Annotated in this window: 56 protein-coding genes and 2 pseudogenes; 45 read left to right on the plus strand and 13 right to left on the minus strand. The window is 41.3% G+C overall.

What is annotated here, in order from left to right; all coding sequences use genetic code 11:
- Positions 1-298 (minus strand): annotated as a pseudogene (locus tag ACTWPM_RS17295) (helix-turn-helix domain-containing protein); the annotation flags it as partial.
- Between the two features lie 394 nt (positions 299-692).
- Between ACTWPM_RS17295 and ACTWPM_RS17300 the strand changes: the two are divergent.
- Positions 693-878: a hypothetical protein gene (locus tag ACTWPM_RS17300; RefSeq protein ID WP_443134248.1), complete on the plus strand. Its 186-nt coding sequence runs from the start codon at positions 693-695 to the stop codon at positions 876-878.
- 65 nt (positions 879-943) lie between these two features.
- Here the strand turns inward: ACTWPM_RS17300 and ACTWPM_RS17305 are convergent, their stop codons facing one another.
- Positions 944-1870, minus strand: coding sequence for a prenyltransferase (locus ACTWPM_RS17305; protein ID WP_443134249.1), 927 nt, complete (start codon positions 1868-1870; stop codon positions 944-946).
- 211 nt (positions 1871-2081) lie between these two features.
- Here ACTWPM_RS17305 and ACTWPM_RS17310 point away from each other — a divergent pair, with 211 nt between their 5' ends.
- The 5 genes from ACTWPM_RS17310 to ACTWPM_RS17330 all read left to right on the plus strand — a co-directional run bounded on the left by ACTWPM_RS17310 (position 2082) and on the right by ACTWPM_RS17330 (position 5907).
- Positions 2082-2297, plus strand: coding sequence for a hypothetical protein (locus tag ACTWPM_RS17310; RefSeq protein WP_443134250.1), 216 nt, complete (start codon positions 2082-2084; stop codon positions 2295-2297).
- Positions 2298-2322: 25 nt separating this feature from the next.
- Positions 2323-2580: a hypothetical protein gene (locus ACTWPM_RS17315; protein ID WP_443134251.1), complete on the plus strand. Its 258-nt coding sequence runs from the start codon at positions 2323-2325 to the stop codon at positions 2578-2580.
- A 478-nt stretch (positions 2581-3058) separates the two neighbouring features.
- Entirely contained in the window at positions 3059-3475 is a 417-nt protein-coding gene (locus tag ACTWPM_RS17320) for a hypothetical protein (protein WP_443134252.1), read from the plus strand.
- A gap of 99 nt (positions 3476-3574) precedes the next feature.
- Positions 3575-4357: a hypothetical protein gene (locus tag ACTWPM_RS17325; protein WP_443134253.1), complete on the plus strand. Its 783-nt coding sequence runs from the start codon at positions 3575-3577 to the stop codon at positions 4355-4357.
- 113 nt (positions 4358-4470) lie between these two features.
- Positions 4471-5907, plus strand: a complete 1437-nt coding sequence (locus ACTWPM_RS17330) for a TcaA NTF2-like domain-containing protein (protein WP_443134254.1) — start codon at positions 4471-4473, stop codon at positions 5905-5907.
- A 53-nt stretch (positions 5908-5960) separates the two neighbouring features.
- Here ACTWPM_RS17330 and ACTWPM_RS17335 read toward each other — a convergent pair whose 3' ends face one another.
- Positions 5961-7373, minus strand: a complete 1413-nt coding sequence (locus ACTWPM_RS17335) for a LysM peptidoglycan-binding domain-containing protein (RefSeq protein ID WP_443134255.1) — start codon at positions 7371-7373, stop codon at positions 5961-5963.
- 238 nt (positions 7374-7611) lie between these two features.
- Between ACTWPM_RS17335 and ACTWPM_RS17340 the strand changes: the two genes are divergently transcribed.
- Positions 7612-7800 carry a hypothetical protein gene (locus ACTWPM_RS17340; protein WP_443134256.1) on the plus strand — a complete coding sequence of 63 codons (189 nt, stop codon included), beginning with the start codon at positions 7612-7614 and terminating at the stop codon, positions 7798-7800.
- 116 nt (positions 7801-7916) lie between these two features.
- Here the strand turns inward: ACTWPM_RS17340 and ACTWPM_RS17345 are convergent, their stop codons facing one another.
- Positions 7917-9659 (minus strand): nitrilase-related carbon-nitrogen hydrolase, encoded by a 1743-nt coding sequence (locus ACTWPM_RS17345; protein WP_443134257.1) that lies wholly within the window; start codon positions 9657-9659, stop codon positions 7917-7919.
- Positions 9660-9819: 160 nt separating this feature from the next.
- Here ACTWPM_RS17345 and ACTWPM_RS17350 point away from each other — a divergent pair, with 160 nt between their 5' ends.
- A complete protein-coding gene (locus tag ACTWPM_RS17350) occupies positions 9820-11088 on the plus strand; it encodes an L-lactate MFS transporter (protein ID WP_443134258.1) in 1269 nt (422 codons plus the stop codon).
- A 48-nt stretch (positions 11089-11136) separates the two neighbouring features.
- On the opposite strand, the gene ACTWPM_RS17355 is transcribed toward ACTWPM_RS17350, so the two are convergent.
- The 3 genes from ACTWPM_RS17355 to ACTWPM_RS17365 all read right to left on the minus strand — a co-directional run bounded on the left by ACTWPM_RS17355 (position 11137) and on the right by ACTWPM_RS17365 (position 14955).
- Positions 11137-12612 (minus strand): outer membrane protein assembly factor BamB family protein, encoded by a 1476-nt coding sequence (locus tag ACTWPM_RS17355; RefSeq protein WP_443134259.1) that lies wholly within the window; start codon positions 12610-12612, stop codon positions 11137-11139.
- Positions 12613-12894: 282 nt separating this feature from the next.
- Positions 12895-14292: a hypothetical protein gene (locus ACTWPM_RS17360; RefSeq protein ID WP_443134260.1), complete on the minus strand. Its 1398-nt coding sequence runs from the start codon at positions 14290-14292 to the stop codon at positions 12895-12897.
- Positions 14293-14424: 132 nt separating this feature from the next.
- Entirely contained in the window at positions 14425-14955 is a 531-nt protein-coding gene (locus tag ACTWPM_RS17365) for a YceI family protein (RefSeq protein WP_443134261.1), read from the minus strand.
- Between the two features lie 280 nt (positions 14956-15235).
- Between ACTWPM_RS17365 and ACTWPM_RS17370 the strand changes: the two genes are divergently transcribed.
- From ACTWPM_RS17370 to ACTWPM_RS17400, 7 genes are all read left to right on the plus strand, one after another.
- Positions 15236-16177, plus strand: coding sequence for an N-acetylglucosamine kinase (locus tag ACTWPM_RS17370; RefSeq protein WP_443134262.1), 942 nt, complete (start codon positions 15236-15238; stop codon positions 16175-16177).
- Between the two features lie 18 nt (positions 16178-16195).
- On the plus strand, positions 16196-17104 hold the full coding sequence (murQ, locus tag ACTWPM_RS17375; RefSeq protein WP_443134263.1) for an N-acetylmuramic acid 6-phosphate etherase: 909 nt from the start codon (positions 16196-16198) through the stop codon (positions 17102-17104).
- A 91-nt stretch (positions 17105-17195) separates the two neighbouring features.
- Positions 17196-18533 (plus strand): extracellular solute-binding protein, encoded by a 1338-nt coding sequence (locus tag ACTWPM_RS17380; protein WP_443134297.1) that lies wholly within the window; start codon positions 17196-17198, stop codon positions 18531-18533.
- 83 nt (positions 18534-18616) lie between these two features.
- Positions 18617-19510 carry a carbohydrate ABC transporter permease gene (locus ACTWPM_RS17385; RefSeq protein WP_224893511.1) on the plus strand — a complete coding sequence of 298 codons (894 nt, stop codon included), beginning with the start codon at positions 18617-18619 and terminating at the stop codon, positions 19508-19510.
- Between the two features lie 18 nt (positions 19511-19528).
- On the plus strand, positions 19529-20368 hold the full coding sequence (locus tag ACTWPM_RS17390; protein WP_422166081.1) for a carbohydrate ABC transporter permease: 840 nt from the start codon (positions 19529-19531) through the stop codon (positions 20366-20368).
- 14 nt (positions 20369-20382) lie between these two features.
- Positions 20383-21249 (plus strand): MurR/RpiR family transcriptional regulator, encoded by an 867-nt coding sequence (locus ACTWPM_RS17395; RefSeq protein WP_443134264.1) that lies wholly within the window; start codon positions 20383-20385, stop codon positions 21247-21249.
- Between the two features lie 247 nt (positions 21250-21496).
- Positions 21497-23668: an FUSC family protein gene (locus ACTWPM_RS17400; RefSeq protein WP_443134265.1), complete on the plus strand. Its 2172-nt coding sequence runs from the start codon at positions 21497-21499 to the stop codon at positions 23666-23668.
- Between the two features lie 78 nt (positions 23669-23746).
- On the opposite strand, the gene ACTWPM_RS17405 is transcribed toward ACTWPM_RS17400, so the two are convergent.
- A complete protein-coding gene (locus ACTWPM_RS17405; protein ID WP_443134266.1) occupies positions 23747-24610 on the minus strand; it encodes an STAS domain-containing protein in 864 nt (287 codons plus the stop codon).
- A 115-nt stretch (positions 24611-24725) separates the two neighbouring features.
- Positions 24726-25871: an amidohydrolase gene (locus ACTWPM_RS17410; RefSeq protein ID WP_443134267.1), complete on the minus strand. Its 1146-nt coding sequence runs from the start codon at positions 25869-25871 to the stop codon at positions 24726-24728.
- 196 nt (positions 25872-26067) lie between these two features.
- Between ACTWPM_RS17410 and ACTWPM_RS17415 the strand changes: the two genes are divergently transcribed.
- The 4 genes from ACTWPM_RS17415 to ACTWPM_RS17430 are packed head-to-tail and all read left to right on the plus strand — an operon-like array spanning position 26068 to position 27386.
- Entirely contained in the window at positions 26068-26472 is a 405-nt protein-coding gene (locus ACTWPM_RS17415; protein ID WP_443134268.1) for a DUF3899 domain-containing protein, read from the plus strand.
- Positions 26432-26551, plus strand: coding sequence for a DUF3899 domain-containing protein (locus ACTWPM_RS17420; RefSeq protein ID WP_443134298.1), 120 nt, complete (start codon positions 26432-26434; stop codon positions 26549-26551). The genes ACTWPM_RS17415 and ACTWPM_RS17420 overlap by 41 nt, the downstream gene beginning before the upstream one ends.
- Before the next feature lie 20 nt (positions 26552-26571).
- Positions 26572-27174, plus strand: a complete 603-nt coding sequence (locus ACTWPM_RS17425) for a pyroglutamyl-peptidase I (protein WP_443134269.1) — start codon at positions 26572-26574, stop codon at positions 27172-27174.
- 14 nt (positions 27175-27188) lie between these two features.
- Complete coding sequence (locus ACTWPM_RS17430) at positions 27189-27386, plus strand: hypothetical protein (RefSeq protein WP_443134270.1); 198 nt, start codon at positions 27189-27191, stop codon at positions 27384-27386.
- Between the two features lie 42 nt (positions 27387-27428).
- Here the strand turns inward: ACTWPM_RS17430 and ACTWPM_RS17435 are convergent, their stop codons facing one another.
- On the minus strand, positions 27429-28526 hold the full coding sequence (locus tag ACTWPM_RS17435) for an acyltransferase family protein (protein WP_443134271.1): 1098 nt from the start codon (positions 28524-28526) through the stop codon (positions 27429-27431).
- 216 nt (positions 28527-28742) lie between these two features.
- On the opposite strand from ACTWPM_RS17435, the gene ACTWPM_RS17440 reads away from it, so the two are divergent.
- From ACTWPM_RS17440 to ACTWPM_RS17545, 22 genes are all read left to right on the plus strand, one after another.
- On the plus strand, positions 28743-29501 hold the full coding sequence (locus tag ACTWPM_RS17440; RefSeq protein ID WP_443134272.1) for a fumarylacetoacetate hydrolase family protein: 759 nt from the start codon (positions 28743-28745) through the stop codon (positions 29499-29501).
- A gap of 341 nt (positions 29502-29842) precedes the next feature.
- Positions 29843-30586, plus strand: coding sequence for a gas vesicle protein GvpQ (gvpQ, locus tag ACTWPM_RS17445; protein WP_443134273.1), 744 nt, complete (start codon positions 29843-29845; stop codon positions 30584-30586).
- 20 nt (positions 30587-30606) lie between these two features.
- The gene (gene gvpA, locus ACTWPM_RS17450; RefSeq protein ID WP_443134274.1) at positions 30607-30909 is read left to right on the plus strand and encodes a gas vesicle structural protein GvpA; all 303 of its coding nucleotides are present in this window, start codon (positions 30607-30609) and stop codon (positions 30907-30909) included.
- 69 nt (positions 30910-30978) lie between these two features.
- Positions 30979-31245 (plus strand): gas vesicle protein GvpO, encoded by a 267-nt coding sequence (gene gvpO / locus ACTWPM_RS17455; RefSeq protein ID WP_443134275.1) that lies wholly within the window; start codon positions 30979-30981, stop codon positions 31243-31245.
- 18 nt (positions 31246-31263) lie between these two features.
- A complete protein-coding gene (gene gvpN / locus ACTWPM_RS17460) occupies positions 31264-32172 on the plus strand; it encodes a gas vesicle protein GvpN (protein ID WP_443134276.1) in 909 nt (302 codons plus the stop codon).
- Positions 32173-32186: 14 nt separating this feature from the next.
- Positions 32187-32951 carry a GvpL/GvpF family gas vesicle protein gene (locus ACTWPM_RS17465; RefSeq protein ID WP_443134277.1) on the plus strand — a complete coding sequence of 255 codons (765 nt, stop codon included), beginning with the start codon at positions 32187-32189 and terminating at the stop codon, positions 32949-32951.
- Positions 32948-33202, plus strand: a complete 255-nt coding sequence (locus ACTWPM_RS17470; RefSeq protein ID WP_443134278.1) for a gas vesicle protein GvpG — start codon at positions 32948-32950, stop codon at positions 33200-33202. The genes ACTWPM_RS17465 and ACTWPM_RS17470 overlap by 4 nt, the downstream gene beginning before the upstream one ends.
- Positions 33203-33220: 18 nt before the next feature.
- On the plus strand, positions 33221-34033 hold the full coding sequence (locus tag ACTWPM_RS17475) for a GvpL/GvpF family gas vesicle protein (RefSeq protein WP_443134279.1): 813 nt from the start codon (positions 33221-33223) through the stop codon (positions 34031-34033).
- A gap of 3 nt (positions 34034-34036) precedes the next feature.
- Entirely contained in the window at positions 34037-34297 is a 261-nt protein-coding gene (locus ACTWPM_RS17480) for a gas vesicle protein (protein ID WP_014644361.1), read from the plus strand.
- Positions 34278-34577 carry a gas vesicle protein K gene (locus tag ACTWPM_RS17485; RefSeq protein ID WP_014644360.1) on the plus strand — a complete coding sequence of 100 codons (300 nt, stop codon included), beginning with the start codon at positions 34278-34280 and terminating at the stop codon, positions 34575-34577. Before ACTWPM_RS17480 ends, ACTWPM_RS17485 begins: the two co-directional genes overlap by 20 nt.
- An 18-nt stretch (positions 34578-34595) precedes the next feature.
- Positions 34596-34910: a gas vesicle protein gene (locus ACTWPM_RS17490; RefSeq protein WP_089750593.1), complete on the plus strand. Its 315-nt coding sequence runs from the start codon at positions 34596-34598 to the stop codon at positions 34908-34910.
- 21 nt (positions 34911-34931) lie between these two features.
- The gene (locus ACTWPM_RS17495; protein ID WP_443134280.1) at positions 34932-36086 is read left to right on the plus strand and encodes a hypothetical protein; all 1155 of its coding nucleotides are present in this window, start codon (positions 34932-34934) and stop codon (positions 36084-36086) included.
- Between the two features lie 30 nt (positions 36087-36116).
- Positions 36117-36482 carry a gas vesicle accessory protein GvpU gene (gene gvpU, locus ACTWPM_RS17500; RefSeq protein ID WP_443134281.1) on the plus strand — a complete coding sequence of 122 codons (366 nt, stop codon included), beginning with the start codon at positions 36117-36119 and terminating at the stop codon, positions 36480-36482.
- A gap of 261 nt (positions 36483-36743) precedes the next feature.
- A complete protein-coding gene (locus ACTWPM_RS17505; RefSeq protein WP_443134282.1) occupies positions 36744-38480 on the plus strand; it encodes a carbon starvation CstA family protein in 1737 nt (578 codons plus the stop codon).
- Between the two features lie 303 nt (positions 38481-38783).
- Positions 38784-39167, plus strand: a complete 384-nt coding sequence (locus ACTWPM_RS17510; protein ID WP_443134283.1) for a hypothetical protein — start codon at positions 38784-38786, stop codon at positions 39165-39167.
- 3 nt (positions 39168-39170) lie between these two features.
- Complete coding sequence (locus tag ACTWPM_RS17515) at positions 39171-39434, plus strand: cory-CC-star protein (protein ID WP_443134284.1); 264 nt, start codon at positions 39171-39173, stop codon at positions 39432-39434.
- 23 nt (positions 39435-39457) lie between these two features.
- Positions 39458-40405, plus strand: a complete 948-nt coding sequence (locus tag ACTWPM_RS17520; RefSeq protein WP_443134285.1) for an ArsA family ATPase — start codon at positions 39458-39460, stop codon at positions 40403-40405.
- A 145-nt stretch (positions 40406-40550) separates the two neighbouring features.
- A complete protein-coding gene (locus ACTWPM_RS17525) occupies positions 40551-41309 on the plus strand; it encodes a PRC-barrel domain-containing protein (RefSeq protein WP_443134286.1) in 759 nt (252 codons plus the stop codon).
- Between the two features lie 283 nt (positions 41310-41592).
- Complete coding sequence (locus ACTWPM_RS17530) at positions 41593-42510, plus strand: proline dehydrogenase family protein (protein WP_443134287.1); 918 nt, start codon at positions 41593-41595, stop codon at positions 42508-42510.
- A 26-nt stretch (positions 42511-42536) separates the two neighbouring features.
- Positions 42537-44084: an L-glutamate gamma-semialdehyde dehydrogenase gene (gene pruA, locus ACTWPM_RS17535; protein ID WP_443134288.1), complete on the plus strand. Its 1548-nt coding sequence runs from the start codon at positions 42537-42539 to the stop codon at positions 44082-44084.
- Positions 44085-44213: 129 nt separating this feature from the next.
- Positions 44214-45476 carry a PucR family transcriptional regulator gene (locus ACTWPM_RS17540; protein WP_443134289.1) on the plus strand — a complete coding sequence of 421 codons (1263 nt, stop codon included), beginning with the start codon at positions 44214-44216 and terminating at the stop codon, positions 45474-45476.
- 991 nt (positions 45477-46467) lie between these two features.
- Positions 46468-46872 (plus strand): RDD family protein, encoded by a 405-nt coding sequence (locus tag ACTWPM_RS17545; RefSeq protein WP_443134290.1) that lies wholly within the window; start codon positions 46468-46470, stop codon positions 46870-46872.
- Positions 46873-46939: 67 nt separating this feature from the next.
- Here the strand turns inward: ACTWPM_RS17545 and ACTWPM_RS17550 are convergent, their stop codons facing one another.
- From ACTWPM_RS17550 to ACTWPM_RS17560, 3 genes are all read right to left on the minus strand, one after another.
- Complete coding sequence (locus tag ACTWPM_RS17550) at positions 46940-47830, minus strand: fructose bisphosphate aldolase (RefSeq protein ID WP_443134291.1); 891 nt, start codon at positions 47828-47830, stop codon at positions 46940-46942.
- Between the two features lie 204 nt (positions 47831-48034).
- Positions 48035-48448, minus strand: coding sequence for a DUF3021 domain-containing protein (locus tag ACTWPM_RS17555; protein WP_443134292.1), 414 nt, complete (start codon positions 48446-48448; stop codon positions 48035-48037).
- Positions 48449-48904, minus strand: coding sequence for a LytTR family DNA-binding domain-containing protein (locus ACTWPM_RS17560; RefSeq protein ID WP_443134293.1), 456 nt, complete (start codon positions 48902-48904; stop codon positions 48449-48451).
- 717 nt (positions 48905-49621) lie between these two features.
- On the opposite strand from ACTWPM_RS17560, the pseudogene ACTWPM_RS17565 reads away from it, so the two are divergent.
- From ACTWPM_RS17565 to ACTWPM_RS17580, 4 genes and pseudogenes are all read left to right on the plus strand, one after another.
- Positions 49622-50365, plus strand: a pseudogene (locus tag ACTWPM_RS17565) (sugar ABC transporter permease); the annotation flags it as partial.
- A 167-nt stretch (positions 50366-50532) separates the two neighbouring features.
- The gene (locus ACTWPM_RS17570) at positions 50533-51570 is read left to right on the plus strand and encodes a LacI family DNA-binding transcriptional regulator (RefSeq protein ID WP_443134294.1); all 1038 of its coding nucleotides are present in this window, start codon (positions 50533-50535) and stop codon (positions 51568-51570) included.
- 330 nt (positions 51571-51900) lie between these two features.
- Positions 51901-53976 carry a sulfatase-like hydrolase/transferase gene (locus ACTWPM_RS17575; protein ID WP_443134295.1) on the plus strand — a complete coding sequence of 692 codons (2076 nt, stop codon included), beginning with the start codon at positions 51901-51903 and terminating at the stop codon, positions 53974-53976.
- A 114-nt stretch (positions 53977-54090) separates the two neighbouring features.
- Complete coding sequence (locus tag ACTWPM_RS17580; RefSeq protein ID WP_443134296.1) at positions 54091-54543, plus strand: hypothetical protein; 453 nt, start codon at positions 54091-54093, stop codon at positions 54541-54543.
- Positions 54544-54828 lie beyond the last annotated feature (285 nt).

The raw sequence follows: 54828 nt of genomic DNA on the forward strand, positions 1-54828 counted from the left end.
GCTTTTTGAAAAACCGTTCATAAGCGTCAGAAAGATGTTTGACCGACGTTTGGATGGCCGTGCTATCCACTTCCTTTAACCAAAGGAATTCTCTTTTAAGCTTGGGTAGTTGTTTGGAACAAGTAGATGTTTGGAACAAGTAGAGTAACTCAAACCTTTTCCGGTTTCCTTGTAGGCACTGCTCCATTCAGAGAGGAAAATGATTGAAGACAAAACGAGCGCAACCTATTGTCTTAGCGATGAGCGATTCTTGGGTTTTATTTGGATAGATACGAAAGTTATACGCTTTATGCCTCAATCTTTCTACCTCCTAACCAGGAACGTATGTTCTTAATTTAGGATATCACGGAAGGGAGAATATTCAAAGGCATTCGCCTTACGGCGACGGTATTCATCTCCCCCTTACCACCGATCTTCGACACGGCGCTTGAAGAGGGAGTCTTCTTCCGATGAATGATAAAGTTGTTAGGGATGGTGTTACTGGCGTTAACTTTAACAACTTGTTCTTCTTTCCAGAGGCCGATTACATAACGTTAATTTCTCATGGGAGTGTCATAGATAAGTTTAAAGAGTCTGAAGAAGTAAAGACGAAACTCTATCTCGAGTTTAAAAGACTTCATCGTGTACAGGATTTTTGAAAAAGTTATCAGGGGTTTACGTTAGATCTGTTTTCAATTTTAGGAGGATTACTAATGGTTTTATTGACAACTTCAGGTAGTTTAAACATCGGAGACATGATTTTTCAATTGTTTTTCTTCGTTTTTTTGCTATTAGTTATAATTGGTGTCATTTCATTCGCTGTTTCGTTTAAAAGAAGAGGGAAGCAGTTAGATCGTATTGAAGAAAAATTGGATCAAATGAAAAATAGGGGACAGTAATAGGCAGCCGTTTCCTAATCTAGTAAAAAAGAACTTCGACATTTGAAGTTCTTTTTTACTAACAGCTAAATGAATATTCCCAACCACACAGCGTTAATCATTGCTAAAATAAGAATGATCTTTTCGTATGCAGAAATCTGCTCATAGTCGTGCATATTCATTTTTATAATTAAATAGATGGAAGCTCCCGCCATCAACATAACGCCCAGAGCAGCCCAGCTTCGATCGAAACCGAGCCATAAAGCACATAGAGATGTCAGGGCGAAATATATCAACGCCGGAAGACGAGCGTAAGCGATGCCGAATTTATCAGCGGCCCAGACCACACTTGTCTGCTTCAGAGGCGTTGCTTTTTTATCGGCTTCCCGATCAGGAATATGATGAACCATGACCCAGGCAATGCAGAAGAGAGCATTAATGACGGCGTTCTGCACCACCCATTCAGGCAGGGTATCGAGTGTGAGCCACGCACCGGCCAAGCCTAGGAAAAGCACGGATGGAAAAGTCGACAGCCATTCTCCTAAAAAAGGACGATAGCTGAACTGGAGCGGCGGAAGCGAGTAAGACACAGCTCCCCATACTCCCACTGCAAGCAATATTCCTAGTTTGTAGAAACCTGAAATAAAAAGCACACCGATGGTTATACCTAAAAGCAGGAGCAGCCCTTTACCGATCCTCCATAAATCCGCCTGGGAGACAAAGCCGGATTGAATAACGCGGCTTCCTCCGGATAAGATCGCGGGGCTGTATGTATCGGTTCCGGAAAGATCATCCACATAATCGTTCAGGATATGAGTGAGAATGCCGTGGATCAGGAATGCTCCAAATATTAATAGAAGGAATAAGATCATTAACTGACTTGTAGAGAAGGAGAAGTATAGATACAAAGGAAGAACAGTAGAAACTATGGTAGCGACACTGGAGGAGATGACGGCGATGAAGCGCATCAAGAGCCAGACTCCTCTGAGGTTCTGTAAGGCTTGCTTCTGCATGCGAGAGAACTCCTTTTTTGTAGAAGGTGTTCTTCTATTATAAGTGAAGTTTAAAAAGGAAGAAATAGCCACTTGCTGAAAATCCGGAATCTATAAGCGAATCGAATATTATGGATAAATATGTTAAGTTAAAAATAGATTGAAAGATAATCTAGTCTTTAAAAACCTTGATAGAGAAGAACCTAAATCAAAGGTTTTAGGAGGAGATTATTTGCTTGCTAATATTCTTTGGGGCTTGTTTTTAGTTCTATTTATAGCCATGATGATCTATCTTGATAAACGAAAAAAGAAGAAACAATACTATACGCATGGAATGAAAAAAGGAGAAAAGACAGAAAAGGAAAAAGAAGTGGACCGGGCGATTGAAAGAGAGAAGTCCTTTAGAGGTGGGCCGCCTGGCGGCCCGGGAGGCGGCGGTGGATTTTGATTTAATTTCCCTGAGGAGGGATGAAATGCTTTATGTAGTATTATCTATTATTATGACAGGTATGCTGATTGGCTCTGTTATTTTTACGATTAGAAAGAGAAAGAAACTGGGTTACACGGGCTTCAAAAGTGCATTAACTCCCATTTGCTTATATTTAATCCCGGTAACACAGCTTTTCGCTTACTGGCTTGATATTCTTGGGCTTATCAGTTGGGGAGTTACAATGGGCATCTTACTATTTGGTGCATACTTTACTAAGTATTCTATTCAGCCTGAAGCATAATTGATTTTCTTTGGATATATAATCCTATTAGTAGACTTATTGATTGATAACTCAAATGAATTATCTAGCGATCTTTAGGACATGAGTACGGTAAACTACCGGATCATGTCCTTTAATTTTGATGAAAGATATTAGTATTCACTACGTTTATATATGAAATAAAAGGATATTTTATAATTCAATTGAATTAGGGATAAAAACTTATTAAATTGTAAATTTTATGCAGGGTATTTGCGGCTTATGTCGAAAGTATTGAAAAGTATTTGCGGGTGTAGTTCCGTTTTAAGAACTATTCTTAAGAAAATATGTAATTAAAAAGGAGGGCAAGATGAGACAGGTTTGTATAAATTGTTCTCACCCCGTAAGTGATTCAAGCTATTGTAGGCATTGTGGCCAATCTCAGAAGTGTCCCAGTTACAAATTCCCCTTTTCCATACAAATTAATTATTGTCATGAATGCGGGGAGCGTGTGGGGCATATGGATAAAAAGAACCATTCCGAACCCGCCTTTCGTAAACCAGCGTTTGTTTGGATTATCGCATGTACACTGATTTTATTATTAATTTTCAATTTTTCTTCTTCCATAGATGCAGATGTTTTTGGATTCTTGCCATTGGTTGAAACACCAGAAAAAACAGTAGAGAATTTCTTTACTATGATTGAAGCTGGGGAATTACTGGAGGCTAAACAGTATCTTCATCCCTCTATTCCATGGGATCCTGTATCAGATATAGGTGTTATTCCTGAACATAGAAGTGATGTGTCAGGAGATTTTGCAGTATTAAATGTAATGTTGGAAATATATCCAGAACCTCTTTATGAACAAAACCAGGGTTTTGTGAGTATAGAATTGGAACGCGTAGATGGAAAATGGTTGATCTATGGATTAGAGTAAAATATTTCATAATTTTATTTTCTTAGTAAGGAGGTGTGGGATTACGCTTTAGTTTAGAACTTCTTTTATCGTTATCAATAAACAGTAAAGGATGATTAGATGAGATGTCCAAATTGCGATAATGAACAAAGTTCAGGTAAGTTTTGTGGAGTTTGCGGAAGTAGTTTAGGAACTGAAGGAAATAGTAATTCCGAGGTTGCAGCTGCCTATGTTAATGGTGCACATGATAATCCGGCAATGTCTATGGATAAAGTTAAGCAGTTTTCAGGAGAGTATGGCCAGACTTCACTCGATTTTTTGAAGCGTCCTGTCTCTGCTTTACAAGCTAATGAATCTTCTTTTGTCCAAGGTATAATAAGTCTATTTATTTATATGGTGACCTTCACATTAAGTATTTATTTTCTAGTGAACACCCTCTTTAAACAAGCCAGTGGATTTTTTATGGAAAGTCAATCTCTCCCGTTTTTTGCGGTGAGTTCCCGGATATTTGTTGTTTCCCTAATAGGTGTTTCGATTAGCTTTGCTGTGTTATTCCTTGTCTCTATAATTTTGAACCTTTCTTTAAATTTGAAGAGTGGAGTTGCCCAGTATGGCGGAATTATAACACCTTTTGTAGGGGTCAATCTACTAGCAATTGTATTTGGTTTAAGCGGAGCAATAGCCCTTACAGTCGCTACTTTATGCATTTCAACATTCTTTACTCTATTAATTGTCCCCACTCTATTTATTTATCACCACGGAATTACCAAAATGCCAGAAAAAAATATATTCTACTGGAGTACAGGTACTACTCTGTCTATCCTGTTACTCTCTTATTTAATAGGACGTGGGATGGTTATCAGTACCTTAAGAGACATCGAATCCTTTATAAATTTCTTTTAATTACACAATTCAACACTTCTACATAATAAAGCAAACAATTGATATTTAATTCTAACTATAACAGTAGTAATTAATGAGCAAATGAATAGGTGGTATAGAAAGGAGATATGTTGGTGAACTATTGTACTCACTGTGGCAATCCTGTTGAGGAAGATAAACATTTTTGTACAACCTGCGGAAAAAAGCAAGATGAGGAAATGGCTAGTACTAAATTAGAGCAGCCTCAAAATCAAAAACCGTCCAGGAAACCTCTCTCCAGAAAAAACAAAATTATTGCAACAGTCTCTGTGGCGGCGGTTGTTCTTTTATTTGGTGCTCATATGGTTATATTATCGGTGCTTGATCCGCTAAAAAGTGTTCAAGCTATGGACCGTGCTTTAACAGATGGAGATTCGAAAGCATTTTTTAACCACGTAGAAGTGGATAAAGAAGCTTTGTTAGATAAAGATCAATACTTAGAGTTTATCCGGCAGAGTGATTGGGAGTCACTGCGGATGCAAATTATAGATGAATTTAATTCTAAAGACTCTCAAGCTTTTGATTCAACCGTGAAAGATTACAATGGGCATAATTTGTTTGTAGTAAAAAGAAATACTATTGTACCAGGTTTATATCATAGTTATGATATTGAGGCTATACCTAATAATGTAGTTGCATCGGCAAATATGGATAATTCTACAATAAAAATGGGAAAGCAGACCGTGAAAATAAATGAAGTAGAAGAAGCAGTAGATCTCGGAAAAGCATACCCAGGAGAGTACAGTTTTGAAGGATCTGCTTCTAATGATTTTGGTAAATTTAAGTATGAGGAAACTGTCTCTGTCTATCCTAATGAAGCGAAAGAGACTGAAGTTCTTGCTCAATTCCCTGAGGAAACGTTTAGAATTGAAACCAATCAATCTGATGCTACTTTGTTTATTAATGGGAAAAGCACAAAAAAGAAGTTATCTGATTATGAGTCTCTAGGACCTTTCCCAGAGGAAAAGGTATCTTTACATGCGGAGTGGAAAGATGAGCAAGGTGAAACACTACAAACGGAAGCCATAATTCCGGACTCTGAAGTGTGGGGATCATTAGTATTTGAATTTGAAGAAAAGGAAGATACAGCTGAAGAAATTCCTGTTTTCGAAGTCGAGACAGATGAAGTAGAGGAGTCTTCAGATGCTAACGTGTGGACCTCAGCAGAAGCTGAAGACCATGTATTAAATTTTAGGGATTCGTATGAGAATGCTTTAAATGAACGTGATTATGAGCAGGTTTCCAATTATCTGGAAGGAGGAAGTGAAGCTGAAGAAGATATTGCCGAATACGTTGGAGACTTGAAAGATAAAGGTTATCACTATGAATTCACAAAAAATGAAATAATAGAAGTAGAAGAAAAAAATGATGCTACTTTTATCATAACAACCAACGAAGAATTTATTTTTACAAACCACAAGGAAGAACAAATTCATTATGATCGAGTTAAAAATTATACTGTAATTTCGACTGAGGATGGCCTAAAGATATCTAAGATTGATATTGATGAAACCGAACGAAGTGACTTATAGATTAAAGTTAAAGAAGAGGGGATCGAAAAAATTCGGTCCTCTCTCTTTGTTAGTTACAATTTCTTCACGCGGAAATTACTTTGCAGAACCGGCCAATTTTGAGGAAACGGACTTCCGAGTACCCAATAGCTAGCGCCTCTCAGACCGTAATTTTTGATGGTATCATACTTTGCTTGAACACTTCGTGCATCCTCGAACCAAACTTCGTGTTCCTGACCGCTGTTATCTGTATAGCGGAAAAAGGGAGATTGATATTCTTCATTATATTGGATATCTACTCCATAGTTTGCAGCTAGCTGAACGGCTTCGATCGGGCTCACGGTACGGGCGAAGGTTCCTTCCACCCAGGGGATTTTCCAGTCACGCCCATAGAGAGGCATACCCATGAGAATCTTCTCTCTTGGAATAACTGTTACGGCGTAATCAAGCACTTCTCTCACTTTGTTAATCGGTGCAATTGCCCACGGTCTTCCTCCGGCCCAGCCCCACTCGTATGTCATAAGAACTATGAAATCTACAATTTCAGCTTGGGTTTCATAATCGTGGGCTTCATAGAGAAGACCTTGCTGATCGGCACTGATTTTTGGCGCAAGTGCCGTAGAGACCAGAAAACCTTGAGGTCGCAATCGATCAGTCAATCGGCGTAAAAAATTATTATAATTTTCGCGGTCTGCTTGATAAACGTACTCAAAATCTACATTCACACCTCTGTACCCTTTTCTCCCCATAACCTCCAGCAGATTGGTAATCAGCGTTTCTTGAATCTGGGAATCTCTGAGAAGGGAAGCGGCCAAGTCTGAATCAAAGGATCCATCCGAAAAGTTGGTGAGAACTAGAAGTGGCAGGGCTCCAGCCGAAGCGGCAGCGTCCAGCACGGGCTGTTCGTCTCGTGAAGATATACTTCCATCTTCCTGAATGGCATACATAAAGAGAGACAAGTAGGTGAAATTCCGACCCAGCGCCCGGACTTCCTGGCCACCGGCCTCGTTGAGCTTTGTCGTGTACGCATTTACTTCGATGAAAGGTCGAGGTAGTGCAGGTACTCTCAATGTCTGCCCCGTATAAATAAGAGCAGGATTTGTAATTGAATTCACCTGAGCGAGTTGATTAACTGTGGTGCCGTAGCGAGAAGCAATACTCCATAAACTTTCACCCGGCTGCACCTCATGAGAGAAGTAGGGAAGGATCAGCATCTCCCCCGCATAAATCTGAGCAGGGTTCGTAATATTATTCACTTCGGCAAGCTCTTCGATCGATACACCGATGCGCTGAGCGATGGCATATACACTATCCCCCGGCTGCACCACATATTCACGTACCGGGTCAGGAATCTCAAGGCTTTGCCCAATGACGAGAGTATCAGGGCGGTTCAGCTGGTTGAGAAGAATAATTTGATTCATCTCCGCTCCGTACATACGGGCAATTCTCCATAACGAGTCTCCTTGCTGCACCACATGAATTTGCATAGACACGCTCCTTCGTTATTGTCACTATATAACATGTTATTCAAAAAAGACATGTCCTATTTTTTAAGCTTTGTAGTAGACGAAGAAACAGAAAGTATAAAAAACTCTCTAAATAAATTTACATAATTTTGAAACCATTCTATTTGAAAATCCGTAAAGTTGCACAAGAAAAAGTATTCTTTTGAATACCTATAAATTTAAAAAGAAGTTCTTCTACAAAAGGGAGGAGGTCGTGCCTGTGGAGATAGTGGCTGCTTTATTAATTATCGGATTAGCCGTAGTTGTAGACTTCTTCTGGTTTGATGTGGATCGAAAACGGTGGGGCTGGATGAAAAATTGGACGAAGGTTCAAAGGGCATTGTTTTTTACTGGATTAGTCTCAATATCATTTCTCGTTTACTTGGGGATAAGCTTAGAATATTTGTAAGTTAATAACCTTCCGCTTAAAGAAAATGGATTTTTAAATAGGTTCCATCAAAAGCTTATAAGTATTGAAAGAAAAGGAAGTTCCCAATCAGGAACTTCCTTTTCTTTCATATTTGATCAAAAAAACGGAGGTTCACGTGTAACAAGTGGTTTGTAAAATGCTGTTCTTCGCGTCATGATCAGTTTTTCCTGATCGAGCCACCAGTCAGTTTTCATAGTTTGAAATGCGTTCATCAGCACGTGTTCAGCAGACTCCGGAGCAATGACTGATTCATCTTTTGTGTAATTTTGGTCAAGGTTATAGATGGCACTCCGGCCTTTATAATTCTGTTCTGTACCTGAAAAATTAGCCACAATAACAGCGGCCTGGGCGCCTTTAGCGACAGCATCCCATGTCGAGACTGTGCCTTTGGGATAAGGTTTTGCAAACATATCCTGATTCATTGTAAGTTCCGTTCCATACTGGCCGTTCCAGCTGGTTGGAATGCAAATCATATCGGCTCGTTTAACCGCAAGTACACTGGCCACCTCAGGAAATACGGCATCATAGCCTATCATCATGCCAATTCGTCCAAATCCATTGATCGGGGTGATTGAGATGTGGTTCCCTGGAGTGGCCCACTTTTCATCACGTTCATCGAGATGGATTTTGCGGTGTTTCCCTATGACTTCTCCCTCTGGGTTAATTAAAATTGCTGAATTATAGTAATGTGGCAATTCCTTTTCTGCAAAACCGAAGACGATGTGGGCGGATTTCTCTTTTGCTAGCTTCTTCATTTCTTTGACCGTCCGCCCGTCATCGGTTTCTGCATAAGCGTGAATATCCTGCTTTTTCCTGGCGTGAACGGGACCGATTAGCGAAAGTTCTGGCAGGACAATCAGGTTCACATCTTTCTCGACTTTTTGCTGGATGAGTTCTTTTACTTTTTCTAGATTTGATCCTTTATTTCCAATATCCGGTTCGTACTGGATGGCGGCTGCTTTAATATCACGTGATACTGTATTTTTCGTATAATCCCATGGACCAAGAAACAGCATGAGATCCTTATAGGAATCCATACGGCGTTCGAGAAGGCGGTCCTTACCTGGGTTTGTAAACTGCGCTGGATCGATCTCACCGTACAGAAATAAATCATCCGTGCCATTTTCGTTTTGGGAGACAGGGGCTTCGGTTAGCTTTTCCCCGTAAGGAGACCAAAGGGCACTGGCACCAATCATTTGGAAATCTTCTTCTTTGTCCGTCCGGTTTGCGCTGATCACATAAAGCCCGTTCATCTCTGCCCAGTGCTGCAGCATGGAAATGGACGCACTGGACGAGTTAGTAGGAAAGCAGAGGATATCAGCCCCATTTACGGCTGCAAGACGGGCGGATTCTAAATAGGCGGAATCCTGACAGATAATCATAGCAATATTCCCTATATCCGTTTCGTAAACGGGGCAGCCAATGTCTCCCCAGCAAGACCAGTAATTTTCCACGACCCACTGATGGATCTTTCGATATTTTCCAATATATCCGTCCGGACCAATAAGTGCTGAGGAGTTGTAATAAAGACCGGAATCTAAATCCTCTTCAGCCATACCGATCACAATATAAACGCCGAATTCCTTGGCTACTTCAGAAAAATGATCGGTGGTAAGGCCCGGAATGGTATCTATATAGGTACTGATTGCGGACCGGTCCAGGTAATGGTAACCTGTCGTCGACATTTCCGGAGTAACAATCAGTTTTGCCCCGTTCGCTGCCGCCTCCCTTACTTTTGATTTAAGTTCACGTATATTTGCATTACGCCGGTTAAGCTTGGGGTTAAACTGAATGGATGCGGTTTTGAATGGTTCTTTTCGTTTGCAAATGCTTCCCACCTCCTGGAAAAATCTCTTCTTTTATCATACCCGACTCATCTATTTCATTAACTAGTAAGAACTTCTGTAAATTATATCCTTATATGCCAAAGTATGTTTGAATTTTGGCAATAAAGGAAAGAGGAAAGAGATTCAAACTTATCTCGAATGGAGGACAATTATGGCAAAACAGAAGGTGAAGAATCGATGGCTGATTGCTTTGTGTGCGGTGGGGATACATATTTCTATTGGTTCCGTGTACGCATGGAGTAACTTTACAAATCCTTTAATAGAGGAATTCGGCTGGAGTTCGTCACAGGTACAGTTTACATTTAGTTTAGCTATCTTATTCTTAGGATTGTCTGCAGCTTTTCTCGGCTGGTTTGTTGAAAAATATGGCCCACGAGTAGCTGGTATAACAGCCGCCATATTTTTTGGGATTGGAGTGTTCGGTTCAGGATTTGCCGTGAATCTGGGATCGCTGTGGGCTTTATATTTATTTTATGGAGTTCTTGGGGGAATTGGACTCGGCGTGGGTTATATAGCGCCTGTCTCTACATTGGTTAAATGGTTCCCTGACCGGCGAGGTCTTGCAACCGGTATGGCTATTATGGGCTTTGGGTTTGCGGCCGCAATCGCAAGTCCTGTCATGAACTGGTTAATCGGTTCAGTAGGAATTGCTATGACATTTTATATTTTAGGAGCTTCTTATTTTATTATTATGATTCTATCATCTCTCTATATGTCAAGGCCGCCTGAAGGCTGGACGCCAGAGGGATATGATGACTCCGAGGAAGAGGATGTAGATAAGATGGATCTTGCATTCATTGGAGCTAAAGAAGCCTTGAAGAAGAAGCGTTTTTACTATCTATGGATCATGCTGTTTATCAATGTCACCTGTGGAATCGCTGTGATATCCGCCGCAAAACCAATTGCTGAGAATACAGTAGGAATGACTTCGGCAGCGGCCGCTTCTCTAGTCGGAATTATGGGGCTATTTAATGGAGGAGGACGCATTGCGTGGGCAACAGCTTCTGACTATATTGGGCGCTCGACGACCTACTTAATTTTCTTTGCCCTGCAGATTGTGCTGTTCATCCTGTTGCCGATGACGACATCTGTCACGCTATTCGTTATTTTCTTCGGTATCATTTACACTTGCTATGGTGGAGGTTTTTCAACTATTCCTGCCTTTATTGGCGACTTGTTTGGAACGAAGGAACTTGGAGCCATCCACGGATATATTTTAACGGCCTGGGCAGCAGCTGGTTTAGTTGGTCCAACATTCGCAGCCTTCATGAGAGATACTGTGGGCAGCTATGAAAGCAGTTTAATTTATTTTGCTGGTTTGTTCGTTGTTGCTTTAATTGTCTCAATCTTAACGAAAGTGGATATTCGCCGTTTAAAGGCCAATATCAGGCATTCGGAAAATCAGCGAAAAGCTCAATAATAGGAAGAAGAAAGCCGCTCTTAAATCGTAAGAGCGGCTTTTTTAAACTTATTTTGGTTGGGAGTGTTTTTTTCCAGAGTTTTTGCGATACCAGTAAATACCTAAGAAAATAACCAGTGCTAATACGGCAAGAATGATTATCAGCATTGTGTTTGAGGAGCTGGACTCCTCAGAACTCTCGGGTGACGCTGCAGAGTCACCAGTGTTTGCCTGATCTGATGATACTTCCGTAAATTCCTCTGACTTTTCCCCTGTGTACAGTTCGGATTCACTTAGGGTTCGAATATCTTCAAGCGGTTGAACGTAAACATTTCCATCCTGACTTCCTGATATATAATGCTCGTTCATAATAATCGCGCCGGCCGGGGCGAGGGTGCCGCCAAGCTTCATCTGGTTAACCAATTCACCTGATTCTGCTTCAAAAGTGAAGACGTCACCCGCTGCGTTACCAAAATAAACATATTCCTTATAGGCGACAGGGGGTGCTTTATTAACGCCGCCTTCATACTCCCACTTGATTTCTTTTGCTTCCGTATCAAAGGCGTAAAATTTTTGTGTAATCGGGCTGCCTACAAAAATTGTTCCATCCTGTAAAACCGGAGCGCCGGATTTATTGTTTTTAACATGCTCACCTGTTCCTAAAGATTCTTCGTGGGTGACTTCACCCGTTTCTTTGTCCATTTCGTACAACATGTGTTCATACATATTTTCTCCCTCCGCTTTTACGAGGGCGGTGGTATAGATTGAAGTTTCACTTACCACAGGGGGAACATCGTCCAGTCCAGCAGCAACCTGATCGAATTCCGTTTCCCATTTTCGTTCCTGATTCGCAAGATCGATGGCGTTAAAATGGAACTGCTCTGCACTTCCGCCACCTCCTACATAGAGGGTATCTCCTTCGATGAGGGGAGAGGACATGCTTACAATACTTCCCAGGTCAAATTGCCAGTCTAGTTCCCCAGTTTCCCGGTTCACCCCATAAAGCTGCTCGTCGCCTGCTGTAATATAGACATTTTCCCCATGGATGGCTGGCGTAGGCATTACTTCTCCATTGGTTTCGAACTGCCATACGGTTTCCCCCGTTTCCGCATCAACAGCCAGCATTCCGTTTTCTCCGGTTCCGCGATTGCCGTTTTCCTGGTAATAACGGTTCCCGTAGCCGACAAAAAGCATACCGTCTTTGTAAATCATTTCTGAATGTACCCAGTTAGGTGCAGAAGACTTCCAAAGACGCTCGCCACTCTTTATGTTAAAGGCTTGCAGGCTTCCGGTATTGTGGTTTCCGATGTAGAGGGTGTCTTTAATAACAACGGGAGTGGCCCGGAGCTGGTTGTCAGTAGGGTATTTTTTTCGGATGGTTTCTTCTACAGCTTCTCCATGGACAGGATTGTTTGTTTTGTTTAATCGGTATTGTTCCCATGAGTCTGGACCGAACACAGCAGCTGAAACGTTGACAGGGAGAATAAAACTTAGCAGCAGGCCAAGGCCTGTGAGACATATTACATGTTTAATTTTTACATTCAATTATGTACACATCCTCTCTTGTTTTGGTATGTATTCCCTTATAGTAAAGGCTAACACTCTTTTTTTACCAATGCACGATTGTAACGAACATTACGTGGAGAAGGATACAAACTGAGGTTGTGAAGGGACTGCTTCCGAACTTTTCTAATCGTGTTTTTCTTAATAAGGGACTGCGGAAAGGGCAGATGACTCTCGGTTATGCGGGAAGAGCTATTAATCAAAACGTCAGCAAATAGAAAAAGCACAACACGTTATCAGTTCTCGTGTTGTGCTTTTGAAGCTTTATGCTCGCCGTTTCACCATATCAATGTAAAGCTGTTTGTATGCATTATGTTCTTCGTTCATCCCTACTTCATGATACAGTTTTGCAAGCCACTGGACCGGTCGATGGTCTTCTTCACGAAGCTCCATATCAAAGCTCATACACTCAATGGCTTTTTTGGGCTGATGAAATTCATGATAAAGTTCGCCTAACTTCATTTGCTGGTTAGGATCCTCAACTATTTCGTTCATGAGGTCCACCTTTTTTAAAATGGGTACTGCCTGAGGGTAGTTCTTAAGCGGCTCTGCCCATTTCTTGATGTACGACACCTCATGTTCATCCATCAGGGAACTGATCGCCTGGGTAAGAATTTCAGCTGTCTGGGGGTCACCGCTCTCCAGCAAATGTTTGAGGAGCATTTGCAATTCCTCTGGCGTCATGTCCTCAGCAGCACTTTCATTTCCTTTAAACATCTGCACCAATTGAGTGGACTGATGTTGAGTTAACGTGAGCCCGCTTTGGTGAATCAGTTTTAAAATGTCCTTGAATTTTTCGTTTGCGATATAGGCATGCAGTAAATCCTGCTCCAGAGGCTCAATGGCCAGCCCGCGTTTATACAAATCATCAAGCAGATGGAGTCGGTCAAACTCCTCGAAGCGGCTGTCTATCAGCGAATGCAGAGCTTCATAATCCTTAGGATCCTGCGTATGCACCGCTTGCTGAATTGAGATTGCCAGCAAATCATTTACTCGACCTTGTTTATCATACAAATTTGATAATTTTTGAAAAGACTGTTCATGGTGTTTGGAAGAATATAATTTTTTCTCTGTATAAATTGGATCGTGGGAGAGAATGGTCTCATCATTATTTTTATAACGCTCATCATATTGGTTGAAATCGAGATCTCCTGAAAAAGCCTCTACTAAGCGATGATGCGGGGAGAAATCTTTAAGAATTTGAAGGATACGATAACATGACAGTAATTTTCCATCACGGCGTTCTTTGTAAAAAAGAGTCTCGATAAAGTTTGATAATTTTTCTTTGTTAATAAAGGATTCGAAGTAGGTAGCAATTAAAGCTGTTTCCTGCAAACTATAGTGGTTCTGGAGTTTTTTAAACAATCCATTAAAACTTCGCTTGCTGAACTGAGGTTGGGAGGAGAGGACGAAATCGATCAGCGGGTGAGGAGGTGTGAATGTGATCCCTTTCTGGAATGCTTTATTCACATAAGACCGCTTGGTCAACTTCTTCGCTGAAGCATAATTTAAGTACTGATTCTTATGAAAGAAAAGATAGGACGTCTCATCCTGGTCATTGGTGACTTCAATAATTTTACATTGGTTGAAAATTGCCATACTTTGGACTTGCCACTGGGCTTCCTGCTTGTTTTCTTTAACCGTTACTGTTGAAAAGGGCATACATCAACCTCCTTATCGTTACTTTTATCTTACCATGAAAGAGAGTACGAAAGATAGCTGGGGCATTATGGCAGGAGAGAAAATAAAAAAATTCCAACCCTCTCGTGCATGAGGGCTGGAATTTTCGTTCAATTATTCTGAGACGATGAATTCAAAATTTCCTTCGAATTTTACATCTTTACCTAGCATAAGGCCGCCGGTTTCCATGGCAGCGTTATAGGTCATGCCATATGCTTCACGGTTGACTCTTCCGGTTACATCGAAGCCGGCTACCGTACTGCCGTCCAAAGGACTCTTGGAAGTTCCGTTATACTCTACGTTGAACGTTTCTTCGTTAGTTACCCCTTTAATTGTAAAGTCTCCGGTGATTTTGTATTCATCATCATCTACTTTTTGGATGGATTTACTTTCAAAAACCATATTTGGGTAAGTTTCCGCTTCAAAGAAGTCACCTGCGCGAAGGTGATTATCACGGTCTTCATTTCCTGTATCGATTGATTGTACAGGAATGGTTGCTGTGATTTTAGCAGATTCAAGATCTGTAAAGTCACCATTCACCTCTATATTAAAATCGGTAAATTCACCTTTAGCTTTGGACACCATCATGTGTTTAATTTGAAAATCGATAGCACTGTGTGCTTGGTCTAGTGTTAGTGTTGACATTGGGCATTCCTCCTCGTGATTTGTATTTGCAAGTCTAAGGCTAACGCAACTAATAGTTTGAAGTCAAGATATATGATTTAAGAGTACCTGGGGTGGTAGTTCAAATATTAATGAAGATACCTGCCTCCTTTTCATCCATTTTATTCCACCTCAGGTCATCCATAAATTTCCCCAACACAATTTATATGACTAAAATTTTATTTCAAAACTTAATATGATAAATTGACATAAAAAATCATGAAAGTTATAATAGATTCATAATTTAATTTGGGGGATGGCCATGAATTATGTCATTGGGATTGATGGCGGCGGTACTAAAACTACCTGTTTGTTTATGGGAGCTGACCAGAATCGGATTCCGGTCCAGCCGAAACGAATCAAAGGGGAAGGAACGAATCCTCATATCATAGGATTCGAGGAAGCCGGAGCAAGACTTGTAAATTTGATCAGTCAGGGACTTACGAAGTATTCAATTACTCCTCAACAAATTATTGGAGTGGGATGTGGATTGGCTGGGGTTGGACGCCAGGACGATGAAGAAAAAATGACTCAGATACTGAGAAAAAAATTTTACACTCTTAATTTTTCAGAAAATTTTAATTTGTTTATAACATCCGACAGTGTAATTGCTCTGAAAGGGGCGCTGCCCAAAGAAGCTGGCAGCGGTATGCTTATCATGGCAGGTACTGGCTCCAATGCCGTGGCCGTAGAGGAAAGCGGGAACATATTACGCTGTGGTGGATGGGGGCATCTGATTGGCGATGAAGGTAGTGGTTATTACCTATCTTTGAAAGCGCTATCACAAATAGCGAAAGCTGCGGATGGTCGGGGACCGGCCACTGCCATGAGCTCTTTCCTTTTAAATGATCTCAATTTAGAAGAACCGAAGCAGCTTATATCTTATTGGTACGGGCGGCCTCACGAAAAGCACGAGATCGCACAATTAGCCAAACATGTAATTACTGCTTCAGAGCAGGGAGATGAAGTGGCGGTTGCTCTATTACAAGATGCGGCGGGAGAGCTGGTCCTTCATGCAGAGAGTTTATTTCAGCAATCCTCATCGCTCACCTCAGAAACACCGGTTACGGCAGCGGGGTCTATTTTTCAGCATTCGGAGGTTTTAAAACAGTATTTCATTAAGCATTTACATAAGCGAAGGCTGGGAACTTTTTGTGAAGCCTTAGGACCGCCGGAGTTCGGGGCCTGTTTACTCGCAAAGTAAAGAAAGGTGGGGAGAAATATGGAAGATTCTTTAGCTTTATTAACTACTGAACAGCGAAATCAACGATCTAAACATATGGATCAGATGTCGACTAGAGAAATTCTCACGGTGATGAATAAGGAAGACCAACAGGTGGCTGAAGCTGTAGAAACCGCATTGCCCCAAGTGGAGGAAGCGATTGAGCATATTACCACTGCTTTTAAAAAAGGGGGCCGACTGTTTTACGTAGGGGCGGGAACAAGTGGACGGCTTGGAATCCTTGATGCGTCAGAATGTCCGCCTACGTTTATGGTTCCACCAGATAGAGTTCAGGCCATTATGGCAGGTGGAGGCAGTGCGTTAACTCGTGCCAGGGAAAACACTGAAGATAACGAACAGCAGGGTAAGATGGATCTAAAAGATAAGCAGCTAACTGACGCGGATGTGGTAGTCGGAATTACAGCAAGCGGACGAACACCATATCCTATCGGTGCTCTGAAGTATGCAGGGGAAATCGGTGCATACACGATATCGCTTTCGTGCAATCCATTTTCTGAGATCAGTACTTTTGCCGAAACTCCCATCGAAGTAGTGGTAGGTCCGGAAGTTCTGACAGGGTCCACCAGGTTGAAAGCAGCAACGGCCCACAAAATGATATTGAACATGATCAGCACCACAACAATGGTTCATCTTGGAAAGGTATATGAGAATTTGATGGTGGACGTTCATGCGAGTAACCATAAGCTCCGCGAGCGGGCTAAACGAATCATTGTTGAATGCACGCAGACATCCTACGAAGAAGCTGATCAGGCATTAGTTCAGGCGGATTTTCAAGTGAAGCCGGCCATTGTCATGCTGGAGGCAGGAGTTTCTTATGAAAAAGCACTTGACCTGCTGGATAAGAACAAAGGGCATCTTCGGCAGGCGCTGAAAGCAAAGGATGAATGATTTGAACACCACAAAGTGGGTTTCAAATAAATTTACCAAATAAAAGGGGGAGCTTGCATTGACCATTTGGCGAAAACAATCGGCCTGGTTCATGTTGGTGGCATTTTTGGTTTTAGTTTTAGCAGCGTGCGCTCCGGGAGCAGGTTCGGAGGACACAAGCAATGAAAGTGAAGGTTCTGATTCGGAAGGAAGCTCAGAGTCTGGAGGAGACGGAGAAATTTCCGGCGAGCTTGAAATTCAGTACTTTGTCGGCGGCTATGGAGATTCTTGGTGGAAGGAAGTTATTGGTGATTTTAAAGAGAAATATCCTGATGTGACCATAACGGAACATGCGGGTCCTAATATCAATGAAGAAATGCGTTCACGCTGGGTATCCGATGATCCGCCTGATGTTGTCTATATTGATGGTGCAGGATCCAGTGAAACTCAAATGGTGGAAGATGGTCAGCTGATGAATCTGACGGAGTGGATGAACGGAATCGAACTTGAAGACGGTACGCCGTTAAGCGAAAGCTTTATTGTAGACCCGGCCAAATATGATGGTGACGTTTATAGCCTGCCACTCGTTTTTGATACGTGGGGCACATGGTATGACAGTGCCTGGTTTGACGAAAAAGGCTGGGATGTTCCGAAAGACTTCCCAGGTTTCATGGACACCATGGGGCAGATTAAACAAGAAGAAGACATCGCTCCATTCGTTACTACAGGTCAATATCCATACTATTTCTTACGCGGCATGCTGTATCCGGCCTTCGGTGCTGCGGGCGGTGACGAACTCCTGAATAAGGTTATCAAAGGGGAAGAAGGCGCCTGGACCAGTGAACCGGTACTTAATGTAATGAAAAAAGTAGAACAGATGCAGCAAGAGGGCTATATTGATCCTGGGTTTGGTGCTTTGAACCATACGCAGTCGCAAATGAACTTCCTGATGCATGATAATGCGTTTATTCCTGTTGGGTTCTGGCTTCCGAATGAAATGGAGAAAGATACACCGGAAGATTTCCAGTATGGTTTTATCCCGTCTCCTATGCAGGATGAAGGAGAGCCTTATGCGATTGTACCAGACCTTAGACCGCTTGCTATAGCTGAGAAAGCGGAGAATCCTGAAGCAGCCAAAGCGTTCGTCGAATTTGTATTTACGAAGGAATATGCGAAATTGTTCTCTGAACACACGGGTGCGATTATGAACCTTCAGGGTGTTGACTTAGCGTCCAGCGAAGACGTTCCTCAGTTCTTGATTGAAGCGAATAAGATGATCAACGATCCTGATCAGGTGCAAATCTATCAGAAACCACATCCGATGAGTTCAAATTTAGAAACTCCAATCAGCAATTCACTCGTTTCCCTGATGCTAGGAAATATTACAGCTGAAGAATTCGTAGAAGAAGCTGAACAAGCAGCCAGTGAGTATCGCAGCAATTTGGAATAGTGCATAAAAGGGATGGAATGTGGAGGCTCAAGCCAGTTCCACATTCCATTTTTTCCTACCTATCCTGAAAAGAGGTGAAAGAGATGGTTCAGTCGAAAAAGCAGCGTAATCTGTTTCTTGCTTTTTGTCTCGTACCGACGTTTTTAATGTTTTCGGTGTTTACTCTCTATCCGTTGTTCAATGGATTGTATTACTCATTTTTTGAGTGGTCGGGAGCTTCGTCTCTCGCAGAGTTTGTCGGTTTTGATAACTATAAACGGCTGTTAAACGATGAAATTATCCCCTTAACTATACTTCATGACTATTTTCTTGTGGTTACGAAAGTGATCGGTATTATGATTCTAGCTACTTTTTTTGCGGTCGCGTTAACCCAGATGAAAATAAAAGAAGCCCCTTTTTACCGCATCGTCTTTTTCTTCCCGAATATTATGTCGGTCGTGGTTATTGGTATTCTGTGGATGTTCATCTACAACCCGAGTCTTGGCCTCGTCAACTCAGGTCTGGAATTTATCGGCCTTGAGAGCTGGACAAGACCATGGCTTGGAAGTGAAGACTGGGCACTGCCAAGTCTTGTACTTCCCTCCGTTTGGGCGGGAATTGGGTTATTCATGCTCATGCTGATGGGCGGAATTTCAAATATCTCAAAAAGCTACTATGAGGCCGCAGAAATTGATGGAGCTACGGAATGGCAGCAGTTTTGGAAAGTAACCTTGCCGCTGATTTGGCCACAGATCAAAATTTCCATTTTATACATCATTATTACCACATTGAATGGGTCGTTTATTATCGTTCAGGTTATGACGAAGGGCGGTCCGAATAACTCCACCCATGTTATGGGGTCGTACCTGTATGAACAGGCGTTTGTGAAATACAACTTCGGCTACGGAGCGACGATCGGTGTCATGATCCTGATTTTATCACTGATTACCGTACTGATTATGCAGTTCTTTATGAGAAGAGAGAAAGTAGAATATTAACGGACAGGAGGGGAGAAAGTGAAACGTAAAGGCGGATTTTTCTCACGATCTTTTGTGCGCATTCCACTCATTATCTGGTCGCTTGCTGTTTTATATCCGATCGTATGGATGATTCTAGGGGCCTTTAAATCCAACGCTGAGATTTATTCTAATCCCTGGGGGATGCCCGAATCATTTAATTTTGGTAACTTTGTGGATGCTTGGACCAATTACAATATTGATATCAGTGTGTTTAATAGTTTAATTGTGACCGGTCTTGGGGCTTTATTGACGCTCGCTATGGCCATTCCGACTTCTTATGCGCTTGAGCGGATGAGGTTCCGTGGCAACAGGCTGCTATTTACTTTGTATATCTCTGCAATGATGATTCCAATGGTACTAGGATGGATTCCGCTGTTTTTCTTACTGATGCAGCTGAATCTACTAGATAATATCTTCGGACTCGCTATCGTTTATGCAGTGAGTCAGCTTCCTTTCAGCATTTTTGTACTTACCAGCTTCATGGCAACGATCCCTAAATCATTGGAAGAAGCGGCATCGATTGATGGGATGAGTCCTTACGGCATTCTCTGGAAAATTATCACACCGCTTTCGACAACAGGGATTATTACCGTAACCATTATGAACATGATACAATTTTGGAATGAATACTTTATGGCCTTGATTTTTTTACAATCCGAAGAAAACTATACGCTGGCACTCGCGATTGATTACATCAGTAATGAGACACAATATACAAATGCATGGGGCACGCTGTTTGCAAGTCTCGTCATTGCTATTGTTCCAGTGATTATTCTCTATGCGATTTTCCAACGCAGGATTGTGAAAGGCATGACTGAAGGAGCTATTAAAGGATAAGCGGGGTGATATGGATGAAGAACTCTTTAACCGGCGGGCTCGTGATATTGAACGAAATGAAGGATAAGCTGCCCCCATCCGAGCGTAAAATCGCGCAGTTTATACTTGATCAGCCCCATGAGGCGATCCATTGTACAGCCAGTCAGCTGGGAGAATTAAGTTCTACCAGCAGCGCGGCGGTCATGAGGTTGTGCAAGTCTCTGGGATTAAAAGGTTTACAGGAACTTAAATTGCGCATATCCGGCGACTTACAGAAGAAGCCTGGTTCCAAATACCGGGATATTCAGCCGGGCGAGCAGCCGGATTCTATTGTTGAAAAAGTAACCAGCAACAGTATGCAGGCGATCAATGAGACTACTGAGCTGGTTGATTATGAAACGCTGGAGCGGGCGGTTGAGCTGCTGAAAAGCGCGCGGAGAATCCACTTCTTTGGTGTAGGGGCTTCCGGCATTGTGGCGAAGGATGCCCAGCAGAAATTCTTGAGGATGAACAAAAGTACGTCTGCGTTCACAGATCTCCATAATGCAGTCATGAATATTGCTAACGTGGATGAGCAGGACGTGGTGTTCGGGATTTCATTTTCCGGGGAAACGTATGAAACAGCAAAACTCATGGAAATTGCGAAAGAAAAAGGGGCTAAGACGATCAGCCTGACTAGGTACGGCCAGTCACCGGTGACAAATTCAGCTGACATTTCCTTGTTTATTTCCGCTTCGCGGGAAATCCCAGCGCCATTTCGGAGCGGGGCGACTTCTTCCCGTCTTGCTCAGCTGCACATGATTGATATTCTGTTTGTGAACTTAGTTACGGACCAATATGAAGAAGCCTCCGCCTATTTTAATGAAATTACAGATGTGATGAATCGCCTGAAAGGAAAATAACCACTCTCAACTTCTTGGTGGGTCACTTCGGTTCATTCATTCACCCATTTAATGCCACCTCAGGTCATACAAAAATTTCCTGTTGTTCAATCTTAGTTATTGAATGATTTTCTCCCCATCTGCTTACTGATTTGCAGGTGGTTTTTTGTTGTGCAGGCGGGACAAAAAAGTTGTTCCAAACGCTAAAACCCCTTAACATAGAAGAAGTAAAAAAATAAGCGATGAACGCAAAAAGGTGGATGCTGCATTGAAGCAATTCATATATAGATCCTATTGGCTCCGCCGGTTACTAGCCTCCGATCCGGGCCGGAAACGGCTGAATCAGGCTGGTAAAGCGACCATTAGTTTAATTTCCTCTGTTTTTACAACTACACTTATCTTAAACTTGCTGGGTTTTGAGCCACTTTTGCCTTCCATCATCTCAGGGATAGCTGGTCTTATGGGGATTATGGTCGTAATGGATGATACGAAGGAAAAGAAACAAATAACTACACTGCTGCTCACGCTGTCAGCTGGGTGCGGTGTGACTTTAGGCTCCTTATTGGCCTGGAACGCTATCCTCGTTTCAGCATTGATGATAGCCATCATATTTAGCGCCTTTTACTTCTCAAGGTACGGCAGTCGTTACTTTTCTATTGGTATGATCGGCTTTTTTACAGTATATTTTTCTTCTTTTTTAAAATTATCACCTGCTCAATTCCCCTTGTTTTATTTGGCGATCGCCATCGGAATCATCTACGCATTCCTTTATAATTTTGTTATTTTTAAAGACTCAGTCCAGCTTCTCAAGCGGAGCATGCGCTCTTTTCACCGACAAGCAAATCTTACGTTTCAACTATTAATTGAGATCATTCAGGATCCTGAAACGAGTGAATCACGGATAAGAAAGCTTGAATATAACGTGAGGAAGCTGAGAGAATACGCAAATAATGTTTCCACTGACTTAAGTGCTCAGAATATTAAAGGTATTTGGCCAGGTCTTACAGCCAAGCAGCTTAAGCTCTATGTTTTTGATACGGCTATGTTTGTCATGACTCTGGCCGACAGCCTGCAAAAGTTGAAAAAAGATGATGCACTGGAGATGGCTGAACTGCGTAAATTGCTTGTCCAGGTTATTTCCACTCTGCAGGCGGCCGAAGTCCTTGACCAGAACTACAAGGAAAAAAACCTCGCAGAAGCAGAAAATGTTATTAGATCGCTGCAGGACTTCATTAATGATTTATTTAACAAACAGCCTTCACAGCCGGAAGGGTGGCTTTACTTACTTCGCCGTATAGAGGCGATTGCAACGCATGTAACGGAAGGAGCACTTCTTATCCAGTATTCGCTCCAAGAAATCGACATTCCAGACATGGATTCAGATGATGAAGCGGAAGAGGAGGAAGGAGATGAGAAGGAAGATGAAGGGCTAAAGCCTACTACAAAAAAAGCAATACAATCTCTTATTGCTGGAACGATTGCCATTATAGTAGGTTACCTCATCTCCCCAATTCAGCCATACTGGGTATTGCTGACTACATTTATTGTTCAGCTGGGCACAGAAACGGTCGGCCGGACTTATTTGAAAGGATTAGAGCGCTCGGTGGGAACACTCATCGGTGCAGTGATTGGCTTTATCCTCGCGAGTCTGGTGTCCGGCCATTCGACGCTCGAAGTGATTCTCTTATTTGCGGTGATCTTTTTAGCTTTTTACTTATTAACAGTTTCGTACACAATCATGAGTTTATTTATTACCATGCTGATTGCCTTTATGTATGACCTCATGCTGGGTGGAATTAGTATTGAACTGTTAGGGGCCCGCGTTATAGATACCATTGCCGGTGGTGCTATAGCTTTAGGAGTTTCAGCTTTTATTTATCCTACTAAAACGATGGACAAGGTATCAGAAGCTTTCACGGATTACTTAAATGAACTAGATTCGTATTTAAACCAGTATATTCAAAGTCTGAAGCGTCCGACTGGCGTCAAAGACCTGGCGGGTCTTGCTTTTGAACTGGATGGCAAGATTCAAACAATCGAAGACGAATCCAAACCTGTTCTTCAAGGACCGGGCGCCCGGAAATATTCTGGACTTCCGCGCTGGATTACTATTTTCACTGCCATTAACTATTATGCCAAGCACTTGGTCGCCTCTTCGTACCAAAAGAATTTCTCCTATCCAATAGAAGTCAGCAGCGTTTTTCTATCAGTAGAAGAAAAATTTGCTCATAACATTCAAGTGTTAACGAAAATGATTGAAACGGATGAATGGGCAGGGAAAATGTATGATTTACAGGAAGAGCGGGAAAAAATCGAACGGTTCGCCCCTGATTATCAAGAAAATCAAGGTGATCTTGTTCATCATTTATACTATATTTGGAAGATTAATCAATCGCTTTTGATGATGGGTACTCACATGGGGATAGACAAAAGGAAGTAGCAGGAAAACGTAAATGTACAAAAAGAGCAGCTTCCCACTTGGAAGCTGCTCTTTTATGTGAACTATTTTAAACTGAGTTTACGTTTCCTGCTTTTCAATCAATCTAAACCCAATATACTCAAGGGCTGACTCCAGATTCGGCACTGTTTTTGTATTTAAATGCAGAAGCTGGGTGTTGTTGACTTCATGTTTAGCAATTTCCGGAGTAATGCCCGTCATAATGGTTTCCATTCCCATTAGTTTTAAAGATCGCACCAATTCAATGAGCACACTAGGAAAGGTGTTATCTACGATCACTAACCCGGATAAGTCTATGACGAAGGAATCGATATCATGATCAACCCCGTACTGGAGCACCGTTTCCATAATTTTATCTGCTCTGTACCCATCAATAATACCTTGCAGTGTTAAGATAGAAACGCCGCTTGTAATCGGAATAATGGGGACGTTTAAAAGACCCATATTATATTTTGTTTCATCCAAGTCAATAAGATGAGAAAGAATGTCCGCCATTGACTTTAAATATTCTACATCTTCATTACTGAAGTTCTTTTCTTCTTTATCCATTACACATAAGGTACCGAATACGTGACCGTCTGTGTTTTTTAACGTGACACCAAGAAAGCCTTTCACTTCCAGCTGGGAGGTGACTTCGAGTTCTCTAGTTAATTCATCTTTGGATAAATTATTCGTGTGCATGAAGTCGTTATCTTCTGAGATAATCAGTCGGCAGTAGGTGCCGCCATACTCCACGCTATAGCCTTCTGGAATAATTTCGTCCTCTCTATTAAACGAGCTAAGAACCGTCATCGCTTTGTCGCCACGCTTCGTAACATATGCTGTGTTTACATTTAATTGCCTGCTGATGATTTCAAACATTTTACTGGACACCGTTTTTAATGAATGAAATTCGGAAGAGGCTAAATTATATTGACTGGACATACATACCTTCCCCTTTACCTCTTATGTTGAAAAAGCCTATTCTATTCTACCATAATAATTCAACTGTAGTTTGATAGATTCGTTCTTTTTATAAGAGTAGAGGAAGGAGGGATGCTCACGTCCGGTTTTCTTTTTTATACACACATTCTCCATTAATGTAGGTCGCTTCCACATGGCTTCTCATATCAAAAGGATCACCGTTCCAAACGACCACATCCGCATCTTTCCCTTCTTCCAGAGATCCAACCCGATGATCAACACCCAGATGTTTCGCTGCTGTGGATGTGATAGCTTTCCATGCTTCTTGTTCTTCAAGACCATATTTAACCGCATGAATAGCACTTGAGATGAGTTGATCAATACCTACCACTGGATGATCGGTAGTAATGGAGATTGGAACTCCTGCTTTAGCTAAAACTGCCGACGTTTCCCATCCCTTATTCGCAAGTTCAATTTTTGCCCGCGTGGACATGGTTGGGCCGACGGACGCGTGAAATCCCTGAGCCCCTACATAGTCTGCAATTAAGTGTCCTTCTGTGCAATGTTCAATACTGATTTCGATATCGAATTCCTTAGCTAATCGGATTAACGTAACAATATCATCAGCGCGATGGACATGAGCACGGATGGGGATTTCTTTATTTAAAACTTTTACCAGTTGTTCCATGCCTAGATCAACTTCTTGTTTATCTTTCCTGGAAGCATAACTCTGAGCTTTTTTTAATGTGGACCGAAATAGGGAGGCCACCCCCATGCGAGTAATCGGAGCTTTTCCTTTAGTTCCGTGCAGACGTTTTGGGTTCTCGCCAAAAGCTGCTTTCATTCCGGAGGGATTTCTAAGTACCATGTCATCCACGATGGTTCCAGTGGTTTTAAGAGTAACCATCTCTCCTCCAATAACATTAGCGCTTCCCGGAAGTACTTGAACGGTTGTTACACCGGCCTGCCTAGCATCTTCGAATCCTTTTTCAAAGGGATTAATTCCATCTAGCGCACGAACCTCCGGTGTGATTGGATCACTAGTTTCATTAAAATCTTGCCCCTCTGTCCCTACTCCTTCTTCATGCACCCCGAGATGCGTATGGACATCAATTAAGCCTGGAGTAATGTATTTTCCGTTGCAGTCGATAACCTCTGCATTTTCATGCGGTTCATCAAAATTCCCTATTTTTTTTATTTTTTTCTCTTCTATCAAAATATTACCTTCAGGTGTTACGTTTCCCTTTCCATCAACTATGGTCGCATTTTCAAGTACTAGCATTAAACCTTTTACTCTCCTATCAAAAAAATATTTTTATTTAACTCCTTGCATAAATATGACTGGAATTTTATACTATTTCTGATTTGCATTTCAATACTAAAACAAAAAAATAATCATGTAAATTGATAAAATTGGTAATTTATTATCGAAAAGAATAATACAATTGAGAAAAAACTACCGAAAGCGGAATTATATAATGACTGAAGAATATAAAGATGTAATTGATGAGTTGCATATGGATATTATTTGGTTTCTTTACAGTAATGGAAAAACCCTTCGAAAACGCTACAACAGCTTATGTGATATCCAATTGAAAGTCTCTATAGTTACATTAGTACTCTCATTTTTTGCATGGTTTTTGAACTTTTGGGGAATGGGGCTTGAGGAAGCGGAAGTAATCAATCATGCCTTCTATTGGGGGCTCATTCTGCTCACTATTGGAGCAAGTTTTTATATTGGTCAAACAGGCTTTCTTCACCTTTTTTCAGCGGATTTAAGAGACTTTCTCAATTTATTGTCCCCCTTCGAGAGCTCAAAAGCGTGCAGACGAGAGAATAGCAATAGATTTCGAATGGAGAGATTGGAAGGAAGAGTGGCTTGAGCGTTGTAAATTGATCTTCTTAGCAGCAGGCGGAGGATCAATATTGTATTCTATTATTCTCTTATGGCTCCTCTCATAATTAAGAAAGGCGGTCCAAACATGAAAAAGTTATTATTGACAGGTTTTGAACCTTTTTTAAACTTTGCGTTCAACCCGACCGAATCAATCGTAGAATATTTGGATGGACGAACAATCGGCAATTATACTATTCACGGGGTAGTCCTGCCCGTAGATTTCAATCGTTCAGCTGAAGAGCTGATTACTCATTATCACCATATAAACCCTGATGCGGTAATTACCTTAGGAATGGCGGCTCATCGCAAAACAATTACTCCTGAACGGGTAGCGATTAATATTAAAGACGGAGCTCCAGATAATGATGGATATGTTCCCGAGGATGAGCCGATTCAGGAAGATGGGGCAGATGCTTACTTTTCTGAACTTCCCATTAAAAATATGGTTGCTTGTTTAAGAGAAAAAGGAATTCCAGCTGAAATTTCTAACACGGCGGGCACCTATCTTTGTAATAACGTTATGTACTCGCTGCTGCATGAGCTCCATCAAACGGAGAAAAAGATTCCTGCAGGATTTGTCCATATCCCAGCATCTTTTGAGATTGCTATGGTAGATTCTGAGATGCCAGCATGGCCATTATCTACCCTGCAAGAAGGTATTGAAACGATCATCCAAACCCTGGATTAAGGAGGCTTAACACTATGGTAGTATCCGGAAAGATTCATTATAAGAACCATAACATTGACTTTGAAGTTAAATACGAGCATGAAGATATTTCAGAAGGTCAAATTAAAAGTGAGGAAGCGAAGCAGGGCTTGATACATGCTATTAATCGAAAGTTCCGTGTGAAATATCCGCTTTCCAGTGAAATTGATCAGATTCACGTCAGTCGTTTTTAACAGGAACTAAAAAAGGCACCCTATGAGAGGGTGCCTTTTTTATTAGGAAGCTTTACCTTTGTTGAGAGCTGATTGATGAGGAGAAGAAGAGCCTAGTTTCGGCATATTAATTCGTCCGGTAACCAAACTCCCGAAAGGAATCAGATTGAATACATAACTCATAAAGATTGGTCCTGCTACACCTAAAACAAAAAATGCCAGAATATAAATGACTAGATTAGAAGGAAGCTTTAGGGTATCAAACCAACCGATCGCGCTATATTGAAACAAGGGGTGAATTAGATAAATGCTGTAGGAACAGCTGCTGACCCAAAGCACAGGCTTAGGTACCTTTTTCATTTTCATAGCGATTAGATAGAGTAGACAAAATACAAGGAACGTGTAGAAGATGATGTCAAACCTTTTAGAGCTGACAGCGGTCAATAAGCCGGAAACTCTTAAATAGATAGGGATCATTCCGGCAAGGACAGCCCCGCCGATGATCCAAAATCTAAATTTTTTCAAATAAAAAAGAAACTCGTCGAGATGTTTTCCGGCATAGTAAGCAACAGTGAAGTAGAAAAACCAGCCGAGAAATGGAAGCTGATAATAATCCCACATAAATTCAATACCTGAGATCCTGCCTTTAAAATTAAAGAATCCGAGATACATAATATTAATCGTTAAGGCAAAACCGATGACCAATAATGGTGGAAAACGGTCAAATGATTTCTTCAATAAAAAGTGCAGCGCATAAAACTGGAATATAATCAGTACGAAATAGCCATGCCAGGCGCCCAGAAGTGTTTTCTTAAAGAACAATTCGCCAAAAGCTGCCCATGTTAATCCGTCCAGACCAAGAGCATACACGGAATACACTGCTGCGAGAACCAAATAAGGAACCAGAATATATAGGATTCTTTTCTTCCAAAATGATTGCGGAAGGCGTTCAGGATATGAATAAGATAGCAAAAACTCTGAAATCATGACGAAGACCGGGGTGGCGAACATCATGCTCATATTAATTAAATAGGTAATGTTAGTTGTCGAAGCTGATACATCCAGGTTGCTTCGGGCCATTGTAATAGAATGAATAAGAACAACACACATACAAGCGACAAATCGAATAAAGAAAATTTCGTTAACAAAGCCTTTTTTCAAAAGTCCAGGCCTCCTTTTATTATACTCTGTCATTGTATTATGATTTCAGCTAGATTGATATAAATTTTTTATGATAATTGAAAGTTTACTACAGGTATTAATTTCCACCTCAGGTCATCCAAAATATGGATGACCTGAGGTGGAAGGTTTTGGTAGGATTATTCTTCTATGGTGATTTATAATAGAGTTATTACTAGAGTAGAGGGGAGTTTTTCAATGAAGTATATCCGTTATCGTAAAGAAGGTACAATCCATTATGGGGCGCTTGAAGGGGATACGATTACCCGGCTGGATGGCAATTACATAGAAGGTCCTGTGCAAAAATTATCCACTGGTGATTCGCTGGGAGAGGTGGAAGTGCTCGCTCCGACTGAACCGAGACAGCTACTTGCTATAGGTCTGAACTATGCGCTTCACGCTGAGGAACAGGGAAAGCCTCTACCTGAGGAGCCGATGATGTTTATGCTGTCACCGACAGCCGTTATTGGACAAAACGCTGGTATTACCCTGCCAACGGAAGACCACCGGATCGATTACGAAGCAGAATTGGCAGTGGTAATTGGTAAAGAGGCGAAGGATGTAACCAAAGAAGAGGCTTTATCTTACGTACTTGGTTATACCTGTGGAAATGATATATCGGACCGAGATCTCCAAAAGAAAGATATCCAGTACACGCGAGCCAAGTCTTATGCTACTTTTAAGCCGCTCGGACCAGTGATCGAGACGGAGCTGGATCCCAGCCATACTCAGATAAAACTTACTTTAAATGGAGAAGTGAAGCAGGATTCTAATACAAGTGACTTAATCCACAATGTAGAAGAACTTCTTGCAGAGGTAACTAAAGTGATGACCCTTCAACCAGGAGATGTGCTTATGACTGGAACGCCCTCAGGAGTTGGACCGCTTTCTCCTGGAGACGAATTAGAAATTGAAATAGAGGGCATAGGTAAGCTGCGCAATTATGTGAATAAATAAGGGAAAGAGTCTTGCGAATTCTCACGCAAGACTCTTTTTTGTTAACAAGGAGTATTTATTGAGGCTGAATCTAGTCAGCGATCCAGAAGATAACCCACTTGAAACTATCTAAGTATAATTTAAATGTAAAATTTGTAATATATGAATCAATAAGCCTCCTAAACCTTTGAAACTACTGAGGTAAAAGTTGGAGCCCTCTGTAATAATTGATGAAAAAATAACCATTTTTTACTCATATTCCTTTTAACAAGGTTTCAATGTATCTCTTATGGGAACTAAGGATAAAAAATAGCGCAATAAATCTCAGCAAAAATCTTAATTCAGGAAAAGGGAGGATGGAAGTGAGCAAAGAAAATCGAAATGGTAAGCCATCTTCTGACGACGACTCCCTCCTTAATGACATTGGAGGAGGTGTTAAGGAGAAGGCAGAAAGTTTTCGTGAAAAAATTCCTAGTGCATCTGAATTTATGAAAAGGTCAGATAACCCTGCTGAATTTGCGGATGAAGTGACTGATGAAATTCAAGAAGCTTCCAAGGAAGTTACAGAGGAAGCGCAGGATGAAACTAGTGACTATTTGGCTCAGCAATTTAAAGAGCAATTACGAAGAGAAATTGAAGAATTAAGATCCAATCTTGAAGAAAAGCAACAGGAAAACGCCAAGAAGGTTCATCAAAGAGCGGATGAAGCAGAGAAAAAGCTGCAGGAAAAACTTTTGCAGCTTCGTGAAAAGATCGCTTCTGTAAGAGAGTCTGGCGAAGAGATTCAAGAAAAGATAAAAGAAAGTCAGCGCTCTCGAAATTCTGATAGTCGAGCTAAAGGTGTAGAAAGCATAAAAGGTATATCGAATGTCAGGAGCTCTTCCAAGCTTAAAGGTCCCTCTAATATAAAGGGGCTCAGTCAAATGAAAAGCACGCCTCAGGTAAAAAGCTCAACTGATCTTAAAGGTGTGAATGAGCTGAAAAGTTCCAACAGCATTAAGGGGCCAACAGATGCAAAGGGGCTGAATGAAATTAAAAGCGCTCCAAACGTTAAGGGCCCTAAAGATGTGAAGGGAATAGAAGATATCAAAACATATCATGGATAAAAATTGAAAGGAGAATGAAAATGGCTATTCAAAAATCAACAGATAGTTCCAGTCTCGCAGAGGTAGTAGACCGTATTCTTGATAAAGGGATTGTAATCGATGCATTTGCACGTGTTTCAGTCGTAGGTATCGAGTTAATTACAGTAGAAGCAAGAGTGGTAATCGCAAGTGTAGATACTTGGCTCCGCTATGCAGAGGCTGTAGGTCTCCTGCGTGATGAAGTAGAAGAGGAAGGTATTGGCGGCCGTCTCGCCGAGCAGCGAGTAGGTTCCCAATCTCAGGAATCTGAGGACTCCAATGAGCGAGGCGAATTCAGTATTTAATCAGGGAAGGGTTGGTCTTACTGCCAACCCCTTCTCTATCTATATTAGCAGAAAGGCGGGTCATTCCATATGAAACTGTTAGACAACGTTACTCAGTTCTTTAATAATAATATTGCTCCTCCTCATAAAATCATTTCTGCCAAAAAGCAGGACGATGGCTGGAGAGCACTAGTTGAAATTATTGAGGAAAAGGAATATATGAAAAAGTATGCCAATGATCAAATGATCGGGCTTTATGAAGTATTTTTAGACAATAATCATGAGGTAACCGGTTTTTCCAGACTAAGTTTACGCTACCGCAGTGATTTAGAAGAAAAAACAGAAGCTGAACACTAGGAAAAGGAGGGGTGGAAAATGACTAAGTTAACGGAAACAAAAGCTGGACCTCAAGAAGATCGAGGCGTGTACGCCCATCCCTTCTTTCAAAATTTGATTAAACGATCGCAGCGTTATTTATCGTTAGGGTATCCGGTGCATTTTACGGGACCTACAGGAATCGGAAAGACGACGTTAGCTCTCCATATCGCTAAATCGCGAAAACGTCCAGTTGTTCTGATTAGCGGTAATAAAAGTTTGTCTAATGCAGAATTAATTGGAGCGTTCAAAGGCTACAATCGGAAAAAAGTCAATGATAATTATGTGCGCACAGTGAGAAAGATTGAAGAAAACGTCACAGAAGGATGGGTTTCAGGTCGTTTGTATGAGGCTGTAAAAAATGGATACACGGTTGTTTACGATGAGTTCACCCGATCAAAGCCGGAGGTTAACAATCTATTCTTATCCGTGCTGGAAGAAAAAATTCTCCCGCTATATGGTACTAAACGGAAGGATTCTCATATAAGAGTTCATCCGGATTTTTCCATCATTTTCACGAGTAATCCAGCTGAATATGTTGGTGTATATCAAACACAGGATGCCCTCCTGGATCGTATGATATCGCTGCCTTTGAAATCGTTGGATCAAGAAGCGGAAGCCACTATCGTGACTGAACGTACTAATATAGATGTGGATAAAGCAAAATCCATAGTAGGTTTTGTGCATCGAGTAAAAGATTTATGCAACAACCGTGACTCTTCTTTAAGTTTACGTGCATCCATCATGATTGCGGATGTGGCTGAACGTTATCAACTGCCGATTGATGGAAATGATAAAGAGTTTCAAGAACTCTGCCTTGATATCACGTACTTCACCTTGGATTTATGCACGGACGACCAAGAAGAAGATCTACAGAGTAAAATTATAGAGGCATGCAAAAAGGTGTAGGAGGCGTTGAAGACATGGCTGAAGAATTAGGTATTTATGTATTTTGCTGTATTCAAACAAACGAGGATAAAAGTTTCGGCACCATTGAATTTGAAGGAGAAGAGCGTTCTATTTTTACCATCCATTATAAAGACGCTGCGATGGTAGCCACTGAAGCACCGGTGAAAATTTACACTCCGAAAAAAGATCATTTAATGACTCACCAAAATGTTATTTCCCTGGTGATGGAAAGTGAGCCCTCTGTGGTCCCAATAAGTTTCGGGAACGTATTTCAAACCCGGGAAGACACAGAAGTCCTTCTCGAAAATTTATATCCTCAGTTAGCCCGCCTATTTCCAGAAGTAGAAAACAAAATTGAAATCGGGCTTAAAGTGGTGGGCAGAAAAGAATGGCTCGAAGACGAAGTTAACAAGAATAATAAGGTGATGAAGCAAAAAGAAACAGTCTCCAATAAATCAGAAGCTGCTGGATATTTTGACCGAATTAAACTGGGTGAAATGGCTCAGGATTTCTTTGACAATATAAAAACAGAGATCGAAAAAGATATTCATACGCCGCTTGTAAGGTTATCTGAATCATCGAAATCCAATGAAACAGTTGGAGAAAAAATGTTGTTAAATGGAGCTTACTTGATTGATCGTAGCAATGAGCAGGCATTCGACGAAAAAGTTAATGAACTTCATGAACGCTGGAAAGACCGTGTGGAATTTAAATATACGGGCCCATGGCCCGCGTATAATTTCATAAATATTAAATTGAAGGTGGAGGAAACGTCATGATTCATAAACTATTCACTTCCCCGATTAATTTGATTGTCAAAGTTGGCGAGCACGTTAAGGAAGAAGTGGATAAAGAGATGTATGACTTAGATCACATCCAGAAAAAGCTTGTAAATCTTCAGATGATGTATGAACTGGATGAGATCTCAGAAGACGTTTATGAAGCACAGGAAGAGGAATTGCTCGAGCGTTATGAAATTGCCAAGAGAATGGAACTTGAACAGTGGGAAGAAATGACGAAACGGCAATAGGATTGGAGAGTTTGTGTGATGGGCGAACTAATTTATTTATACGGTATTGTTCCTATTCAAAATGAAGATCAGTCTTTTTCTGACTTAACAGGCATTGATGAGGAGCGGGTTCTCCATGCGATCAATTTTGATAAATGTGCGGCGGTAGTGTGCCGTGTTGAGGAGCAAGATTATGGCGAGAAAGTCCTCGAAGAAAAAACGAAGGACATGGAATGGGTGAAAGATAAAGCTTTCCATCACCATGAAACATTAATCAAGCTGCGAGAGCGAACTACCATAATTCCAATGAAATTTTGTACGATTTACCAAAGTGAAAATAGTCTGGAGAACATGGTGAGCACCCATGAAGAGGACTGGGTTCACCTACTTGAAAATCTTCAAGACAAAGAAGAATGGAACTTGAAAATCTATTGTGACCGGTCTTCACTAAGAGAAAAAGTGGCCGAGCATGATTTAACGATAAAAGAGAAAAAAGAAGAAATTGAAGGTATGTCGAAGGGAAAACAGTATTTGCAGCGTAAAAAGCTGGATCAGCTCGTAGATGAACAAGTTGAGAAAGAACTAAATTCTTTTTCTAAAGGCTTTCACGATAAATTGAGGGCTTATAGTAATCAGGATGTTGTGAAAAAAACTTGGAATAAAGATGTCACAGGTAAAGACGAAGAAATGTGCTGGAATAGCGCTTTTCTGCTTCCTTTAGAGCAGGTGGAAGGCTTTTTAGAAGAAGTGACTACAGCCAACAACGAACACCAGCACGCAGGCTGGAAATTCGAAGTGACTGGACCATGGCCGGCTTACCACTTTGTCAATCTCTCAAAAAGCGAGGTCTGAATGATGAGTGAAAGAGAACAATATGAAAATAAAGATATTTCTCTGATCGACATCCTGGATACCGTCTTGGATAAAGGGGTGGCCATCAAAGGAGATCTTGTTATTTCCATTGCCGGGATTGATCTCGTCTATCTGGATTTACGAGTATTGATTTCAGCTGTAGAAACCTTGGTGCAATCGAATCAGCAAGGAGCAAAATCCATTTCCTCTGAACGTATGGATGAAGAAAAGGAGGCACTCGAATATGTCACAGAGCGATCTTGAACATCAACCGGTGAAAAGCGGACGGATTGAATTAGATCCAGAAGGGGCAGAACAAGGTCTCGCCCAACTGGTCTTAACGGTAATAGAATTACTGCGGCAGCTTGTGGAGCGCCACGCGATCAGGAGAGTAGATGGTGGCACCTTAACCGAAGAAGAAATTGAAAAATTAGGGGTAGCCCTCATGAATCTGGAAGTGAAGATGGATGAACTTAAAGACATTTTTGAATTGGAAGATGAGGATTTGAACATCGATCTGGGTCCATTAGGAAACTTATTGTAATAAAAGGAGGTTCAACCCATGGCTATCGAACAGTCAACACAGTCCAATAGTATCGTCGACGTTTTGGAAACTGTTTTAGATAAGGGTGTTGTAATTGCAGGGGACATCAGGGTCGGTATAGCGGATGTAGAATTATTAACCATTAAAATCCGACTGATCGTTGCTTCTGTAGATAAAGCAAAAGAAATTGGCATGGACTGGTGGGAAACAGACCCGTTCTTGAGCTCCAAAGCAGCTGAGCAGAACACCAAGGAGCTAGAAAAAGAAAATGAACAACTTTCCAAGCGTTTAGAACAATTGGAAAAAAACATGAGCCAAAACACTCGTTATTAATTTAAAAAAGGAGGACCAATTATGAGTGATAAAAAAACAAGTCTGCATAATGAAGATGATCGTGCGAAGAAGGCAAAATTTGATATAAATAGTAAAGCCTCAAGAGCGGTCATCGGAAGCGCCGTAGGTTTGGCAGCCGGATTAATGACAACCGCTAAGAAATTAAAGTCTTCTGATGATGAGGATACTTCTAGTAAGGAAAATAATAACTCTTCGTCTGAGAAGCAGGAAAACCATTCTGAACCTGAAAATCAGAACAATAATGAACAAGAAGAGGATAGTAGAAGCAAACGAGCTGTTTTGAAGGAGAATGTAAGTAAAGCTGGATCAAAAGTCAGTAAGGTTGGAACTGTAGCGGGTTCGAAACTTAGCGAAGCTGGCAGTAGAGTTGGAGAAGCTACATCGAGCGCTGGAACTAAAGTGAGTGAAGCAGGATCAAAGGCAGGTTCTGGCTTTAAGAGTTTTAAAGATAAAACGAAAGAAAGAACCAGCAGCGTAGCTAGCAGATTTAGAAGATCTGAGAACGAGGATGGAAGCGGAAGCTCTAAAACGACCTTAATCAATACGAATCCTATTGAAAATCAACAGCAATCAAGTGATTCTTCACAGGATAATAGTCAACAAAACAAACAAGGCAGCGATTCCGAAGAGCAGCAACAGCAACCGAGTGGAAAATCAGATGAATCCAATCAGCAATCAGGTAATTCTCAAGGAAGTGGAGAGCAGAAGCAACAAGAAAATACTGCTCCGAGCAATAACGACCAGCAGTCAAGCAGCTCCTCAGAGGAGAACCAACAGCAGCAGCCGAGTGGAAGAACTGAAGAATCCAATCAGCAATCAGGTAATTCTCAAGGAAGTGGAGAGCAGAAGCAACAAGAAAATACTGCTCCGAGCAATAACGAGCAGCGGTCAAGCAGCTCCTCAGAGGAGAACCAACAGCAGCCGAGTGGAAGATCTGGAGAATCCAATCAGCAATCAAATAGTTCTCAAAGAAACGACCAGCAAAAAGAGAATTCGTCTGAGAATGAACAGCAGTCCTCAGCTACGCAAGAGAAGATTGCAAATTCTTCACACGAAGAGGTAGCAGCCTCCAAGGAACAGGATAACAAAAACAAAGATTCTCAGAGTAATAAGCAAAAAACATCACTATCAAGCAATGATGATACTACTAAATAAAAGTAGTAATTATAGAAGGGAGAAGATAATATGGATGATTTACTAATGACTTATGTAAAAGCTGCTAATCAACACGGTTTTTCCTTGGATATTACCCTAAACATTAACGGTGCTTTAGTAACCGGGACCACGGTATCAGCTCAGAAATATCTAGATTCCGCCAGCCAGTCTTTTAAAGGGGGAAATGATGTTTCAAAAGAAATCAGTGACAAGTTGGCTCAGGCCAGCCAGAATGCAGAGGAACAAAATCAAGAAGACGTAAACTATATTCATTTGAAAAATGCACAGGTTTACAACGGAGATTCAAGCCCTACACCTGCTGACGGCCAATTCTTCTGGAGGGGAAGAATGGATGAAGTTGATGGCTTTTTCCTAGGCCGCATTGCATCTGAATAGTTTTTCCTTATAGGCTTACAGTCTCTTACTATTATAGAGTCTGTAAGCTTTTTATATAGTTTCTGCTGTTTTCTAGCTTCAAAGTAGTGAGTTCATATCTACCGATTCTCCTAGTAGTTCTACTACCTCTCAAAAAACGACAGCTTCTCGTACATTTGGCTGAATTTTTAGATAAATCAGTCAACAGCGTTGATAGTTAGGAAAAAATTGTAGTATAATACCATAAGTATGGAAACGCATACATAATAGAGGAGGGGTATTGTGAGTGGTATATGGCTTGCGGTAGTTGGAGGTATTGTTTTTATTCTCGGCTACAGGTATTATTCAAAATTCATTGCTGAGAAAATCTATAAACTGGATCCGAACTATGTGACACCTGCCCATCAATATAAGGACGGGGTCGATTTTGTGCCAACCAATAAATTTGTACTCTGGGGGCACCATTTCACCTCTGTTGCCGGAGCTGCACCAATTGTCGGTCCGGCTATTGCTGTGTATTGGGGCTGGCTGCCTGCTGTCCTTTGGGTGCTTCTTGGTACCGTCTTTGCAGCGGGAGTCCATGATTTTGGAACGTTAGTATTATCGGTTAGAAATAAGGGACAATCGGTAGGGACACTTGCGAGCAAGCTGATTGGTCAAAGAGCGAAAGTACTGTTTTTATTTATTATTCTATTATTAGTTCTAATGGTTAATGCTGTGTTTGCCTGGGTTATTGCCAACTTGTTCATTTCCTTCCCGGCAAGCGTATTATCTGTGTTTATTCAGATTCCACTTGCAATTTGGATTGGATACAGCGTGTACAAGAAAAAAGGGAATATGCTGCTCCCGTCCATTGTAGCGCTCGCCGTTATGTATCTGGCAGCTATTGTGGCAAGCTATGTTCCAGTATTGCAAATTGACTTAGTGAAATACTTCGGGGGCGAAGGAGCATCCTCTGCCTTTGGACTTAGTGCAACATCCATGGCATTTTTCGTTTGGATTGTGGTGTTAATGGCTTATGTTTATATCGCTTCTACTCTTCCTGTATGGAAGCTGCTTCAGCCTCGTGATTACATTAACTCTCACCAGCTGATCGTTGGCCTGGGCTTATTGTACTTAGGTTTGCTTTTCACCAATCCGGAAATTACAGCTCCTGTGACGAATTCCACAGCAGACACTTCCTGGTTCCCATTGTTATTCATTACTATTGCGTGCGGAGCAATTTCTGGTTTCCACGGGCTGGTATCATCCGGGACGTCTTCCAAACAGCTGGACAATGAAAAGGATGCCAGGTTTGTAGGCTATTTAGGTTCCGTAGGAGAAGGAGCGCTCGCGCTTGTAGCTATTATTGCAGTAGTTACTTTCTTCCCAACAGCGGGAGAATTTACAGCCACTTACAGCAGTTTTACGGCTGCAAGCAGTGCTGGCCTTGGGGTATTTATCCAGGGGGCCGGGCAGCTCGCATCAGGACTAGGAATTCCCGTTGCAGTGGCTTCGACGATTGTTTCCGTTATTGTGGTTAGTTTTGCCGCAACTACGCTGGACTCATCCGTTCGTTTAATGCGGTATATTATTGCAGAGCTTGGGACCGAGTATAATGTAACTCCTCTTACGAAAACGCATGTAGCTACTACGGTTGCAGTAGTTTCCAGTGCCGCACTGACATTGATTCCTCAGGGACCAAAAGGGTTCGGTTCCGGTGGATACCTGTTATGGCCACTATTTGGTACTTCCAATCAGCTGCTTGCCGGTATTAGCTTACTCCTTGTCTCCATCTGGCTGAAACGCCTGGGACGAAGCTATTGGCCGACCTTGATTCCTATGGTTTTCCTCATGTTTATGACTTTATGGGCCATGATTACTCAGGTTCTTGGTGAATGGGCGCCATGGGCGGAAGGCAGTGACTGGATGTTATTCACTTTTGGGGCAATCATCCTCGTCTTCACGTTCTGGATCCTATTAACAGCTGCATCAGCAATTTTTAAGAATGACCGCGACTCTGTACAAAAGAGTGCGTAAGGATAAGAGTCGCACGTTCAACGTGCGGCTTTGCTATTTTCTCCTTTTATGGAGCTACTCATGAAGAAATAATCATGTAGATTTTCAATTAAGCTTCTTAAACTATAGGGTCGTTTAGTTGTAGACTCAGTTTCGAGATATTTTGTAGAGAAAGGGGTTCCAGGAAAGCGAGTTGTTTCCGTAGCCGTCCCATCCTTTTTTGGCAATGGACCCGAGTTATCTCGAAACTGAGTCTTCCACAAACGGGAGCTTTACTGGGAAACTAACATGGAGCTTAGAGGATATAAAAAGGAGGACTTACCAATGGTGGAAGTCATGATTATTCGTCCAGAGCAGGAAGTCGGGATGGGGTGCTGCGGCGGGATCTGCAGTGACCGTGATGGATTGATCCATATGCAGGATGAATTTAAACACCATGAAGATGACCGTGAAGCTTTAGGTAAGCTTTATCAGGAAACAGAACGCGAGTACGGTGACCTGGTTCAGATCACCTTTCTTGACCCGAGAAATGTGCTGGCTATTTTCCTTTACTTTTTAAAACAAGTGAAAGAGCGGCATCTATCTCTTATAAAAGCCGGGAAGTATATTCTCTTCCATATGAAATATAATGCTATTTTTATTAACGGAAAGCTCGTTGAAGATCACGAAGCCTATAAGCGTAAACTTCAGGCTGAGGCAGGAGGATAATGAATGGATAAAAAATTTTCTTTGAAGAGTCTCATTGAGTGGTATGATGAAGTGCTAAGCCTCCCCCACAAGCAGGAAATTGCCAGGGAACTGAGAGATGAGGACGACTTATTTATGCTGCTTGTCTATTCAGATATGCTTGGGATTCCGAACCCTGCGTTTTATTATACGTTGGAACTGTACCCTTACATTATCGAAAAATTCCATGACTGGCATTTGCGGATGGGGATGGAAAAATCTCCGCTCGATGGAATCCGCTGCTGCTAAGAGAGAAGGGGGAGAAATATTCGATGAATCATTTACAGGGAAATAAGATCGTATTTGTCGGTGGAAAAGGAGGTGTCGGTAAATCGACGTCTTCTGCTGCGATGGCGGCTGCTTTTGCTAGAGAAGGGTATCAGACTTTAGTGGTCTCCACGGATCCTGCTCATAACCTTGGTGATATATTTCATAAGAAGCTGGATCATGAGAAATCAAAGCTTGACGACAACTTATGGGGGATGGAAGTGGATGCGGAACGGGAATCAAAGCTCTACATTCAAGAGGTGAAAGAGAATTTAGAAGGGCTGGTAAAATCCAAAATGGTGGAAGAAGTGCATCGGCAGATCGACATGGCCAGTGCTTCCCCGGGAGCAGATGAAGCGGCCTTGTTCGACCGGTTGATCTCAATCATTCTGGATGAAGCACCTAACTTTGATAAAATCGTGTTTGATACGGCCCCCACCGGTCACACAGTTCGGTTGTTATCTTTACCAGAGCTGATGTCTGTCTGGATTGATGGGATGCTTGAGCGTCGGCGAAAAACAAACCAGAACTATAGTGAGTTGTTAAATGACGGAGAGCCTGTGGAAGATCCGATATTTACTATTTTGCAAAAACGAAAAGAGAAATTTGCAGCTGTCCGTGAAATCATACTGGATGAGAAGCAGACGGGCTTTATTTTTGTCCTTATCCCAGAACGGCTGCCTATTCTAGAGACAAAACAGGCGATTAAACAGCTTGCTCAGCATGATCTTCCGATTCGTACACTGATCATAAATAAAGTGCTTCCCTCTCATGCTGATGGTACTTTCCTGGAGCGTCGTCGAAAGCAGGAACAGACTTATTTGAAACAGATTAGAGAAAGTTTCTCAGACCAGGAATTAGTAGAGGTGCCTTTATTCGAAGAAGACGTTTCTGATATGGAAAAACTCTTGACGTTTGCTGACCATTTACGGAAAGCTGTTGTTGGAAGCTAATCTAGTTTACTTCACAGGCCCTGAAAGGTATAAAACCTTTCAGGGTTATTTTAATATAACAAAAACCGTCATTTTCCCGTTTAATCCTTAAACCGGAGTGGGAATTGTCTTGTAAGAAAGAAAATCTACTAAGAGGTGAAAAACTATGTTTTTGAATGCTACTAGTTTGGAGAAACTTACCCTCGTAGCTCAAGATGGGGAAATGGGAAAAATAAAAGATTTATATTTTGATGATGAGAATTATACAATCCGTTATTTAACTATTGCATCCGAAAAGTGGTTCCCAGATCAAATTATTTATTTATCACCTTCTGCCATCAGCCGAATTGATTTTGATAAGAAAGTTATTGAAGCTAACCATACAATTGAAGATTTGCGCGAAGGTGCTGGTTTACGTAATGAGAAAGAAATGGATCCAGAAAAAGAAGCAGAATTTGCTGATCGTTTCAACTGGAGTCAATACTGGGCTGGTGAAAGCGTCTGGGGTGAACAGGATACACCTCTCAATTCTGATTCAGAAGCAGCGAGTCAACAGACAGCCGTCAGTGCTCCGGAGCGATCTAACCATTTAAGAAGTGTCAATCATATGAAAGGCGTCTTCAGCCACGCGGACGTATTTGCAGGAGAGGAACACGCTGGTTATATCACAGATGTTTTAATAGAAGAAGAAACATGGATCATCCGTTATTTCGTGGTTAGTACAGGCAGCTGGTCAACTCATCCATTTACGCTTATATCACCGGATTGGATTGAGGAAGCCAACTGGAGTGAGGATCAATTCCAGATATCCTTAACTTTAGAAGGCATTGAAAAAGGACCGATGTACCAAAAAAATAAAGCGGTCACCCGAGGCTTTGAGGAAGAATTATACCAGAGCTATGGAAAGGCAGCCTATTGGAAATAAAAGAAAAGAGCGGAAATGGTTTGACCCTATGTCGAAGTGGGAACACCTGCTAGTACGCTTGATATATTAAAATAATAGTTAGTCAGGTTAGCCCAAGTAACCGAAATTTGATTTGTCATTGTGAGGTTATCATAAAACAAGGTGGGAAAGATTGTGGTTGGAGCACGTTGATGCTCCAACCCATTAATCGTTATAATTTTCTTAACAGATGAAATTGTTTGAATTCCATCGAAAATAAACTCCACATAAGCAAGAAATAGAGGATTGAAGGAGTGTGGTGGTCTTGGAAGCCATAAGTAAGAACTTTTTCTTATACCTGTCGAACAACAAGGTATTAGACCGCTTAGCAAAACGATATGGATCAAGATTCGGGGCTGACAAGATTGTAGGCGGAGAGAAATTCTCGCAGGCAATTCCATTGATTGAGCAGCTTAATCAAGAAGGATTGGAAGTTACGGTGGACCACCTCGGTGAGTTTGTCAATTCCGAAGCAGAAGCCAAAGAGCGGAAGCAGGAATGCATCGAAACGATCCGGTCCATTGCTCACAATCAACTGAACTCTGAAGTTTCCTTGAAATTAACCTCACTGGGGATGGATATCAGTGAACAGCTTGTAAAGGAAAATATGGAGCAAATCCTGGAAGAAGCCAAGAAATACGATGTAACGGTAACGATTGATATGGAAGACTCTTCAAGGTCCCAGGCCACCCTTAATATGTACAAAACCTTGAAGGCGAAATATGACAATCTCGGAACCGTGCTTCAATCGTATCTCTATTCTACAGAGGAAGATTTAAAAGATCTTCAACCCTATAATCCTTACTTGCGCCTGGTTAAGGGAGCATACAAGGAATCAGGGAAAGTGGCTTTCACGGAGAAGCAATCAGTAGATGAGAACTTAAAACGACTGATTAAAACGAATCTGTTGAATGGCCAATATACAGCTGTCGGAAGTCATGATGATGCCATCATCGACTATACGAAGAAATTAGCTGAAGAACACGGAATCGCAAGAGATCAATTTGAGTTTCAAATGCTGTATGGCATGAGAAACCAGCTGCAGAAAGATTTGAAAGCTGAAGGGTACACCGTACGTGTCTATCTTCCTTATGGAGAAGACTGGTATGGATACTTTATGAGGCGCTTAGCAGAAAGGCCAGCAAACATAGCCTTTGCTATAAAAGGAATCTTTAGTAAATAACTTAATTCTTTGAAGGGAGTTTTATCATGGTCACACCATACAAACACGAACCATTCACAGATTTTTCAAAAGAGGAAAACGTAAAAGCATTTGAAGAGGCACTAAAACAAGTAAAAGAAGAACTAGGTCAAAAACATGACTTATTAGTAGATGGGGAGCGCATTCGTACAGATGAGCAAATCGAATCCACTAACCCAGCTAATACAAAGCAGCTTGTAGGATCTGTTTCTAAAGCAAATCAGGAAATTGCTGAAAAAGCTGTTCAGTCTGCATCTGAAGCTTTTAAAAGCTGGAGAAAATGGTCAGCGCGCGCACGTGCTGAATTGCTATTCCGTGCAGCGAGCATTATCCGCCGCCGCAAGCATGAATTCTCTGCATACTTAGTTTACGAAGTAGGTAAACCTTGGAAAGAAGCTGATGCTGATACCGCAGAAGCAATTGATTTCCTTGAATATTACGGTCGTCAAATGATCGAATTAAAAGATGGTAAACCTGTAGAGAGCCGTCCAGGCGAGCAAAATCGTTACATTTACACTTCTACTGGTGTAGCTGTTGTAATTCCACCATGGAACCTTGCTTTTGCTATTATGGCAGGTACTACAGTAGCTCCTCTTGTAACAGGAAGCACAGTAGTCATGAAGCCGGCAAGTAACAGCCCGGTTATTGCTGCTAAATTCGTAGAAGTACTGGAAGAAGCCGGCCTTCCAAAAGGTGTATTAAACTATGTACCAGGAAGCGGTAAAGATGTAGGTGACTATCTTGTAGATCACCCGAAAACAGCATTGATCTCCTTTACTGGTTCCCGCGATGTAGGTACACGTATTATCAAGCGTGCAGCTGAGCTCCAAGCTGGTCAGAACCACTTGAAACAAGTTATCGCTGAAATGGGCGGTAAAGATACCGTGGTTGTCGATAACCAGGCAAACCTTGAAACGGCAGCAGATGCCATCATCACATCAGCTTTCGGTTTCTCCGGCCAGAAATGTTCATCTGGTTCCCGTGCGGTGGTCCACCAGGACGTTTACGATGAGCTTCTTGATATGGTTGTCAAACGCACGAAAGAATTAACAGTAGGAAATGCCTCTGAAGGCAATGTATATATGGGACCTGTTGTGGATCAAGCTGCTTATGACAAAATCATGGGCTACATGGAAGTTGGTAAAGAAGAAGGCCGCTTAATGACTGGCGGTAAAGGCGATGATTCGAAAGGTTATTTCATCGATCCTACCGTATTCGCTGATCTTGCACCAAATTCCCGTATGCAGCAGGAAGAAATCTTTGGACCAGTGGTCTGCTTTACAAAAGCAGCTGACTTCGATGAAGCAATCGACATTGCTAACAACACCGAATATGGTCTGACAGGCGCGGTTATTTCTGACAACCGCCAGCACTTGGAAAAAGCGAAAGAAGATTTCCACGTAGGTAACCTGTACTTCAACCGTAATTGCACCGGTGCAATTGTCGGCTACCAGCCATTCGGAGGATTCAAAATGTCCGGTACTGATTCTAAAGCCGGCGGACCGGATTATCTGGCTCTTCACATGCTAGCGAAGACCATCTCAGAAAAATTCTAATATGAATGAGTCTAAAGCTCTCCCGATTTTCGGGGGAGCTTTTTTCTTTTGCTTTTGATTTCCTGTTGAAATCGCTATAATGGAGAATAAATAAGTGAAACCATTCTACTTGGAAAGGTAAGGATTCAAATGGAAATTAACGAGTTAATTCTTCAAGTAGAGGATATCCATAAAGCAACTGAGCTGATCAGTTCCAAATTGCGTAAGCCCGTGATTATCGAAAATAAGAATTTCGAATTGATCGCATACAGCTCTTCGATTGAGGAATTCGATCTTACTCAGCAAAAGACCATTCTTTCGAAAAAATGTCCCCTCTTTATTATTGATCGTTTAAAAAAAGAAGGAATTGTGCAAAGACTCGAGAAGAGGCAGGATCCAATCCGAATTCAGCCGATTGAGGAACTTGGTTTCCACCAGCGCATTGTTGTATCCGCCAAGCATTTGGGGTACACGATGGGCTATATCTGGGTACAGGAGTCCGATGAACTGCTCACAACGGAAGAACTGACATTTTTGGAAGAGGTAACTCCTCATCTCGGCAAACTAATCTATGACGTGTATGAACGTATGAATGCTAAGGAAGGCAGAAGAGAAGATCTTCTGTGGAAACTTCTCCATCATGAATATGACAGTGAAAGTCAGTTTCGTCATGACGCCACTCTAGCTAAACTCACAATCCCGGATCGTTTTTCCGTTGTCGTTTTTTCAGTTACTGCTCCTCGGTATAAGTACATGCTGGATTATCTTCAAAAAGCTATTCAGGACTTTTCATTGAGAAAAAGTGTTCATTTTCTTAAGACCGAATTCCAGATGATTCTTGTGGTTCACGGTGTGCAACAGGAAGAGTTCTCGTCACGTAATCTGGCGAGGTTCTTAATCGATGAGATTAAAGAACAGAGCGAAGAAGATGAATTTTATAACTTCCTAATTGGCGTAGGAAAAGAATATAAGATATTAGCCAATATGCGAAAAAGTTTTCTCGAGGCCCTTGAGGTGATTGAGATTGCAAACTTTATTACACCTCGTCCAGAGACAATGCCGAGGGAATTTTCCAAGCTTGGTATCTATCGCTATCTAGCCGCTTTATATGAGAAAAATAGCTCTGAAGACTATTACAGCGATGATTTATTGACACTGATCCAGAATGATAAAGAGAAACAAACTGATCTTCTACGTACTCTTGAGGTCTATTTAGCGAACAATGGTAAAGGTAAACAGACCGCTAATGAGTTGTTTATTCATCCGAATACACTTAACTACAGGATTAAACAAATTCAGGAACTAACCAATATTGATTTTCATGATTTTAACGTAAAAACCTATTTGTACACCGAGCTGTTGCTGCTTAACAATGTGGAAGCTTATTACCAGCGGTATAAGGAAGCTCTCTAATGAGGTCCGAGAGTTAGGTCCTGCGGGGAACGACTCGCTTTCCGGCCCTGCACGACGCAGGGTCGTTCGACGTTGCCACACGACGTGGCGTTCTTAGTCGAACCTCCTCTTCTGTGCTGAGCCTCCTCAAGCTAACGCTTTCCGGGGTCTCACCGATCATGTTTATCCCACAGGAGTCTCCCCGTTCCCCTCCGGACCTGGCCGAATCAGAAACTCGAAACGGCTTCATCCTTCACCCGATTTAGAAGAAATAATCACATGGGCGTATATACTTTTCCAGTTTGAAACTGTGCGGGATCGCCTGTTATATAAGCAGTCAGGCGGGATAAGGAGGATAGGATACTCTCTTTTCAGAGGGTCCGTTATCCTCCCGTGACTGGGTTGGTGGGGAAATGGCGAGACTCCCATGGGAGAAGGGGCTAGGTGAGATCCCGCAGGGAGTGAAACGAGCGAGGAAGCTCACCGTTCCCCCATAGGAAAGTGTTCAAATGTGGAATCACCTCGATAGACACGACCAGCATAAGCCGACCATCAAAAGGATGGCGGTTTTCCCATCCGTTGATGAGCGGCTTATGACTCGAGTGTCTGGGTGATGGAACAAGCCGAGTTATTTCCCCACCAGCCCTTCTTCAAATATCGAAACGGACCCAAATTATCTCGAAACTGAGTCTTCAACTAACCGGCCCTATTGTGTAATAAGTCTCTTATGAAAATCTCCAATAATCTTTAACTGCGTCATTATAATAAAAGCGACTTTCAGTTGCTTTTCAATAATACTTTCTCTATGTAAAGACAGTCTGCGTCAGGGGGCTGTCTTGTTTGTCGAAGACTTTAAACAATTACAAGGTAGAGGTTGGGAATTGATTCTGAATTAAGAAGATTGTTCTGCAAATCCAATGGTGCCTCGTTAAATAACTTCTCTGCCAGCGGAATAAAAAACGTAAGCTTATAATAACGTTTATTATATTAAATAAATGGAAAGGACGATTAAATGGAACGATCTGCAGGATTTGGCGTCCGATTCTTAGCAAATTTAGTGGATTCTTTAATCATTGGCTTACTATTTGGAACCATTACGTATTTTTCATTTGGTGAATTTTATAAAGAAGACGCAAACTTCACTGATTTCTTAAGCCTTTTGTACTTACTTATCACCCCTGTTATATGGAAAGGCTACATAATAGGGAAGAGGATATTTAACATTCGTATTGTGAAAACTTCCGGGCAAAATGTTACCTTATTAACAATGGTCATGCGTGTGATCGTGGGGGGACTTATATATGCCCTTACATTTGGAATTGCGTTAATTGTAAGCGGGATTATGGTATTAGCACGTGAAGATAACCGATCGATTCATGACTTTATTGCTGGTACATATGTAAAGCATGAAAACTAATTTCCTTTAAAGCAAATACAAAAAAGCCGGGCTTATATTAAACTAAGCCCGGTTTTTATATTAAGCATTATTTTTTGTTAACTGAGGCATCATGAATAGAATCTACAGCACTTTTCAGTGAAGCATTAAATTCTTCTTCAGACTGATTGGCATTTAAATCAGCAATAAGCGCTCTGGAGAAACTTGCAATAAGACCATGATTTTCTTTCAGTTTTTCATTTGCTTCATCGCGGGAATAACCGCCTGATAGAGCTACAACGCGAAGAACACGTGGGTGGTCAATCAATTCTTTGTACGTGTTTGCTTTCGTTGGAATGGAAAGTTTCAGCATCACGTTTTGGTCTTCACGCAACTCATTCAATTGTTTAAGGATTTCATCTTTTAAGATTTCTTCAGATTTTTCTTTATCCTCACTGTGAATGTTAACTTCAGGTTCGATAATAGGGATTAAATCGTAATCTAGAATCTGTTTACCGATCTCAAATTGCTGTTCTACGACAGCCTTGATGCCGATAGTATTCGGTTCGTGGACGACAGAACGCATTTTTGTACCGAATATATTGCGTTCATTTGCACGGCTCAGCGTATCATCTAAATCATGAATAGGCTTCATAAGCTGAACCCCGGTTTCCTGCTCGGCCAGTCCTTTATCTACTTTTAAGAAAGGAACAATCCCTTTATCGGACAGGTAATCTGCCGTGTACTTGCCTTCAATTTCGCGGTCCATTGTTTGTTCAAACAAGATGACCCCTAGAATTTGATCGGCATTAAAAGAAGGAGATGTAATAAGTCTCGTACGCATCTGGTGGACCAGATCGAACATTTCGTCCTCGTTAGAATAGGAATCTTCCGGTACACCGTAATCTGCTAACGCCTTCGGTGTACTGCCGCCGCTTTGGTCAAGTGCAGCGATAAAACCTTCTCCGTTCTTAATCTTGTCAAAATGACTGTTGTTCATGTTATCCACTCCTTTTCTGATTCTAGTTTCTCAAAATGACTTCCCTTTATACTCTTCCCATTATTCCGGGTAACCTAACACAAAATGTGGTTCAGGAAGAAGAAATGTCACTCTCTCTATTATGAGGGATAAGAAATCAAGCGTCCAGGCTGAAATTACTGGACGCTTACTGTTGGTTTTATAGGAAGGAGCTTAAATAGCCATTTAATTAATATGTTTTAGTTCCTCATTAATTTGTTTAAATTGGTATTTATAGTATAAGTAAAACGCTGTCCATATGACACTGTAGCTCACAAGTGCAATTCCTAAGAATAGTAAAATGCCGCTCATCCCATGAGGAATCCATCCGATACCATACGCCAGAATAAAGTACGCGGCCATCGCGGTGAAAAAGTGTAAGGCAGTTTGCTGTGAAAGCTTTAGAGATCGAATTTCAAAGAAAAGAGGAGTCACAGAAAATAACCATCCGCAAAATATGTTACCTAATGAGTTTTTTACAAAAAGACTCGAATCAAGCGTGGATTGATCGCCAAAGAAGATAATCGAATATGTGATTAGTACCGCCAAAAAACCACCAAAAAAGATACCGATCAAACTCCTTAATAGAAACGTTTTCATTTATTTGTCCCTCCTGTTTATGCGTAAGACTTCTTTAATGTGTGCTACATAATGTCTAGAAGCGTACTCTTTTTCTCCAGAGCGAAAATGCACTGATAAGGTTCCATTAAAGGAAGGCTCAAAATGACTAATTTCATAGAGATTAGCAATGACAGACTTCGAGAGCCGTATAAACTTACGGGAGGACAGAATTTCTTCTAGCTCATATAGTTTTTCCCTTATTTTGAAGCGGCCTTCTGCGGTAGCAGCCAGCACAGTATCCCCCTCTGAATGAAAATAGTGAACGTGATCTGGCTTTAATAAGTGCTTCTGATCCCCCTTTTTTCCAACGATGAACTCCGTTTTTTGTTGATTTAAGTAATCTAAGATGTCTTTTATGGAATCATCCATTTCCATGCAGTGAATGGTGACGCTGGTTTCTTCATGCTTACGATCGACGTCGAGTAAGATTTTCACTTGGATCATCCTTTAGGTTATGGTTTTCTTAAGGTTAGTATAAGATTGAAAATTCAGGTTGTCATCTGAATAAAGGTAAGATGTCTTTCTGAATCGATAACCTGCATGAATAAGGAACTGTGCTGCAGCCATTTATCTCTGTGTAGACAAAGTAATAAAGAAGTGGTTTTATTACCGAATAACTACAGATCTAATTTATAGAACCTTACTTATAGCTGAATTGTCCAGAGAGGAATTTGACGAGTTATATGGGAAGTAAGGTAAGAAAGGAAAACTAAAAAAAGAAACAATTGCTTAATTGCCCATGGCATATTAAATACAAATAACGTCAGCCTCTTAAAGAGCCTGACGTTATGAATCTAATCTGTTTTTTCGGGATCTATGACAGATTTTGTCTTCTGCTGCCGTATAAACGATGGGAACTAAGAAGTTAAGAGTAATAAAAAGCGTCTTAAAATGAACTTGCAATAAAAATGAGTAGAGCCGGTTCCATTAAAAGAAGGGTATATTTTAATTAAAGTTCAATGATTACATACCCATATGGAGCTACAACAATTCTATCTTCTTGTGCCTCTGAATTACCGTCTCTTTCAATAACTTTTTTTGCAGAAACCTCAGCTTTTTTAGATTGATCAGAAGGGTTAATAAAAAAAAAGTGTCTGCTCCTCAGAACGTTTTTCATAAGCAAGCAGTTCTTCACCATAATCCACAAATTTCGGTTCTTCCCTTAACCCTGGAAATAGTTTATCGGGCTCATCGATTATTCCATCCGATGCCACCTTAAAGCATTATCGAGAGTTATTTGATTTAGAGAAAAGTAATTATATGCTCTGGTATTGGAATACGTTGAAAATCTGCCTTTTAACGATGGCGATTTCCGTAGCACTAGTCTGTATGACAGCCTATTCTTTTTCAAGGTTTCGCTTCTACGGACGTAAAAACGGACTGATGACATTCTTGATCCTGCAAATGATTCCAAACTTCGCCGCTTTAATTGCCATCTATGCATTGGCGAATTTAACGAATTTATTGGATACGCATCTGGCCCTTATTCTTGTGTACACTGGGGGAGCCATACCAATGAATACGTATTTAATGAAAGGATACTTAGATACGATTCCGAAAGAGCTAGACGAATCAGCACGTATGGATGGAGCCGGGAATTTCCGCGTGTTCTGGCAAATCGTTCTTCCGCTCGCAAAGCCGATGATAGCAGTCGTTTCCCTATTTACCTTTATCACGCCTTTTACCGACTTTATTCTAGCCAGGATTTTACTGCGTACGGAAGAAAAGTTCACGCTGGCTGTAGGTTTATACGAATTAATTGCTGATCAGTTTGGGGATGAGTTCACTCTGTTTGCAGCGGGCTCGGTTTTAATCGCACTGCCAATTTCTATTTTATTCCTTTCCTTGCAGAAGTACTTCGTCTCAGGATTGACAGCCGGGGGCACGAAGGGCTAATCTAGTAAGAAGTTCAGCTGAAGTAGTGGAGGATGCCTTTTATAATTACATAAGGCATCTTCTTTTTATGGCAGAAATAAGGCGGTTTATATAAGCCTGTATGGATTTCTGTTATCATGAGATATACTATTTAAAAAAAGACTGTTTAATAATAGAAGGTGATCGTGTTGGGAGTAACCATTAAGCAAGTAGCTAAAGCCGCAGGGGTAGCACCATCCACCGTCTCACGAGTCATTGCCGACCACCCGCGGATTAGTGCGGCAACGAAGAAGCGCGTAAAAAAAGCCATGAAAGAAATGGGGTATCATCCGAACGCTAATGCACGAAACCTGGCCAATCGGTCGACCCAGTCCATTGGGGTGGTCATGCCTACCAGTGCAGACAAGGCGCTTCAAAATCCATTTTTTCCAGAAGTATTGAGGGGGATCAGTGCGGTTGCTCATCATTTAGATTATTCTCTGCTTTTAAGTACTGGGGAAACAGACGAAGAAGTGCAGGAAGGCGTCGAACGGATGGTCTACAGCAACCGTGTCGACGGCATTATCCTTTTATATTCCCAAATCGATGACCCGGTTGTGAATTTTCTCCTTGAGCAGGATTTTCCCTTTGTCGTTGTTGGAAAACCATCGGAGCGAGTGGATGAAATTACACACGTGGATAACGATAACGTAAAAGCCGGGAAAGATATTACAAGCCATCTCATTAGTCTTGGCCACGAAAATATTGGTTTCATTGGGGGTTCTAAGGACAGAGTCGTGACGGTAGATCGCATGCAGGGTTACGAGCTGGCCATAAAAGAAGCGGGCTTGCCTTTCTTAGAGGATTATCGAATTCATACGGAATTCTTAAAATCAGGTGGGCGACAGGCGGTGCATGAATTATTTAGTCTCCCTAACCCTCCTACCGGCCTCGTGATTGCAGACGATTTGATGAGTATCGGTGTGGTAAATATGCTTGAAGAGTTCGGAAAAAGGGTTCCTCAGGATGTTTCCATTGTCAGCTTTAACAATGTGTATTTATCGGAGGTAACGAGACCCCCACTGACCACTGTAGATATTCACATTTACCAGCTTGGAAGTCAGGCGGCTAAATGTTTAATTGAAAAAGTGAAAGATCGGTTGGAGCCTGCGAAGCGTATTATTATTCCCTATGATATTAAGCATCGCGCATCTGCGACAGAAAAGGAAGCGTCCTCGAAAGTATAGAGGTGCTTCTTTTTTTCATAATCTATGATTTTTCTGGACTTTCTTTAATGGATTGCAAGAAATTTTTTGCAGGAGGCAAATAGAGGGAATGATCTACCAAAAAACCCCACCTCAGGTCATCCAGATTTTGGATGACCTGAGGTGGGGTTTTTTGGTATGTGTGCTTATTTAAAAGTTAATTATTATAACCTATAATTATGAAGTTTGGAAGAATTGGAGATAAAAATTTACATTATATTTACAAAAGTATAGATTTTATTTACATTTAGTACTAAAATAAGAAGAATATAGAATTTTACAGAATATATAGATAGTTGGGAGGTACCTTGGATGGGGAAAAGTTTGATTCGTACATTTCCGCTATTTCTGTTCTTTACTGCAGCTTTAAGTTTAATATATATCACTCTTACGTTTCTCATTTCATCGGGATGGGACGCTGTAATAGACTGGGCTCAGATTCATACATCTGGCCTTGGGATTTTTATTCTTTTTCTTTCATTGGTTATGTGGGGGACGGCCACCTGGTGGCTGCATAAACAAAAAAAGATAGAAGCTTTATATAAATCCCGTATATACAGAATTGCGACATCCTTTCTCGTTTCTGGAATAGTTGGCGTAGCTGCTTCTTATATTTTTATGGTTTTCCATTTGGATTTTACGATAGGCAGAGCTACGGAATGGGTTCAGGAATATCCTGATCGTTATTTTTTCACTGCTTTTTTATTAAGTTTATTTACTTTGGCGATTATCCTTCTAATCGGAGAAACTTACATGGGAGGAGGAATCGCCCTATTAGTTTATTTTATATTGGCTCTCGTCAATTACTATAAACAGATATATCGGAATGAACCATTATTTCCAAATGATTTTATTCAAATCGGCCAGCTGCAAGATGTGATTCCGTTAATTTCTGAATCAATTTCCATAACCGCTACTCTACTAGTCATTGGCGTCATCGTAGCTGGTTTGTTCACTTGGTATAAAATACCGAAAATTAAAATAGGTTGGATCACGAGGCTCCTTATATTTGTACCAGTGGCATATCTGTTGTATTCCTTCCTGCTTTACGATGATCGCTTCACGGAAAGCTATTATGAGGAATATACGAGCTTTATGCCCTGGAATCAGCAAAACAATTACTATTACAACGGTCCAGTGCTTGGAATGATTTCCAACATCAAATTGGATGTAGTAGAAAAGCCTGACCCTTATAATAAATCCGTTATGAATGATTCTGTTGTACACGCGAATGAAGTTTCCATACAATCAGGTGAGGAAAAAGAAGATCCAGTACAGCCGAATATTATATTTTATATGAACGAAACTTTTTGGGATCCTACGAATCTGGATGTTAAATTCTCAGAAGACCCAATGAAAAATACACGTCGTCTGATGGAAGAGTATCCTTCAGGGCAGATTTTAAGCCCATCTTTCGGAGGGGAAACGGCTAATGTAGAATTTGAGGCATTGACCAGCTATTCTATGAGTAACATTAATCCAGGTGGGAATCCCTTTAATCATATTCTTGCGAATGACAAATATCCTTCGATTGTCTCCTATTTAAACGACCGTGGATACTACAGCGAAGCCATACATCCTAATGGAGGCAACCTGTACCGCAGGCAGCGAGTGTATCCAAACCTTGGATTTGATGAAGCTACCTTTCTTGATGACATGACTTATACAAAAAAAGATAATAAACAATTTGTCTCGGACAGATCAGTTGTGAAAGAGTTGCTTGATACGGTAGAACAACAAGAAGAACCAGCTTTCATCCATGCTGTCACGATCGCCAATCATCTTCCCTATAGTAAGGATAAATATGAGGGGGGAAGCACAATAGATGTCAGCGGAGAGGGCCTTTCTCCTGAAACCGAGAGGCAAATTGAAGTGTATTCAGAGGGAATCAAACGATCAGATGAGACATTGAAAAAGCTGAACGAGAGTATTCAGCAAATGGACGAACCGACCGTGGTGGTGTTTTTTGGGGACCATCTCCCTTCTATTGGCGCAAATTTGAAAGCTTATAAGGAGACTGGATTTGGGGATGAGCAGGACCAGAAGGAGCAGGCAAAGTTCTATGAAACTCCTTTACTATTTCTCTCCAATTTTGACATGGATATGGAAAAAGAAGTTGGAACCGTAAGCCCTGTTTACCTTGCTCCTATGGTCGCAGATGCTCTACATTACGAAACACCTAAATTTTACGACTTTCTAGAAGGTATGAAACAGGAACTTCCAGCGTTTCGGGACATGATTTACATGACTCCGAATGGAGAGGCCGTTTCTTCACCTGATGAACTGCCTTCATCCACTCAAAAGATATTAAAAGATTACCAGCACTTTCAATATGATGTGCTCACCGGAAAACAGCACGTTACCCAAGAATTGTATGACTTAGAATAAAAGCCAATTTATAGGACCTCAGGTCATCCAGATACTGGATGACCTGAGGTCTTATTCGTATAGTGAGCTTTAAGTGCATAGGTTAGTAGGGAGGCATTGATGGGAGGGCTGATGATGAATGGCAAGATAGCACTGATCATCGGGATACTGGTTATTGCTTGTGGAATAACAGGAGTAGTGATGTATAAGACAAGTCCTGCTCAACAAGCAAAAGCAGTAGTTGTGAATTTTTATTCGTTTGAACAAAGAGGAGAATACTCGGATTCCTGGCAGCTTTTTCATCCGCTTATGAAAGAAAAATTTGCAAAGGGTCCCTACATACAAGACCGGGCTCATGTATTTATGAACCACTTTGGAGTTGATACATTCTCTTTTTCCGTAGAAGAAATAAAGAAAATCAAAAATTGGCGGATGGAAAAAGGGGCCAAACCTTTTCCAGTTGCATACAGCATGACAGTGGCGCAGACCTTTCGGGGCAAATATGGTTTGTTCACTTTGAATCAGAAGGTTGTGGTAACGAGAGAAAAAGATAAGTGGGTACTGACTTGGGATTATCATAAGAAATAATTATAGTAGAGGGAATTTTAAAAAACGACACCGAGTGTCGTTTTTTCTTTGGGATATGAAATCATTGAACTGTTTCCGATGTGCTGGATAGGTAATTTTAAAGTTCCAAAAGTATCAGGTATACATTATAGTGAACAGTTAATAAGGGAGTTAATTTTTTTATCATTCATCGGCAGAAGACTCCCTCTTCAAGCGCCGTGTCGAAGACCGGTGGTAAGGGGGAGATGAATGCCGTCGCCGTAAGGCGAATGCCTTTGAATATTCTCCCTTCCGTGATATCCTAAA

The sequence above is a fragment of the Halobacillus sp. K22 genome (assembly GCF_052246795.1).
Taxonomy (GTDB): domain Bacteria; phylum Bacillota; class Bacilli; order Bacillales; family Halobacillaceae; genus Halobacillus.

Coding starts and splice junctions, on each gene's coding strand:
- ACTWPM_RS17370 (WP_443134262.1), top strand. CDS start 15,236: ATGAATTATGTCATTGGGATTGATGGCGGCGGTACTAAAACTACCTGT.
- ACTWPM_RS17525 (WP_443134286.1), top strand. CDS start 40,551: ATGTTTTTGAATGCTACTAGTTTGGAGAAACTTACCCTCGTAGCTCAA.
- ACTWPM_RS17510 (WP_443134283.1), top strand. CDS start 38,784: ATGGTGGAAGTCATGATTATTCGTCCAGAGCAGGAAGTCGGGATGGGG.
- ACTWPM_RS17540 (WP_443134289.1), top strand. CDS start 44,214: ATGGAAATTAACGAGTTAATTCTTCAAGTAGAGGATATCCATAAAGCA.
- ACTWPM_RS17580 (WP_443134296.1), top strand. CDS start 54,091: ATGAATGGCAAGATAGCACTGATCATCGGGATACTGGTTATTGCTTGT.
- ACTWPM_RS17550 (WP_443134291.1), bottom strand. CDS start 47,830: ATGAACAACAGTCATTTTGACAAGATTAAGAACGGAGAAGGTTTTATC.
- ACTWPM_RS17490 (WP_089750593.1), top strand. CDS start 34,596: ATGGCTATCGAACAGTCAACACAGTCCAATAGTATCGTCGACGTTTTG.
- ACTWPM_RS17495 (WP_443134280.1), top strand. CDS start 34,932: ATGAGTGATAAAAAAACAAGTCTGCATAATGAAGATGATCGTGCGAAG.
- ACTWPM_RS17515 (WP_443134284.1), top strand. CDS start 39,171: ATGGATAAAAAATTTTCTTTGAAGAGTCTCATTGAGTGGTATGATGAA.
- ACTWPM_RS17385 (WP_224893511.1), top strand. CDS start 18,617: ATGGTTCAGTCGAAAAAGCAGCGTAATCTGTTTCTTGCTTTTTGTCTC.
- ACTWPM_RS17440 (WP_443134272.1), top strand. CDS start 28,743: ATGAAGTATATCCGTTATCGTAAAGAAGGTACAATCCATTATGGGGCG.
- ACTWPM_RS17405 (WP_443134266.1), bottom strand. CDS start 24,610: ATGTCCAGTCAATATAATTTAGCCTCTTCCGAATTTCATTCATTAAAA.
- ACTWPM_RS17325 (WP_443134253.1), top strand. CDS start 3,575: ATGAGATGTCCAAATTGCGATAATGAACAAAGTTCAGGTAAGTTTTGT.
- ACTWPM_RS17520 (WP_443134285.1), top strand. CDS start 39,458: ATGAATCATTTACAGGGAAATAAGATCGTATTTGTCGGTGGAAAAGGA.
- ACTWPM_RS17350 (WP_443134258.1), top strand. CDS start 9,820: ATGGCAAAACAGAAGGTGAAGAATCGATGGCTGATTGCTTTGTGTGCG.
- ACTWPM_RS17485 (WP_014644360.1), top strand. CDS start 34,278: ATGTCACAGAGCGATCTTGAACATCAACCGGTGAAAAGCGGACGGATT.
- ACTWPM_RS17360 (WP_443134260.1), bottom strand. CDS start 14,292: ATGCCCTTTTCAACAGTAACGGTTAAAGAAAACAAGCAGGAAGCCCAG.
- ACTWPM_RS17465 (WP_443134277.1), top strand. CDS start 32,187: ATGGCTGAAGAATTAGGTATTTATGTATTTTGCTGTATTCAAACAAAC.
- ACTWPM_RS17335 (WP_443134255.1), bottom strand. CDS start 7,373: ATGCAAATTCATGTGGTGCAGCAAGGAGACTCGTTATGGAGAATTGCC.
- gvpN (WP_443134276.1), top strand. CDS start 31,264: ATGACTAAGTTAACGGAAACAAAAGCTGGACCTCAAGAAGATCGAGGC.
- ACTWPM_RS17300 (WP_443134248.1), top strand. CDS start 693: ATGGTTTTATTGACAACTTCAGGTAGTTTAAACATCGGAGACATGATT.
- gvpU (WP_443134281.1), top strand. CDS start 36,117: ATGGATGATTTACTAATGACTTATGTAAAAGCTGCTAATCAACACGGT.
- ACTWPM_RS17480 (WP_014644361.1), top strand. CDS start 34,037: ATGAGTGAAAGAGAACAATATGAAAATAAAGATATTTCTCTGATCGAC.
- ACTWPM_RS17575 (WP_443134295.1), top strand. CDS start 51,901: ATGGGGAAAAGTTTGATTCGTACATTTCCGCTATTTCTGTTCTTTACT.
- ACTWPM_RS17555 (WP_443134292.1), bottom strand. CDS start 48,448: ATGAAAACGTTTCTATTAAGGAGTTTGATCGGTATCTTTTTTGGTGGT.
- ACTWPM_RS17365 (WP_443134261.1), bottom strand. CDS start 14,955: ATGTCAACACTAACACTAGACCAAGCACACAGTGCTATCGATTTTCAA.
- ACTWPM_RS17415 (WP_443134268.1), top strand. CDS start 26,068: ATGACTGAAGAATATAAAGATGTAATTGATGAGTTGCATATGGATATT.
- ACTWPM_RS17380 (WP_443134297.1), top strand. CDS start 17,196: ATGTTGGTGGCATTTTTGGTTTTAGTTTTAGCAGCGTGCGCTCCGGGA.
- pruA (WP_443134288.1), top strand. CDS start 42,537: ATGGTCACACCATACAAACACGAACCATTCACAGATTTTTCAAAAGAG.
- ACTWPM_RS17470 (WP_443134278.1), top strand. CDS start 32,948: ATGATTCATAAACTATTCACTTCCCCGATTAATTTGATTGTCAAAGTT.
- ACTWPM_RS17395 (WP_443134264.1), top strand. CDS start 20,383: ATGAAGAACTCTTTAACCGGCGGGCTCGTGATATTGAACGAAATGAAG.
- ACTWPM_RS17430 (WP_443134270.1), top strand. CDS start 27,189: ATGGTAGTATCCGGAAAGATTCATTATAAGAACCATAACATTGACTTT.
- ACTWPM_RS17545 (WP_443134290.1), top strand. CDS start 46,468: ATGGAACGATCTGCAGGATTTGGCGTCCGATTCTTAGCAAATTTAGTG.
- ACTWPM_RS17305 (WP_443134249.1), bottom strand. CDS start 1,870: ATGCAGAAGCAAGCCTTACAGAACCTCAGAGGAGTCTGGCTCTTGATG.
- gvpA (WP_443134274.1), top strand. CDS start 30,607: ATGGCTATTCAAAAATCAACAGATAGTTCCAGTCTCGCAGAGGTAGTA.
- ACTWPM_RS17320 (WP_443134252.1), top strand. CDS start 3,059: ATGGATAAAAAGAACCATTCCGAACCCGCCTTTCGTAAACCAGCGTTT.
- gvpO (WP_443134275.1), top strand. CDS start 30,979: ATGAAACTGTTAGACAACGTTACTCAGTTCTTTAATAATAATATTGCT.
- ACTWPM_RS17315 (WP_443134251.1), top strand. CDS start 2,323: ATGCTTTATGTAGTATTATCTATTATTATGACAGGTATGCTGATTGGC.
- ACTWPM_RS17410 (WP_443134267.1), bottom strand. CDS start 25,871: ATGCTAGTACTTGAAAATGCGACCATAGTTGATGGAAAGGGAAACGTA.
- ACTWPM_RS17475 (WP_443134279.1), top strand. CDS start 33,221: ATGGGCGAACTAATTTATTTATACGGTATTGTTCCTATTCAAAATGAA.
- ACTWPM_RS17425 (WP_443134269.1), top strand. CDS start 26,572: ATGAAAAAGTTATTATTGACAGGTTTTGAACCTTTTTTAAACTTTGCG.
- murQ (WP_443134263.1), top strand. CDS start 16,196: ATGGAAGATTCTTTAGCTTTATTAACTACTGAACAGCGAAATCAACGA.